The sequence below is a fragment of the Polaribacter sp. 2405UD43-2 genome (genome assembly GCF_058147125.1).
Map to the genome: position 1 here is coordinate 1 of NZ_JBYVJX010000004.1, position 57,671 is coordinate 57,671.

44 protein-coding genes and 6 tRNA genes (1 of these 50 running past the window's edge) are annotated in these 57,671 nt (G+C 30.1%); 12 read left to right on the forward strand and 38 right to left on the reverse strand.

Going from position 1 to position 57,671, the window contains the following annotated elements; genetic code table 11:
- Positions 1–129: 129 nt before the first annotated feature.
- On the reverse strand, positions 130–1,362 hold the full coding sequence (locus ACY2RX_RS06850) for a S41 family peptidase (protein ID WP_490103454.1): 1,233 nt from the start codon (positions 1,360–1,362) through the stop codon (positions 130–132).
- 119 nt (positions 1,363–1,481) lie between these two features.
- Between ACY2RX_RS06850 and ACY2RX_RS06855 the strand changes: the two genes are divergently transcribed.
- From ACY2RX_RS06855 to ACY2RX_RS06865, 3 genes are all read left to right on the forward strand, one after another.
- A complete protein-coding gene (locus ACY2RX_RS06855) occupies positions 1,482–2,408 on the forward strand; it encodes a tyrosine-type recombinase/integrase (protein ID WP_490103230.1) in 927 nt (308 codons plus the stop codon).
- A 243-nt stretch (positions 2,409–2,651) separates the two neighbouring features.
- Positions 2,652–2,804, forward strand: a complete 153-nt coding sequence (locus tag ACY2RX_RS06860) for a hypothetical protein (RefSeq protein WP_490103231.1) — start codon at positions 2,652–2,654, stop codon at positions 2,802–2,804.
- Positions 2,805–2,808: 4 nt separating this feature from the next.
- Positions 2,809–5,667: a type I restriction endonuclease subunit R gene (locus ACY2RX_RS06865; protein ID WP_490103232.1), complete on the forward strand. Its 2,859-nt coding sequence runs from the start codon at positions 2,809–2,811 to the stop codon at positions 5,665–5,667.
- Positions 5,668–5,754: 87 nt separating this feature from the next.
- Here ACY2RX_RS06865 and ACY2RX_RS06870 read toward each other — a convergent pair.
- Positions 5,755–5,839 (reverse strand) — tRNA-Ser (locus ACY2RX_RS06870).
- 245 nt (positions 5,840–6,084) lie between these two features.
- Here ACY2RX_RS06870 and aroC point away from each other — a divergent pair.
- Positions 6,085–7,149, forward strand: a complete 1,065-nt coding sequence (aroC, locus tag ACY2RX_RS06875; RefSeq protein ID WP_490103233.1) for a chorismate synthase — start codon at positions 6,085–6,087, stop codon at positions 7,147–7,149.
- A 54-nt stretch (positions 7,150–7,203) separates the two neighbouring features.
- Here the strand turns inward: aroC and ACY2RX_RS06880 are convergent, their stop codons facing one another.
- From ACY2RX_RS06880 to ACY2RX_RS07025, 30 genes are all read right to left on the reverse strand, one after another.
- Entirely contained in the window at positions 7,204–8,238 is a 1,035-nt protein-coding gene (locus ACY2RX_RS06880; protein ID WP_490103234.1) for a phytase, read from the reverse strand.
- 1 nt (position 8,239) lies between these two features.
- The gene (locus ACY2RX_RS06885) at positions 8,240–11,074 is read right to left on the reverse strand and encodes a TonB-dependent receptor (protein WP_490103235.1); all 2,835 of its coding nucleotides are present in this window, start codon (positions 11,072–11,074) and stop codon (positions 8,240–8,242) included.
- 211 nt (positions 11,075–11,285) lie between these two features.
- Positions 11,286–11,597 carry a DUF3467 domain-containing protein gene (locus tag ACY2RX_RS06890; RefSeq protein WP_490103236.1) on the reverse strand — a complete coding sequence of 104 codons (312 nt, stop codon included), beginning with the start codon at positions 11,595–11,597 and terminating at the stop codon, positions 11,286–11,288.
- A gap of 122 nt (positions 11,598–11,719) precedes the next feature.
- Positions 11,720–15,994 carry a DNA-directed RNA polymerase subunit beta' gene (gene rpoC / locus ACY2RX_RS06895; protein ID WP_490103237.1) on the reverse strand — a complete coding sequence of 1,425 codons (4,275 nt, stop codon included), beginning with the start codon at positions 15,992–15,994 and terminating at the stop codon, positions 11,720–11,722.
- A gap of 118 nt (positions 15,995–16,112) precedes the next feature.
- Positions 16,113–19,925, reverse strand: coding sequence for a DNA-directed RNA polymerase subunit beta (gene rpoB / locus ACY2RX_RS06900; protein WP_490103238.1), 3,813 nt, complete (start codon positions 19,923–19,925; stop codon positions 16,113–16,115).
- Between the two features lie 149 nt (positions 19,926–20,074).
- Positions 20,075–20,449 (reverse strand): 50S ribosomal protein L7/L12, encoded by a 375-nt coding sequence (gene rplL / locus ACY2RX_RS06905; RefSeq protein ID WP_490103239.1) that lies wholly within the window; start codon positions 20,447–20,449, stop codon positions 20,075–20,077.
- Positions 20,450–20,499: 50 nt separating this feature from the next.
- Positions 20,500–21,015, reverse strand: coding sequence for a 50S ribosomal protein L10 (gene rplJ, locus ACY2RX_RS06910; RefSeq protein ID WP_490103240.1), 516 nt, complete (start codon positions 21,013–21,015; stop codon positions 20,500–20,502).
- A gap of 19 nt (positions 21,016–21,034) precedes the next feature.
- Positions 21,035–21,724, reverse strand: coding sequence for a 50S ribosomal protein L1 (gene rplA / locus ACY2RX_RS06915; protein ID WP_490103241.1), 690 nt, complete (start codon positions 21,722–21,724; stop codon positions 21,035–21,037).
- Between the two features lie 20 nt (positions 21,725–21,744).
- Positions 21,745–22,182: a 50S ribosomal protein L11 gene (rplK, locus tag ACY2RX_RS06920; protein WP_068357676.1), complete on the reverse strand. Its 438-nt coding sequence runs from the start codon at positions 22,180–22,182 to the stop codon at positions 21,745–21,747.
- 76 nt (positions 22,183–22,258) lie between these two features.
- On the reverse strand, positions 22,259–22,807 hold the full coding sequence (nusG, locus tag ACY2RX_RS06925) for a transcription termination/antitermination protein NusG (protein ID WP_490103242.1): 549 nt from the start codon (positions 22,805–22,807) through the stop codon (positions 22,259–22,261).
- A gap of 11 nt (positions 22,808–22,818) precedes the next feature.
- Positions 22,819–23,007, reverse strand: coding sequence for a preprotein translocase subunit SecE (gene secE, locus ACY2RX_RS06930; protein ID WP_490103243.1), 189 nt, complete (start codon positions 23,005–23,007; stop codon positions 22,819–22,821).
- A gap of 19 nt (positions 23,008–23,026) precedes the next feature.
- A tRNA-Trp gene (locus ACY2RX_RS06935) sits at positions 23,027–23,099 on the reverse strand.
- A 77-nt stretch (positions 23,100–23,176) separates the two neighbouring features.
- Complete coding sequence (tuf, locus tag ACY2RX_RS06940) at positions 23,177–24,364, reverse strand: elongation factor Tu (protein ID WP_490103244.1); 1,188 nt, start codon at positions 24,362–24,364, stop codon at positions 23,177–23,179.
- A 62-nt stretch (positions 24,365–24,426) separates the two neighbouring features.
- Positions 24,427–24,499 (reverse strand) — tRNA-Thr (locus ACY2RX_RS06945).
- Between the two features lie 17 nt (positions 24,500–24,516).
- Positions 24,517–24,589: transfer RNA gene (locus ACY2RX_RS06950), tRNA-Gly, on the reverse strand.
- 14 nt (positions 24,590–24,603) lie between these two features.
- A tRNA-Tyr gene (locus tag ACY2RX_RS06955) sits at positions 24,604–24,685 on the reverse strand.
- Positions 24,686–24,726: 41 nt separating this feature from the next.
- A tRNA-Thr gene (locus tag ACY2RX_RS06960) sits at positions 24,727–24,800 on the reverse strand.
- Between the two features lie 97 nt (positions 24,801–24,897).
- A complete protein-coding gene (gene hpf, locus ACY2RX_RS06965) occupies positions 24,898–25,206 on the reverse strand; it encodes a ribosome hibernation-promoting factor, HPF/YfiA family (RefSeq protein ID WP_490103245.1) in 309 nt (102 codons plus the stop codon).
- Positions 25,207–25,209: 3 nt separating this feature from the next.
- The gene (locus ACY2RX_RS06970; protein ID WP_490103246.1) at positions 25,210–26,097 is read right to left on the reverse strand and encodes a tyrosine-type recombinase/integrase; all 888 of its coding nucleotides are present in this window, start codon (positions 26,095–26,097) and stop codon (positions 25,210–25,212) included.
- Between the two features lie 172 nt (positions 26,098–26,269).
- Entirely contained in the window at positions 26,270–26,467 is a 198-nt protein-coding gene (gene rpsU / locus ACY2RX_RS06975; protein ID WP_114425069.1) for a 30S ribosomal protein S21, read from the reverse strand.
- A gap of 121 nt (positions 26,468–26,588) precedes the next feature.
- A complete protein-coding gene (locus tag ACY2RX_RS06980; protein ID WP_490103247.1) occupies positions 26,589–27,974 on the reverse strand; it encodes an alpha-amylase in 1,386 nt (461 codons plus the stop codon).
- Positions 27,975–28,253: 279 nt separating this feature from the next.
- A complete protein-coding gene (locus ACY2RX_RS06985; protein WP_490103248.1) occupies positions 28,254–29,420 on the reverse strand; it encodes an acyl-CoA dehydrogenase family protein in 1,167 nt (388 codons plus the stop codon).
- Between the two features lie 20 nt (positions 29,421–29,440).
- A complete protein-coding gene (locus tag ACY2RX_RS06990) occupies positions 29,441–30,340 on the reverse strand; it encodes a ComEA family DNA-binding protein (RefSeq protein WP_490103249.1) in 900 nt (299 codons plus the stop codon).
- A 10-nt stretch (positions 30,341–30,350) separates the two neighbouring features.
- Positions 30,351–31,943, reverse strand: a complete 1,593-nt coding sequence (locus tag ACY2RX_RS06995) for an alanine/glycine:cation symporter family protein (RefSeq protein WP_490103250.1) — start codon at positions 31,941–31,943, stop codon at positions 30,351–30,353.
- Between the two features lie 87 nt (positions 31,944–32,030).
- A complete protein-coding gene (locus ACY2RX_RS07000) occupies positions 32,031–32,930 on the reverse strand; it encodes an SDR family oxidoreductase (RefSeq protein ID WP_490103251.1) in 900 nt (299 codons plus the stop codon).
- 1 nt (position 32,931) lies between these two features.
- Positions 32,932–33,936 (reverse strand): potassium channel family protein, encoded by a 1,005-nt coding sequence (locus tag ACY2RX_RS07005; RefSeq protein WP_490103252.1) that lies wholly within the window; start codon positions 33,934–33,936, stop codon positions 32,932–32,934.
- A 3-nt stretch (positions 33,937–33,939) separates the two neighbouring features.
- Positions 33,940–34,167, reverse strand: coding sequence for a PspC domain-containing protein (locus tag ACY2RX_RS07010; protein ID WP_490103253.1), 228 nt, complete (start codon positions 34,165–34,167; stop codon positions 33,940–33,942).
- Positions 34,164–36,698, reverse strand: coding sequence for a CHAT domain-containing protein (locus ACY2RX_RS07015; RefSeq protein WP_490103254.1), 2,535 nt, complete (start codon positions 36,696–36,698; stop codon positions 34,164–34,166). Before ACY2RX_RS07015 ends, ACY2RX_RS07010 begins: the two co-directional genes overlap by 4 nt.
- Before the next feature lie 7 nt (positions 36,699–36,705).
- Positions 36,706–38,655: a PKD domain-containing protein gene (locus ACY2RX_RS07020; protein ID WP_490103255.1), complete on the reverse strand. Its 1,950-nt coding sequence runs from the start codon at positions 38,653–38,655 to the stop codon at positions 36,706–36,708.
- Positions 38,656–38,787: 132 nt separating this feature from the next.
- Positions 38,788–39,759, reverse strand: coding sequence for a hypothetical protein (locus ACY2RX_RS07025; RefSeq protein ID WP_490103256.1), 972 nt, complete (start codon positions 39,757–39,759; stop codon positions 38,788–38,790).
- A gap of 131 nt (positions 39,760–39,890) precedes the next feature.
- Here ACY2RX_RS07025 and ACY2RX_RS07030 point away from each other — a divergent pair, with 131 nt between their 5' ends.
- The 8 genes from ACY2RX_RS07030 (at position 39,891) to ACY2RX_RS07065 (ending at position 53,045) form a co-directional block, all read left to right on the forward strand.
- Positions 39,891–40,463 (forward strand): RNA polymerase sigma factor, encoded by a 573-nt coding sequence (locus ACY2RX_RS07030; protein WP_490103257.1) that lies wholly within the window; start codon positions 39,891–39,893, stop codon positions 40,461–40,463.
- Entirely contained in the window at positions 40,463–41,185 is a 723-nt protein-coding gene (locus ACY2RX_RS07035) for a tetratricopeptide repeat protein (RefSeq protein WP_490103258.1), read from the forward strand. The genes ACY2RX_RS07030 and ACY2RX_RS07035 overlap by 1 nt, the downstream gene beginning before the upstream one ends.
- Before the next feature lie 71 nt (positions 41,186–41,256).
- The gene (uvrA, locus tag ACY2RX_RS07040) at positions 41,257–44,079 is read left to right on the forward strand and encodes an excinuclease ABC subunit UvrA (RefSeq protein WP_490103259.1); all 2,823 of its coding nucleotides are present in this window, start codon (positions 41,257–41,259) and stop codon (positions 44,077–44,079) included.
- Between the two features lie 49 nt (positions 44,080–44,128).
- Positions 44,129–44,836: an LOG family protein gene (locus ACY2RX_RS07045; protein ID WP_490103260.1), complete on the forward strand. Its 708-nt coding sequence runs from the start codon at positions 44,129–44,131 to the stop codon at positions 44,834–44,836.
- A gap of 1 nt (position 44,837) precedes the next feature.
- Complete coding sequence (locus ACY2RX_RS07050) at positions 44,838–46,109, forward strand: T9SS type A sorting domain-containing protein (protein ID WP_490103261.1); 1,272 nt, start codon at positions 44,838–44,840, stop codon at positions 46,107–46,109.
- Positions 46,110–48,923, forward strand: coding sequence for a gluzincin family metallopeptidase (locus ACY2RX_RS07055; RefSeq protein ID WP_490103262.1), 2,814 nt, complete (start codon positions 46,110–46,112; stop codon positions 48,921–48,923).
- Between the two features lie 156 nt (positions 48,924–49,079).
- A complete protein-coding gene (locus ACY2RX_RS07060; protein ID WP_490103263.1) occupies positions 49,080–51,533 on the forward strand; it encodes an alpha-ketoacid dehydrogenase subunit alpha/beta in 2,454 nt (817 codons plus the stop codon).
- Between the two features lie 306 nt (positions 51,534–51,839).
- Positions 51,840–53,045, forward strand: coding sequence for a helix-turn-helix transcriptional regulator (locus ACY2RX_RS07065; RefSeq protein ID WP_490103264.1), 1,206 nt, complete (start codon positions 51,840–51,842; stop codon positions 53,043–53,045).
- A gap of 5 nt (positions 53,046–53,050) precedes the next feature.
- Here the strand turns inward: ACY2RX_RS07065 and ACY2RX_RS07070 are convergent, their stop codons facing one another.
- The 6 genes in view from ACY2RX_RS07070 to menA are tightly spaced (at most 35 nt apart) and all read right to left on the reverse strand, a layout consistent with a single transcriptional unit that may run on beyond the window.
- On the reverse strand, positions 53,051–54,091 hold the full coding sequence (locus ACY2RX_RS07070; protein WP_490103265.1) for an AMP-binding protein: 1,041 nt from the start codon (positions 54,089–54,091) through the stop codon (positions 53,051–53,053).
- Entirely contained in the window at positions 54,072–55,049 is a 978-nt protein-coding gene (locus ACY2RX_RS07075) for a CPBP family intramembrane glutamic endopeptidase (protein WP_490103266.1), read from the reverse strand. Before ACY2RX_RS07075 ends, ACY2RX_RS07070 begins: the two co-directional genes overlap by 20 nt.
- 35 nt (positions 55,050–55,084) lie before the next feature.
- Positions 55,085–56,125 (reverse strand): o-succinylbenzoate synthase, encoded by a 1,041-nt coding sequence (locus ACY2RX_RS07080; protein ID WP_490103267.1) that lies wholly within the window; start codon positions 56,123–56,125, stop codon positions 55,085–55,087.
- Positions 56,126–56,136: 11 nt separating this feature from the next.
- Positions 56,137–56,649: an SRPBCC family protein gene (locus ACY2RX_RS07085; protein ID WP_490103268.1), complete on the reverse strand. Its 513-nt coding sequence runs from the start codon at positions 56,647–56,649 to the stop codon at positions 56,137–56,139.
- Between the two features lie 4 nt (positions 56,650–56,653).
- Complete coding sequence (locus tag ACY2RX_RS07090) at positions 56,654–57,331, reverse strand: metal-dependent hydrolase (protein WP_490103269.1); 678 nt, start codon at positions 57,329–57,331, stop codon at positions 56,654–56,656.
- Positions 57,332–57,346: 15 nt separating this feature from the next.
- On the reverse strand, positions 57,347–57,671 hold the 3' portion of the coding sequence (gene menA / locus ACY2RX_RS07095) for a 1,4-dihydroxy-2-naphthoate octaprenyltransferase (RefSeq protein ID WP_490103270.1). 617 nt of this gene lie beyond the right edge of the window; only the last 325 of its 942 coding nucleotides appear in the window; its start codon lies beyond the right edge, outside the window — the gene reads right to left on this strand; the stop codon is at positions 57,347–57,349.

Here is a 57,671-nt window from a genome sequence, read left to right on the forward strand (position 1 = left end):
TTTGGTTACTTGCATTAGCGCAAGGTATACTGATTTTTTAAGAGCATCATCCGTAGGGAATGCCATTTTGTTTTTGGATACTGCCTTCTATTTACACAAAATTTTGGACAGTGTCTTTTGGAAAGTATCTTATTTTACATCTTTCATTAATTCTTTTACAGAACGAATTAATTGCTGATCAATTCCATTATCAATTTTACCAGGCATATTTTTAACTTTTATAGTTGGTTCTGTTTGGTTATTTTCCATCCATTGTCCAGCTTTATTTTTAGCACTTATAGGCACAACTCCCCAATAAGAACCATTAGGTAAACCTTCCCAACCTGCAAAACTACAGGTTCCAGGAACTGGCATTCCAACGGTTTTTCCTATTTTTAAATCTGTATAACCAGAAGCGTAACAATGTCCATCAGAATACATACTTTCATTAAAAATAGACAAAGTAGGTTTTGTCCATCTACTTGTAGGTTCACCACCTACAATTTTGGCTTCTGTAGCATAGGTTATAAAGGGAACTCCAGTAAAAAACATTGCTAAATCTGCAACTAAATCTCCACCACCATTAAAACGAGTATCAATAATAACCCCTTTTTTGTCTAAATATTTACCCATCATATCTTGATAAATACTTCTGTATGGACCATCACTCATACCAGGAATATGAACATATCCTAATTGTCCATTACTTAATTTTTCTACTTCTTTTTCATTTATTTTTACCCATCTTTTATATAATAAACGATTTTCTGAACCTAAAGAAATTGGTTTTACAGTAATGGTTTGTTGTTTTTTTGTTTTTGGATCAAAAATATCTAACAACATAAATTTACCAGATTTTCTGTTTAAATATTTTGCAACATCTTGATTTTTATTAATAGTTATTCCATCAATCTTTTTGATAATCATACCAGATTTTACTTTAAATTTTGCTTTATCTAAAGGTCCACCTTTTATAATTTCTTTTATAAGAATACCATCTTTTTTATGCTTATAATCCATAAAAATACCTAAAGAAGCAGTGGCATCTGCATTCGAAACATTACTACCTCTATAACCAGCACCTGCATGAGATACATTTAATTCTCCTAACATTTCTGATAACATTTCAGAAAATTCATATCCATTACCAATATGTGGAAGATATTTTTGGTATTCTTTTTTCATTTTTTTCCAGTTAATTCCATGAAAAGTAGGTTCGTAGAAAATTGCATTGGTTCTTATCCAAACATGATCAAACATAGCTTGTCTTTCTGCATATTCATCTAGTTTTATTTCTCCTTTAATTTTTACTGATTTCCTTTTTTTAGACGCCGGATTTAACTTTGAAATTTTTCCTCCACTTAAAAAATAAGGAACTTCAATTTTTTAAAAAGAACAAATATAGCTTCAAACTATCTAGTTTATTTTATCAGAATTTTTTTCCTAAAGGCTTTTAAATCCTTAAAGTTTTAGCTTTGGAATTTCATAAAAAACATAAAAAAATGAATACTCAAAAAAACATTTCAGAAGTAGCTTTACAATGGCAAGAAGACAAAAAACAGTATGTAAAAAAATCAACTATCTCGTCGTATATACTTCTAATTAAAAATCACCTTTCTCCTGCTTTTGGCAGTAATAGTGAGGTTACCGAAGAAGAAGTGCAAAACTTCGTTTTAAAAAAATTACAAGAAGGATTAAGTAAAAAAACCATAAAAGATATGCTTATTGTACTTAATATGATACTCAAATTTGGAGCTAAAAACAAATGGCTGGTTTATCAATCTTTTGACATCCGTTTTCCTACCGAATACAAAAAAGAACAATTGGAGGTGTTGAGTCGTAAAGACCAAAAAAAAGTGATGCACTACATTCAAGATAACTTTACATTTAAAAACCTAGGTATTCATCTGTGTTTAAGTACAGGAATCCGCATTGGAGAAGTTTGCGCCCTCACTTGGAGCGATATCAATACAGATACCGGAATTATTCATATTAACAAAACCATACAACGCATTTATACCATAGAAAACGGCATAGGAAAAACAGAACTGCATATAGACAGCCCAAAAACAACAAACTCTATTAGAGAAATCCCGATGAACAGCGAGTTGTTAAAAATGCTAAAACCCATAAAAAAAATAGTCAACAATTCCTTTTTTGTGTTGACCAACGAAGCAAAACCAACAGAACCTAGAACCTATCGAATTTATTATAAAAAGTTTTTAAACAACCTTAATATTCCTTATTTAAAATTCCACGGACTACGCCATAGTTTTGCTACGCGCTGTATAGAAAGTAATTGCGATTATAAAACGGTAAGTGTGCTTTTGGGGCACGCCAATATTAGTACAACCCTAAACTTATACGTGCACCCCAATGAAGAACAAAAGAAAAAAGTGATTAACAAAATGTTTAGGTGGTTGAAATGATATTTCTTACATTTAGGTTTCCTAAAAAACTTGTAATAACAGGTATTTGCTTAATATAGTATGTTAAAAACTGTAAAAAAATGTTAATAAGTATTGCTAAATGGTATAAAAAATGTAATTTTGTGGCATTAAAGCACAATAACATTTGTGTTTATTTAGCATTAGACAGTATATATACTAACAATAATACACCTTCCTTGCCTCTTAACAATGCACACTCGGAAGGTTTTTTCTTTTAATGCTATGAGTAAACAAAAATACAACAAACCACCATTATCTTTTCAAGATCAATTAACTCAATTACAAAACAGAAACTTAACGGTTCAATATTTAGGTATTCCATCTGATGGAAACGGTAATTTATTAAAATGGAAAAATGAGCCTCTTTGGCAATAATTATATGAGTACACAACCCGAACAAATCTTAGAAAACAATTTAGTAAGTCAATTAACTCAATTAGGTTATGAAAAAGTAATTATAAAAGATGAAGCCGATTTATTAATCAATCTAAAATTACAATTAGAAAAGCATAATAAAATTGCATTATCCGATAATGATTTTAAGCAAGTTTTAAATTATATCAACAAGGGTTCTATATTTCAACGAGCCAAAATTCTGCGTGATAGAGTGCCATTTATCAACGATAAAGGCGAAAACAAAACCATAGAACTTATTAATCAAATCCATTGGTGTAAAAACGAGTTTCAAGTTACCCAACAAGTAACTATGGAAGGCAAATACAAAAACCGTTATGATGTTACTATTCTCGTAAACGGTTTGCCCTTGGTGCAAATAGAATTAAAACGCAGAGGATTAGAACTAAAAGAAGCATTTAATCAAATAAACAGATACGAGCGTCATAGTTTTGGAGCTGGAGCTGGTTTGTTTCAGTTTTTACAACTATTTGTAATTAGCAATGGTGTGAACACAAAATACTATGCTAATAGCCCAATAAAAGCACGTAGTTTTAAGCAAACTTTTTATTGGAGCGACACCAATAATAAATCTGTTACCCAACTTTCTAAGTTTACCGATATATTTTTAGAGCCTTGTCATATCTCTAAAATGATTACGAGATATGTTGTGCTTAACGAATCTGCCAAAATTTTAATGGTACTACGTCCTTATCAATACTTTGCAGTAGAAGCCATTATTGAACGCGTTAAAAACACCACCAAAAACGGTTTTATTTGGCACACCACAGGTTCGGGAAAAACCTTAACTAGTTTTAAGGCTAGTCAAATTTTAACGCATATGCCTAAAGTGCATAAGGTAATTTTTGTGGTCGATAGAAAAGATTTGGATTATCAAACTACCAAAGAATTTAATAGTTTTAGCAAAGGCAGTATTGACGGCACAAACAATACCAAAGCTTTAGTAAAACAATTATCTGGTGATAATAAATTGATTGTCACCACCATTCAAAAACTAAATACTGCGATTAGTAAGGCAAAGTATTTAAATGAAATGGAAGTTTTAAAAGACAAACGTGTGGTTTTTATCTTTGATGAATGCCATCGTAGTCAGTTTGGAAAAACACACGAAGACATTAAAAACTTCTTTAAAAATTGCCAAATGTTTGGTTTTACAGGAACACCAATTTTTGAAGACAATGCAGGCACCAACGAATTTGGAAAACGAACAACAGCAATGTTGTTTGGTGGCGAAAAAGCCTTACACAAATATGTAATTACTGATGCCATTCGGGATGAAAATGTGTTGAAATTTTCCATTGAATACATTAATACATTTAAGAAGAAAGAACATATTTTAGATATTGACGTAGAAGCTATAGACGAAAAGGAAGTAATGGAAGCACCTAAGCGTTTAGACGCCATTACGGAATACATTATTGCCAATCACAACCGCAAAACTCACAATAAAGAGTTTACCGCAATAATGTGCGTAAGCAATGTAGAAACGCTTATTAAATACTACCAACTTTTTAAAGCGAAAGACCACAATTTAAAAATAGCCACAATCTTTTCGTATCAAGCCAACGAAGAAGATAAAGACGCTTTAGGTTTTACTACTTCCGACTTTGACGAAGTAGATTTGAATGTTGTTGCTGAGACAAAAACCGATTATAATTCCAAACACACTAGAGAACATTTAGATAGCTTTATTGCAGATTACAACAAAACATTTGGCACAAATTATTCTACAAAAGACACCCAAAGTTATTACAACTATTACAACGATATTACCAAAAGAGTAAAACACAAACAAGTTGATATTTTATTAGTCGTAAATATGTTTTTAACTGGCTTTGACAGTAAAACACTGAATACTATTTATGTAGATAAAAACTTAAAATATCACGGTTTAATTCAAGCATATTCAAGAACAAATAGAATTTTAAATGAAGTAAAATCACAGGGAAATGTTGTTTGTTTTAGAAACTTAAAAAAACATACAGATGATGCCATTGCATTGTTTTCAAACATAGAATCTAAAGATGAAATAATCATTAAACCTTATGAAGATTATGTAAGAAAAATGAATGATGCTTTTATTCAATTATTGCAAATTACACCAACTATTGATAGTGTTTCTCATTTAGAAAGTGAAGAAGATGAGTTGGCTTTTGCCAAAGCGTTTAGAGAATTAATGCGAACCTTAAATGTTTTAAAAACGTTTACAGAGTTTACATTTGATGATATTAGTATAAACGAACAAACGTTTGAAGATTATAAAAGCAAGTATTTAGATTTAAGAGATAAAGTAAAAAGAGAAAATGCAAAAGAAAAAATTTCTATTTTAAACGATATTGATTTTGAATTAGAGTTAATACATAGAGACGAAATAAATGTCACTTACATTTTAAAATTACTTGCAAATCTTAAAAACTCAGTATCTGCTGATGAGAAAGAAAAACACCTAAAAAACATTATGGATATTGTAGCTGGGGACACTAAACTTAGAAGCAAGCGTGAATTGATTGAGAAATTCATAAACGAACATTTACCAATAATTGAAGATTCGGAGGATATTCCAGATGAGTTTGTTCAGTTTATGACGACTGAAAAATTACAAGCCATAAAATCTTTAAGTGAAGAAGAAGGATTAGATTCTAATAAACTAGAAAAAGTTATTGGTGATTATATGTTTACGGAGAAAATTCCTTTGCGTGATGATATTATTGGAACAATGAAAACGCGTCCAAGCCTAAAAGAAAGAAAGACGAAAGCAGAACGAATTACAAATAGAATTCTTGAGTTTGTAGAAACATTTATAAGCGGGATAACTAATGTTTGATATAAATCTTATTCAAACAACAACACCTAATACAACACCTGAAAAACAAAACCCTTGAAAATCAAATGATTACAAGGGTTTTTTTTGCGGAGAAAGAGGGATTCGAACCCCCGGACCTGTTACAGTCAACAGTTTTCAAGACTGCCGCATTCGACCACTCTGCCATTTCTCCAGTGTGTCTCATCAGGCATTCCCTGAATGCGGATGCAAATATAGAAAGCTTTTTTATTTTTTGAAAACAAAAAACCCATTATTTTTTATCTTTTTTGAATATCATTAAATACAAAGTATATCTTTCTAATTATCAATGTATATTAATGATAAAAACCCTTTAGAAATCATTACAAAGTCAATCTAAATTCAATTTTCTTCTAGTCAGTTTAGTATATTTGCTACAATTATTCTAATATTTTTATTATGTCATTTAATTCTTTCGGAAATTTATTAAAAATTACTACTTACGGAGAATCTCACGGAACTGCTATTGGAGGTATTATTGATGGATTTCCTGCTGGTTTAGAAGTAGATTTTGACGCAATTCAAAAAGAATTAGATAGACGTAAACCTGGACAATCTAAAATTGTAACGCAACGTAAAGAACCTGATACTGTTGAGTTTTTGTCAGGAATTTTTGAAGGTAAAACAACGGGTACTTCTATAGGATTTATTATTAAAAACACAAACCAAAAGAGTAAAGATTACAATCATAACACTAATGTATATAGACCTTCTCATGCCGATTATACTTACGACCAAAAATATGGTTTCAGAGATTTTAGAGGCGGTGGTAGAAGTTCTGCTCGTGAAACCGCAAATTGGGTAGTTGCTGGTGCTTTAGCAAAACAATTAATTGCAAGTATAAATATTAATGCTTTTACAAGTTCTGTTGGTGATATTTTTATAGACAAACCTTATCAAGATTTAGATTTTACTAAAACCGAAAGTAATATTGTACGTTGTCCTGATGAAGTTTCTGCAGAAAAAATGATTACTAAAATTAAAGAAATTAGAAAAGCAGGTGATACAATTGGAGGCACAATAACTTGTGTTGCGCAAAATGTTCCTGTAGGTTTAGGAGAACCCATTTTTAAAAAATTACACGCAGAATTGGGGAGCGCAATGCTATCTATAAACGCTGTAAAAGGTTTTGAATTTGGTAGCGGATTTTGTGGTGCAAAAATGAAAGGTTCTGAACATAATGACATTTTTAATAAAGATGGCTCTACTCAATCTAATTTGTCTGGCGGAATTCAAGGTGGTATTTCTAACGGAATGGATATTTACTTTAGAGTTGCATTTAAACCTGTGGCAACGATTATGAGTTCTCAACAAACCATAAATTCTGAAAATGAAGTGACTGAGATTACAGGAAAAGGAAGACACGACCCTTGTGTTGTGCCAAGAGCTGTACCCATTGTAGAAGCTATGACTGCTTTGGTTTTAGCTGATTATTACTTACTAAATAGAACAAGAGCTATATAAAACAAAAAAGCGAAACTTTAAAAGTTTCGCTTTTTTTATGCTCTCTAAAATGACTTATTTTATTAGCTTATCAAAATCGTAGAAGTAAAAATTTTGAGCATTATTCATAGCTACAAACAAACCACTTTTAAATGTTTTATTTAAAGGAACGTTAACAACATCACAACCATCTGTTTCTGTTGTTGTTAAATTTATAGCTTTTACAAATTCGTTTGTTTTTCTATCAAATAGATTAAATTGTCCTTTTTGTTGGTCTGAAACAATAATATAACCAGCTTGGTTATCTAATTTTGCAATAGCAATTCCTTCAATATCTCTTTTAAAATATTCGCCACCAAAACAAGCAACTTCTTTATCTCCTTTTGATGGTTCTGCATAATATTTACGTATACAATGCATTTCATCAGAATAATAAACAAAACCCATTTCTGCATCAATAGCAATAGCTTCAATTTCTTTTTTACCGCTAAACTCTCCAAATTTACGAACCAAAGTTGTATTTATTTGAGAGTTCTCTAAATCTAGTTTATATTGATATAAATATCCTTTTTTAGGGCCAGTTTTTCTTCCTACAATTGTATAAAAACTACTATCTATCGGCGATTTATAAAAAGCAACTCCCATAGGTAATTTGTTTTCAATAGTTTTTTCATCCTCAAAAACAGGGACACCTCCTTGATCTAAAGGTTTCATATCTGGAATAGAAAAAATTCTAATCTGTTGTTTTTCTCTTTCTGTAAACACTAACAAATCTACCTTTACAGAATCATTTATTTGAAAACCATAGGAAACATCTACGTTATTAGGTCTTTTGATATTTCTAATAGTTTTATTTTCTATAATTTCACCTTCTAAATCGAAAGCATAAATAGCGCCATCTGTACTCTTATCTGTTCCAAAAACAATACTTTTTGATGGATCTGTTGGATGTACCCAAATTGCAGGATCATCAGTATCATTTTGTGTTTTCTTTGTAATTACATCTGGTGTAATTGCAGGTAAATTACTTCCTTTTGTGCACGAAAACAGTAAAAAAGCACCTAGAATGAAGATGCTTTTTTGTAAAGCTTTTTTTTTGTTTAAATTCATTTTACTTTTTGAATAAATCATATTTTAAACCTAATGTAATTCTTCTTCCATAGTATTCTATTTGCATAGTTCTCGCTTTTACACCTTGAAAATAACGTAAAGGTTGATCTGTAATATTATTTATAGAAAAATAAGCACTAAATCCGTTTCCTATTCTGTAAGACCCGTTAAAATCTACTAAAAATTGCTTACCATAATATCTATCTCCAAAAGCACTACTTCCAATTTCATCAATATAAGAATCTGAATAATTTGCAGATGCACGTAAACTCAACTTATTACTAGCATATGCTAATGATGCATTTAACATATTTGGAGCAGTACCTGGTAAATCTAAATCTGTTCTTTCATCTCCATCACTATTTTTTACACCATCAGCCCTAGAAGTTAAATATGTATAGTTTAACATTATGCTAAAGTTTTTAGCAAACCCTGGCAAGAAATCTAACTGACGTTGGAGACTAACCTCTGCCCCAAGAATACTAGCATCGTCTCCATTTTGTTTTTGATATATATCAAAACCTTTAGTACCAACACCATAAATATCAGAAATTGCCTTTGTTCTGTTATCATAAACAAAGTTTTTAATACTTTTTTGGAACACTCCTCCAGATACAATTCCTAAACTTGTAAAATAGTGTTCTGCCATTAAATCAAAATTCATTGAGGTTGTTGCACTTAATTCTGGATTACCTAAAAATATTTTGCCGTCATCATTTACAACATCTATATTAGGTACAATATCCTGATAATTAGGTCTTGCCAAAGTATTTGTCCAAGCAAAACGCAATACAGATCTATCATTTAAATTATACTTTAAATGCACACCTGGTAAAATATTTACATAATCTTTTTCTTTTGTTATTGTACCAAGAGCATTTTTTTCATCTAAAATTAGATTACCTGTTGCTTCTGTTTTTGTAGATTCTATTCTTAAACCTACTAATAATGTTAATTTATCAGATAGCTTTTGATTAGCCATAAAATATCCAGCATAAACGTGTTCTTTTACTGTGTAATTTTTTCTAAGATACTCACTAGGCTCATCTTTCTCTTTAAATAAAGAAGCATTTTTTAAATCTAAGCTTCCTAAAAACTTGTTATCTACAAATTTTCCTGCAGCATATTTACTTCCTGCTAAGTAATTTGGATCTGTTTGATCTAATAAAGGTAAAGCTGTTAAATCTTTAAAAGCATCATTTAAAGGATCATACTCAAAAAAATTATTTTTTCTTTTTTTATCTTTTATCTTAGAACGAACACCAAACTTAATAAAACCTTCATTTGTATTAAAAAAGTTTACAGGTAATTTAAAATTTACAAACGTATTAAAATCTTCTTCGTCTGTATATTGATTTTCTTCTGTGATTTCTTTTAATTTAAACTTACTAAAAGCTACATCATTATTATTTACAGGTGTAATTAAAGGAAATTCTGTATCTTTTAAATTTTCATTTAAAGCTATTTTTTTTGCATTATATGAAATATAACGCTCGTTTAAACGCTCTTCCGAAGCTTTTGCATAAGAACTCATCCAGTCCATTTTTAAGCTACCAAATAAATGATTTCCTCCTAAGCTATAGTTTTGCATACGTTGATCTTCTAGACGCCTATTTTTATTTCTATTATTATCTATACCTCCTTTTGTTTGTCTATCTATTTCACCTGTATATCCAATAATATTATTTGAAGCATCTAACTCTGCTCCGATTTTTTTATAACGTAGTCTAAATCGATTTTCTCTATCGTCTCTCCAGTTATACATCGTTTTTAAATAAATTTTATTATTTGCATTAAGAGCAAAATCAAAATTAGCAGAAAAACTTCTACGAATACGTTCTACTAGATAGGTTCTTATATCAGATTCACCAATATATGGTTTTACAGTTACGTCATCACCAGCTTTATTTTCAGCTTTATTTGTCCATTCAGCTTCTACATTATCAGAACCAAAGTCATTATCATTTACTGTTGCAGAAATCATCCATCCGAATTTTCCACTTTTAGATCTATCTCCTACTAAAAACGATCCGTTTAAAATCTTTTTATCTGTTATTGTATTTATACCTGAACCTACAGTTGTAGATAATCTGAAAGCTTGTGGTGCAGTTCTTGTTACTAAATTTACAGAACCACCTAAAGCATCTGCATCCATATCTGGCGTTACTGCTTTGTTAACTTGTATAGATTGAATCATATCTGAAGGAATTAAATCCATCTGTACATTTCTGTTATCTCCTTCAGCAGAAGGAATTCTACTACCATTTAAAGTTACAGAGTTTAATTGAGGAGAAAGACCTCTAATAATAATATTTCTTGCTTCTCCTTGATCTACTTGCATTGTAATACCAGAAATTCTCTTAACAGCATCTCCAATATTAGCATCAGGAAATTTACCAATTTGATCTGTAGAAACCACATTGGTAATATTCATATTATTTTTTTGGGTATTTAATGCTTTCGCTTGACTACCTATCCTATAAGATCTAATTTCAATTTCGTCGAGTGCTATATTCTCAGATTTCAATTCTAATTTAACCTCTGTAGTTTCATTTTCTTTTATCACAATTTCTTTAATGATATCTTTATATCCTAAATAGCTTACTTTAATAGTTTGTTTACCTACAGGAACAGATATAATAGTAAATTTACCATCAAAATCAGAAATATCTCCTTTTTTAATATTTTCGACAACAACATTTGCTCCAGGAACATATATTCCATTTTCATCAATAATTAAACCTTGTATATTACCCGTTTGAGCAACTGATTTAAGTGCCGTAAACGATAAACATATCGTTACAAAAAAAAGTTTTAATAAGTTAATTTGTTTCATTTTTAGTTTTGTTTTTGTTAATACAAAGGTAAAATTGGTGAACACCATCATCGTTATCTAAATGAAAACAAAAAGCTAATTTTAAACTAAAAAATGATTGTTTTTAACTTTTTAATTAAGAAAAATTTACATTAAGCTTTTATAAAAAACTTAACTAGTTTTTTTTAATAAAAAAAGACTATCTTATAAATAAAATAGTCTTTACTAATTTTTAAGCTTGACCTGTGGGGCCAAAATTCATTGGAATCGGAGGTTGCTCATAATCTTTTATTTCTCCGTTTTGTTGTTCAAACTTACGAACATTATCTGCTAAAGCTTTGGTTAATCTCTTAGCATGTTGTGGCGTTAAAATAATTCTAGATTTTACTTTTGCCTTGGGTACACCTGGCATAATATTAATAAAATCTACAATAAATTCTGATATTGAATGATTAATGATTGCCAAATTAGAATAGGTTCCTTCTGCAATTTCTTGATCTAATTCAATGTTTATTTGTCCTTCTTCGTTTTGATTTTCTTCCATAATTTATAGTGTTAAATGGTGTATTTATTTAATCGTATTAAAAAGAAAAAGTTGAATTGAATAGTGTAATTAACTTACAGTAAACAATTCAACTTTTAAATATGTAAACGTTTACACGTTATTTAGAAACTTTGTTCTATTTCATCTTTTGGACCTACAATAATATTATCATAAGTTCTCATACCTGTACCTGCTGGTATTTTCTTACCAACAATTACATTTTCTTTTAAACCTTCTAAAGTATCAATTTTACCATTAACTGCTGCTTCGTTTAATACTTTTGTAGTTTCCTGGAAAGAAGCCGCAGAAATAAACGATTTAGTTTGTAATGAAGCTCTTGTAATACCTTGCAACACTTGTTCTGCTGTTGCTGGTCTTGCATCTCTTGCTTCCACTAAGTTCTGATCATTTCTTCTTAATAAGGAATTTTCATCTCTTAATTGACGTGCAGAAATAATTTGACCTGCTTTTAAATTTTCAGAATCTCCGGCATTTTCAACAACTTTCATTCCGTAAATTGCATCATTGTCTTTTATAAAGTCAATTTTATGGATTAATTGATTCTCTAAGAATAAAGTATCTCCTGAATCTATAATTTTAACTTTACGCATCATTTGACGTACAACAACTTCGAAATGTTTGTCGTTAATTTTTACACCTTGTAAACGATATACTTCTTGAATTTCGTTTACTAAGTATTCTTGTACTGCTGATGGTCCTTTAATTCTTAAAATATCAGAAGGAGTTGTAGCTCCATCAGATAATGGCATACCCGCTTTAATAAAGTCGTTTTCTTGTACTAAAATCTGATTAGAAAGTTTTACTAAATACTTTTTAATTTCACCTGTTTTAGATTCAACAATAATTTCTCTATTACCACGCTTAATTTTACCAAAAGAAACCACACCATCAATTTCTGAAACCACAGACGGATTAGAAGGATTACGTGCTTCAAACAATTCTGTTACACGTGGTAAACCTCCTGTAATATCTCCTGCTTTACCAGATTTTCTTGGTATTTTTACTAATGTATGACCTTGCTCAACTTTATCACCATCATTTACCATTAAATGTGCACCTACAGGTAAACTATAAGAACGTAAAGCGTTACCATCATTATCTTCAATAATTAAAGAAGCAATAATTTTCTTGTTCTTAGAATCTGTAATTACTTTTTCTTGGAAACCAGTTTGTTCATCAATCTCTACAGAGTAGTTTATACCTTGTTCTAAATTATCAAACTTCACTTTTCCAGAAAATTCTGAAACTATGACACCATTAAATGGATCCCATTGTACAATAACATCTCCCTTTTTAATCGATTTTCTCTCTTTATCGAAAATGATAGAACCGTAAGGAATAATATTTGTACTCTGAGTAATTCCTGTTTTCTTATCGATAATTTTAATTTCGGCAGTTCTAGAGATTACTATATCAGCTTCGTTACCATCATTATCTTTACCAACAACTGTTCGTAAATCTTCGATAACAACTTTACCATCAAACTTAGCAATTAATTTATTTTCTTCTGATATATTACCAGCAACCCCACCAACGTGGAAAGTACGCAATGTTAACTGTGTACCAGGCTCTCCAATAGATTGTGCTGCTATTACACCTACAGCTTCACCAATTTGAACTTTATTACGAGTAGATAAACTCTGTCCATAACATTTTGCACAAATACCTTTTGATGATTCACAAGTTAATGGAGATCTTACTTCTAATTTATCAATTCCAGAATTTTGCACTTCATCTGCTAATTGAATAGAAATTGGCTGATTTGCTTCTAAAAGAATATCTCCTGTTACTGGATGATATACATTATTTAAAGAAATACGACCTTCAATTCTGTCTGATAAAGATTCTACAATCTCATCATTTTTCTTTAAAGGAGTAACTTCTAATCCTCTTAAAGTACCACAATCTTCTTCGTTAATAATAACATCTTGAGATACATCTACCAATCTACGTGTTAAGTAACCAGCATCTGCCGTTTTTAATGCGGTATCAGCTAAACCTTTACGTGCACCGTGAGTTGAGATAAAGTATTCTAAAATTGATAACCCTTCCTTAAAGTTTGAAAGAATTGGATTCTCGATAATTTCTCCACCACCTGCTGTAGATTTTTTAGGTTTTGCCATTAATCCACGCATACCTGTTAACTGACGAATTTGTTCTTTAGAACCCCTTGCACCAGAATCTAGCATCATATATACTGAGTTGAAACCTTGTTGGTCTTCACGTAAACGTTTCATAGATAACTCAGTTAATCTGTTATTGGTAGAACCCCAAACATCAATTACCTGATTGTAACGCTCTTTCTGCGTTAACATACCCATATTATAGTTACCTACAATACCATCTACTTCTTTATTAGCTTCAGCAATCATAGATTGCTTTTCTGCTGGAATAATGATATCTCCTAATGAGAATGATAAACCACCTTCAAAGGCGTATTTATATCCCATATTTTTTATTTGATCTAAAAACTCTCCAGTAGTAGGAATGTCAGTAGCTTTTAAAATACCACCAATAATTCCTCTTAAGTTTTTCTTAGTCAATACCTCATTAATATAGCCTGCTGCTGCAGGAACAACTTCGTTAAATAAAACTCTACCTACAGTAGTTTTTATAATTTTTGTTACTAATTCTCCGTTTTCATCAATATCTTGAGTTCTAACTTTAATTCCAGCATTTAAGTCTACCATTTCTTCGTTAAAAGCAATGGTTACTTCTTCTGGTGAATAGAAAGTCAATCCTTCTCCTTTAATTGGTACTTCTGGAGTAGAGATTCTTTCTTTGGTCATATAATACAAACCAAGTACCATATCTTGAGAAGGTACAGTAACTGGAGCACCATTTGCAGGATTTAAAATATTATGAGAAGCCAACATTAATAATTGCGCTTCTAAAATAGCTTCTGGTCCTAATGGTAAATGCACCGCCATTTGGTCACCATCAAAATCGGCATTAAATGCAGAACAAGAAAGTGGATGTAATTGAATTGCTTTTCCTTCAATTAATTTTGGTTGAAAAGCTTGAATACCCAATCTGTGTAAAGTAGGAGCCCTGTTTAATAAAACTGGATGTCCTTTAATTACGTTTTCTAAAATATCCCAAACAACGGGCTCTTTTCTATCTATTATTTTCTTTGCAGATTTAACTGTTTTTACAATGCCTCTTTCTATTAATTTTCTAATTACGAAAGGTTTGTACAATTCTGCTGCCATATCTTTTGGGATACCACATTCTGACAGTTTTAACTCTGGTCCAACAACAATTACAGAACGAGCTGAATAATCTACACGTTTTCCTAATAAATTCTGACGGAAACGTCCTTGTTTACCTTTTAATGAATCTGATAAAGATTTTAAAGGTCTGTTAGATTCTGTTTTTACTGCGGATGATTTACGAGTGTTATCAAATAATGAATCTACAGATTCTTGTAACATACGTTTTTCATTACGCAAAATAACTTCTGGAGCTTTTATTTCTACTAATCTTTTTAAACGATTATTTCTAATAATAACTCTTCTGTATAAATCATTTAAATCTGAAGTTGCAAAACGACCACCATCTAAAGGCACTAAAGGACGTAATTCTGGAGGAATTACTGGTACAGCCTTCATAATCATCCATTCAGGTTTATTCTCTCTATTTTTTTGAGAATCTCTAAATGCTTCAACAACATTTAAACGTTTTAATGCTTCTGTTTTACGTTGTTTAGAAGTTTCTGTATTTGCTTTGTGTCTTAATTCAAAAGACAATGCATCTAAATCGATACGAGCTAATAAATCAATTAAACACTCTGCACCCATTTTAGCAATAAACTTATTTGGGTCTGTATCTTCTAGATATTGATTATCTTGTGGTAATTCATCAGTTATATCTAAATATTCTTCTTCTGTTAAGAAATCCATTTTTTGTAATGGTTCTCCTTCAACATTTTTTGCAATACCCGGTTGAATTACTACATAACGTTCGTAGTAAATAATCATATCTAACTTTTTAGATGGCAAACCTAAAAGGTATCCCATTTTGTTAGGTAATGATCTAAAGTACCAAATATGCGCTACAGGAACCACTAAATTAATGTGCCCTACTCTATCTCTTCGTACTTTCTTTTCGGTTACTTCTACACCACATCTATCACAAACAATGCCTTTGTAGCGTATTCTTTTGTACTTTCCACAAGCACATTCATAATCCTTTACAGGACCAAAAATACGCTCACAAAATAAACCATCTCTTTCTGGTTTGTGTGTACGGTAATTTATAGTTTCTGGTTTTAAAACTTCGCCTTTAGAAATTTCTAGAATTGCCTCTGGTGATGATAAACCAATAGAGATTTTATTAAACTTTTTTACAGTGTATTTCTCTTGTCTTCTTGCCATGTCTTTTTATAGTCTTTAGTCTTTAGTCTTTAGTTTTTAGTAATCAGTTTTACTTTACATTTGATAATGATTAGTTTAACTAACAACTAACAACCAATAACTAACAACTATTAAAAAATTATTCTTCTAATCTAACGTCTAAACCTAAACCTTTTAGTTCATGCATTAATACGTTAAACGATTCTGGTAAACCTGGTTCTGGCATAGCTTCACCTTTTACAATACTTTCGTATGTTTTAGCTCTACCCATTACATCATCAGATTTTACAGTTAAGATTTCTCTTAAGATACTTGATGCTCCATACGCCTCTAGTGCCCAAACTTCCATCTCTCCAAAACGCTGACCGCCAAATTGAGCTTTACCTCCCAATGGTTGCTGTGTAATTAATGAATACGGCCCAATAGAACGCGCGTGCATTTTATCTTCAATCATATGACCTAACTTAATCATGTAAATTACACCAACTGTTGCTGGTTGATCAAAACGTTTTCCTGTTCCTCCATCATATAAATAGGTGTGACCAAATCTTGGTACACCAGCATCATCTGTGTAAGTATTAATCTCGTCTAAAGATGCTCCATCAAAAATTGGTGTTGCATATTTCTTGTCTAGTTTTTGACCTGCCCAACCAAGAACAGTTTCGTAAATCTGACCAATATTCATACGAGATGGTACACCTAATGGATTTAATACAATGTCTACTGGAGTTCCGTCTTCTAAGAAAGGCATATCTTCTGCTCTTACAATACGAGCAACAATACCTTTATTTCCGTGACGACCTGCCATTTTATCACCTACTTTTAACTTACGTTTTTTGGCAATGTAAACTTTTGCTAATTTTAAAATTCCTGCTGGTAACTCATCACCTACTGAAATTGTAAATTTTTGACGACGTAAAGAACCTTGTAAATCGTTTACTTTAATTTTATAGTTATGCACTAACTCGCCAACTAATTTATTTAAGTCTTTATCTGTTGTCCAAGAACCTGTTAAATGCACATAATCATCTACAGAGTTTAACATTTTTAAAGTGTATTTTTTACCTTTTGGTAAAACTTCTTCTCCTAAATCATTAAATACTCCTTGAGATGTTTTTCCGCTGATTAAAGTAAATAATTTCTCAATTAACTCATCTTTTAAGCCTTCAAACTTCCCAACAAAAGATGCTTCTAAAGTAGCTACTGCTTCTTTATCTCTTAATCTTTTGTTTTTATCTTTTACAGCTCTTCTAAATAATTTTTTATCAATTACTACACCTCTTAATGATGGAGAAGCTTTTAATGATGCGTCTTTTACATCGCCTGCTTTATCACCAAAAATAGCACGTAATAATTTTTCTTCTGGAGTTGGATCAGATTCTCCTTTTGGTGTAATCTTACCAATTAAGATATCACCAGGGTTTACTTCTGCTCCAATTCTAATCATACCGTTTTCATCTAAATCTTTGGTAGCTTCTTCAGAAACGTTGGGAATATCATTAGTTAACTCTTCGGTTCCTAATTTTGTATCTCTTACGTCTAAAGAATATTCATCAATATGAATAGATGTAAATATATCTTCTCGAACTACTTTTTCAGAAATTACAATGGCATCCTCAAAGTTATACCCTTTCCAAGGCATAAAGGCTACTTTCATATTTCTACCTAAAGCTAATTCTCCTTTTTGTGTTGCATATCCTTCACAAAGAACTTGACCTTCTGATACTCTATCTCCTTTTTCTACAATCGGTTTTAAGTTAATAGATGTTCCTTGATTGGTTTTTCTAAATTTAATTAAGTTATAAGAAACTTCATCAGAGTCGAAACTTACCAGTTTTTCTTCATCAGTTCTATCATACTTAATGGTAATTTTATTTGCATCTACATACGTTACAACACCATTTCCTTCTGCATTGATTAAGATTCTTGAATCTTTTGCAACTCTACGTTCTAAACCTGTACCTACAATTGGAGATTCTGGGCGCAATAGTGGAACTGCTTGACGCATCATATTTGATCCCATTAATGCACGGTTGGCATCATCATGTTCTAAAAACGGAATTAAAGATGCAGATATTGACGCAATTTGATTTGGAGCAACATCCATATAATGGATATCTTGTGGAGTTACCACAGGGAAATCTCCTTCTTCACGAGCAATTACTCTATCAGAAACAAAACTTCCGTCTTCATTTAACTCTAAGTTAGATTGGGCAATTTTCATACCTTCTTCTTCTTCTGCACTTAAATAAATTGGCTCTTCGCCTACAGAAACAGTACCATTATCAACTTTTCTATATGGCGTTTCAATAAATCCTAAATTATTCACTTTTGCAAATACAGAAAGTGAAGAAATTAAACCAATATTTGGTCCTTCTGGAGTTTCAATCGGACATAAACGACCATAGTGTGTATAATGTACATCACGAACCTCGAAACCTGCTCTTTCTCTTGATAAACCTCCAGGTCCAAGTGCAGATAATCTACGTTTATGTGTAATTTCTGCTAATGGATTGGTTTGATCCATAAACTGAGATAACTGATTCGTACCAAAGAATGAGTTAATTACAGACGATAATGTCTTAGCATTTATCAAATCAATTGGCGTAAATACTTCGTTATCACGCACATTCATACGCTCACGAATTGTTCTAGCCATACGTGCTAAACCAACACCAAACTGACCTGCTAATTGCTCTCCAACCGTTCTTACACGTCTGTTAGATAAGTGATCAATATCATCAACCTCTGCTTTAGAATTGATTAACTCAATTAAATATTTTATAATAGTAATAATATCTAACTTTGTTAATACTTTTTGATCCATATCAACATCTAACTGAAGTTTAGTGTTCATTCTAAAACGACCCACTTCTCCTAAATTATAACGTTGTTCAGAAAAGAATAATTTATCTATAATACCTCTTGCAGTCTCTTCATCTGGCGGTTCTGCATTACGCAATTGTCTATAGATATGCTCTACTGCTTCTTTCTCGGAATTTGTAGGGTCTTTTTGTAATGTATTATGAATAATTGCATAGTCTGCCATATCGTTATCTTCTTTATGAAGTAAAACGGTTTTAGCACCTGCATCAATTATTTCATCAATATGTTCTTTTTCTAAAATTGTATCACGATCGAAAATAATTTCATTTCTTTCGATTGATACAACTTCTCCTGTATCTTCATCTACAAAATCTTCATGCCAAGTTTTTAAAACTCTTGCCGCTAACTTACGTCCAAGAACTTTTTTTAATCCAGCTTTAGAAACTTTTACCTCTTCTGCAAGGTCAAAAATTTCTAAAATATCTTTATCTCTTTCAAAGCCAATAGCTCTGAATAATGTTGTTACTGGTAATTTTTTCTTTCTATCAATATAAGCATACATTACTTGATTGATATCGGTAGCAAATTCTATCCAAGATCCTTTAAAAGGGATTACTCTTGCTGAGTATAATTTTGTACCGTTTGCATGGAAAGATTGCCCAAAAAACACACCAGGAGACCTGTGTAATTGAGAAACCACCACACGCTCAGCACCATTGATAACAAAGGTACCTGAGTTGGTCATATAAGGAATTGTACCTAGATATACATCTTGTACAATAGTTTCGAAATCTTCGTGTTCTGGATCTGTACAATACAATTTTAGACGTGCTTTTAAAGGCACACTGTGTGTAAGACCTCTTTCGATACATTCTTGAATACTGTATCTTGGTGGATCTACAAAGTAGTCTAAAAATTCTAATACAAATTGGTTTCTTGTATCTGTGATTGGAAAGTTATCCATAAAGGTTTTGTACAAACCTTCTTCACCTCTTTCTTCTGCCTTAGTTTGAAGTTGGAAAAAATCTTGGAAAGATTTTACCTGAATATCCAAGAAATCTGGATATTCTTTAATCATTTGAGAAGTTGCGAAGTTAATTCTTTCAGTAGTGTTTTTCGTTGCCAAAAGAGAATATTTTTTTGATTAAAATCTAAATTAAAATAAAGAACGAATATATACACAAAATGGTTTAGGACTAAAAACGATTGTTCTTAGTACCTAAACCTAAATTTGTTTTCCCGTTTTTGATTCTTACAAAAATCGGGAGTTGTAGCTTACTTAAGCTCTACTTCAGCTCCAGCTTCTTCTAAAGATTTTTTAAGACCTTCAGCCTCATCTTTAGTTACACCTTCTTTTACTGCTGCAGGAGCGCTATCTACGATACCTTTTGCTTCTTTTAATCCTAAACCAGTTAATTCTTTAACTAATTTTACTACTGCAAGTTTAGAACCACCTGCTGCCGTTAAGATTACGTCAAATTCAGTTTGCTCATCTGCTGCATCTTCTCCTGCTGCTGCTGGACCTGCTACTGCTACTGCAGCTGCTGCTGGCTCAATACCATACTCATCTTTTAAAATAGTAGCTAATTCATTAACTTCTTTTACTGTTAAGTTAACTAATTGCTCTGCGAAATCTTTTAAATCTGCCATTTTAATTGTTTTTAAAAATTTTGTTTATTTTAGTTTATTTGTGCGCTTAATTATTTTTCAGATAACGTCTTTATAATACCTGAAAGTGTTTGACCACCTGACTGTAATGCTGAAACAACATTCTTAGCTGGCGATTGTAATAATCCAATGATTTCTCCAATCAATTCTTCTCTAGATTTAATGTTTACTAAAGTATCTAATTGATCATCACCAATATAAATAGACTCTTCTGCGAAGGCTCCTTTTAATAATGGCTTATCAGATTTTTTTCTAAATTCTTTAATTAATTTAGCTGGAGCATTTGCTGCTTCAGAAATCATCATTGATGTATTACCTTTTAATACTGTTGGTAAGTCTTCAAAATCTTTATCTGAAGCTTCCATTGCTTTTGCAAGTAATGTATTTTTAACAACTGATAATTGGATACCTGCTTTAAAACAAGCTCTTCTTAAATTAGAAGTAGTTTGTGCATCTAAACCAGAAATATCTGCTAAATATAATGTGTTAGTATCTGCTAATACTGCTGTTAAATCTTGTATTACTTGTGATTTATCTTCTCTAGTCATAATTATAAGTTTTAACGTATTAAACAGTTTTAACCTCAACCTCAATACTAGGACTCATAGTACTAGACATAAAAACGCTTTTTACATACGTTCCTTTTGCTGTTGTTGGTTTCAATTTAATAATTGTTTGTATTAACTCGTTTGCATTTTCTTCAATTTTCTTAGCATCAAAAGATACTTTTCCAATTGCTGCATGAACGATACCAGTTTTATCAACTTTAAAATCGATTTTACCCGCTTTTACATCTTGTACAGCTTTTGCAACATCCATAGTTACAGTACCTGTTTTAGGGTTTGGCATTAAACCTCTAGGACCTAAAATTCTTCCTAAAGGACCTAATTTACCCATTACACTTGGCATTGTAATAATTACATCTACATCTGTCCATCCTCCTTTAATTTTTTGAAGGTACTCATCTAAACCAACATAATCCGCCCCTGCTGCTGTAGCATCTGCTTCTTTATCTGGTGTTACTAATGCTAATACTTTTACATCTTTACCAGTTCCGTGCGGTAATGTAACAACTCCACGAACCATTTGGTTTGCTTTACGAGGATCTACTCCTAAACGAATTGCTAAATCTACTGATGCATCAAACTTTACATTAGTAATGTCTTTGACTAGCGCTGAAGCAGCTGCTAAATCATAAGATTGAGTATTATCAATCTTAGCGTAAGCCTCTTTTTGCTTTTTTGTTAATTTTGCCATTTTACTACTTTTTATAAAGTTTATGCTGGTGCATCACCTTTTACTGTTAATCCCATAGAACGTGCTGTACCTGCAATCATACGCATTGCTGAAGAAACTTCAAAGGCATTTAAATCTACCATTTTGTCTTCTGCAATTACTTTAATTTGATCCCAAGTAACGGATGCTACTTTCTTTCTGTTTGGTTCTCCTGAACCTTTTTTAATTTTGGCCGCTTCTAGTAACTGAACTGCTGCAGGAGGAGTTTTTACAACAAAATCGAACGATTTGTCTTTGAAAACAGTAATAACAACAGGTAAAACTTTACCTTGTTTGTCTTGCGTTCTTGCATTAAACTGTTTACAGAACTCCATAATGTTAACACCAGCAGCTCCTAAAGCGGGTCCAACCGGCGGCGATGGATTCGCTGCGCCTCCCCTTACTTGTAACTTAACTACTTTACTAACTTCTTTTGCCATTTTAAAAATGTTTAATGATTTGTTTTAATTTTGGAAGCATTAAAACAAATCGGTATAATATATATTTGTGTAACAATTATATCTTTTCTACTTGCATATAACTTAATTCTAATGGTGTTTTTCTTCCAAAGATTTTTACCATTACTTCTAGCTTACGCTTTTCTTCATTTACTTTTTCAATAGTTCCGTCAAATCCATTAAAAGGACCATCAACAACTTTTACAGTTTCTCCAATATTAAAAGGAATTGCAATATTTTCGTCTTGAACTGAAAGTTCATCAACTTTACCAAGCATTCTATTTACTTCAGACTTACGCATTGGCACAGGTTCTCCTCCTTTAGTTTCACCTAAAAAGCCAATAACACCTGTAATTGATTTTATAACGTGAGGAACCTCTCCCGAAAGATTCGCCTCTACCATAATATAACCAGGAAAGTAAACTCTTTCTCTATTTACTTTTTTTCCGTTTCTAATTTGAACAACTTTTTCAGTTGGTACAATTACCTGACTAACATAATCAGACAATCCTACTCTAGAAATCTCAGTTTCTATGTAAGATTTAACTTTATTTTCTTGCCCACCAATGGCTCTTACAACATACCATTTCATTACTGAATCAGCCATAATTTATTTTCTTAAAATAATTTGAAAAAGTTATCTAATCCAGTTTGAAAAACATAATCTATACCAGCAACTGCTAATGCGAATATTATTGTAAAAACAGCTACTGTTACAGTTGTTTTTTGCGCATCTTCTTTAGATATCCACGTCATATGGTTATTTAACTCACCGAAAGAATCTTTGATATATTGTATAAAGTTCATCTTACTTACTTATTTTTTGCACGGGTTGAGAGGCTCGAACTCCCGACAACTGGTTTTGGAGACCAGTGCTCTACCAACTGAGCTAAACCCGTTTCTTATTCATTGATAAAGGCGTTCCGTTAAAAACGGAACACCCTTAGAATTTATTAATTAATAAACTAATTTAAAATTAGTCTAATAATTCAGTTACCTGACCTGCTCCTACTGTTCTACCACCTTCACGGATAGCAAAACGTAAACCAACGTTTAATGCAATTGGCTGAATCAAATCAACAGTAATTGTTAAGTTATCTCCAGGCATCACCATTTCTACACCTGAAGGTAAATTAATAGTACCTGTTACATCTGTAGTTCTTACATAGAACTGAGGACGATAATTGTTATGGAATGGAGTATGACGTCCACCTTCTTCTTTTTTAAGAACATAAACCTCTGCTTTAAATTTAGCATGAGGAGTTACAGAACCTGGCTTACAGATTACCATACCTCTTTTAATATCTTCTTTTGCAATACCTCTTAATAAGATACCTGCATTATCTCCAGCCTCACCTCTATCTAATATTTGACGGAACATTTCTATACCTGTGATAGTAGAAGTTAACTTTTCTGCACCCATACCAATAATATCTACAGCATCACCTGTATTAGCAATACCTGTTTCGATACGACCAGTAGCAACAGTACCACGTCCAGTAATTGAAAACACATCTTCAATTGGCATTAAGAAATCTTTATCTACTTCTCTTAAAGGCTCTTCAATCCAAGTATCGCAAGCTTCCATTAATTCCAATACAGTGTCAACCCATTTCTGCTCACCATTTAAGGCACCTAAAGCAGAACCAGAAACAACAGGTCCATTATCTCCATCATAATCATAGAAAGATAACAACTCTCTAACCTCCATATCAACTAACTCTAAAAGCTCTTCATCATCAACCATATCTACTTTGTTTAAGAAAACAACGATACGTGGAATACCTACCTGACGACCTAATAAGATGTGCTCTCTAGTTTGTGGCATTGGACCATCTGTAGCAGCAACCACTAAAATAGCACCATCCATTTGAGCAGCACCAGTAACCATATTCTTTACATAATCCGCGTGACCTGGACAGTCAACGTGCGCATAGTGACGATTTGCAGTTTGATACTCTACGTGAGATGTATTAATTGTAATACCTCTTTCTTTTTCTTCTGGAGCGTTATCGATTTGATCAAAATCTTTCGCTTCTGATAATCCTGCATCAGCTAATACTTTTGTAATAGCAGCAGTTAAAGTTGTTTTACCGTGATCTACGTGTCCGATAGTACCAATGTTTAAGTGTGGTTTCGAACGGTCAAAAGTTCCTTTTGCCATGATTATTAATTTTAATTCTTAGTTTAAATATATTTAGTGTCTAATATTCTTTTTTAAAAGAGAGCCAATGACGGGATTTGAACCCGTGACCTCATCCCTACCAAGGATGCGCTCTACCAACTGAGCTACACCGGCTTTGTTGGATTTCTTAGAGCGAAAGACCGGGTTCGAACCGGCGACATTCAGCTTGGAAGGCTGACGCTCTACCAACTGAGCTACTTTCGCAAAAATATAAATTGTGGGGAGAGCAGGATTCGAACCTGCGAAGACATAGTCAACGGAGTTACAGTCCGTCCTCGTTGGCCGCTTGAGTATCTCCCCGATAATTTACTATTTTAATGAACTTTTTGTTTCTTTTTTTGAGCCGATGGAGGGACTCGAACCCACGACCTGCTGATTACAAATCAGCTGCTCTAGCCAGCTGAGCTACATCGGCTTTTGTTGCAAAAAAACAACCCGCTATTTCTAACGGATTGCAAATGTATAAAGTTTTTTCTATTTCTAAAACTTTTTATAATTATTTTTTTACTTTTTTATGAAATTAAAGAATTTCTATGTTTTTCTTTAGATCGTTTTAACTGTCTTTTTAAATTATCTACTGCTGAGTTTAGCCCTTCTTCAAAGGTTTTTGTTTCTCTTTTTACTATTAATTCACCTCCTGGAATATGAATTTTAACTTCCGTTACTTTATTCTCTTTATCTTTTGTATTTAAAAGCTTTAAAAAAACCTCTGCATCTACTATTTTATCATGATACTTTGTTAATGAGGAAACTTTTTCTTCTGTGAATTTAATTAATTCTTTGTCTGCATTAAAGTTTACTGATTGTGTGAATACTTTCATACTTTACTCTTTTTTATCGCTCCTAGGGTGAGCCTTGTTATACACTTTTTTAATAACATCTAGACTACTATTAGTATAGATTTGTGTTGAAGCTAAAGAAGAATGCCCTAGCAATTCTTTAACTGAATTTAAATCTGCCCCTTCATTTAAAAGATGTGTAGCAAATGAATGCCTTATTATATGTGGGCTTTTTTTCTCTTTTGATGAGACCCTACTAAAGTAAGAATTAATAACTCTGTAAACAAGAGTTTCATATATTTTATTTCCTTTTACGGTGATAAAAAGATCTTCTAAACCTATTGTAAATTCTTTTTTTAATTCTAAATACCGTCTTAATGTCTGAGTTACAGAACTTAATAATGGTACAAACCTTTCTTTATTTCTTTTTCCTAAAACCTTAATTGTCTTATTAGAAAAACTAACATCTTTTTCTTTAATATTAATTAACTCTGTTCTTCTCATCCCTGTAGAATAAAAAAGTTCTACAATTAGTTTATTTCTTATGGATGAAAAATCATCTTTAGTATTAATAATGCTTATTACATCATTTATTTCTTTTGATGTAAATGGAACTTGAACTTTTTTTGCAACTTTTAAAGCCTTGTGTTTAGAAAGCGGGTTTATTTCTATTTGATACGTTTTCTGCAGAAACTTATAGAAAGATTTTAGCGAACTTACTTTTCTGTTTATAGAACGATTAGAGATATTTAAATTTACCAATAAAACAATCCAACTTCTAACTTGATTGTACTGAACGTCTAACAAATCTTTTTGATTGTATTCTATAACTAAAAAATCTCTAAATGAAATTAAATCGTTTTTATACGCTGTAACCGTATGTACAGAATATTTTTTTTCTAAGGATAAGTATTCTAAAAATGAATCTATCAATTTACTGTTATTAGTTATTAGTAAAGCTACAAAATTTTCTGCATAAAAAAATCTCGTATTGGAAATTCAATACGAGATTTTTGTTTTAAAGTTATCAATTCCAATTTTCATCGGAATTAATTCAGCTTACATTTTTAACTGCGTCTTTTAGACTTGTTAAAACTGAGTTTTACTAACCTACTTCTTCTTGTGTTCTTAATCTTTGAACGTAAGATGCTTTAATTTTTTGAGCTCTCTTAGCAACAGATGGCTTTGTAAAGTTTTTTCTGTTACGCAAGTTCTTCATTGTCTTTGTACGATCAAATTTACGTTTGTAACGTTTTAAAGCTCTATCTATATTTTCTCCTTCTTTTACTGGTATAATTAACATAAGTTGGCACCTCCTTTCATAAGTATCTTATATATTTTTAATAGTTTTATAACTATTTGATTTATTTTTTGGACTGCAAAGATACAGAGAGATTTTAAACTGACAATTAATTATTATCATTTTATTTTGGAGCCCAAACAGAATAACTTTTTGGAGGTACTTGAATTTTTACCCACTTACCTCCTTGTGTTACTGGCTCCCAATTTGAGTGTCCAGTATAATCTTTTATTTTTGTGTTAGACCAATTTGTTTCTATCCAACGTTCTTGCCAATGATTTGCATTGTTAATATACACCACCAAACCTGCATTATTATACCCATTTCTTTTGGCGATATATTCATCATTATCAGTATATAAATTCGTTGTAGAACCTCCTGCTAAATTATTATGAATCCAAATTAAATTGTTTAATTTATTTTTATCTAACCATACTTCATAATCTTTATAAAACATTGTTGGGTAACCTTCATGTGTTAAAATATATGCGTAAGCCAACATTTTTCCATTAAAAATTTCATTAGTATCATGATTGGTTACAAAAGTTACTGCTCTAGATGCATTTCTTTTCCAGAGCATATCTTCATTTAATTTATTCAGATTATTTCCTTCAAATGCATCTTTCATTCTATAGTAACATGCAAAATCAAAAGCACTAGCTTCTGCTTGACCAGTCCACGAATCTAAAGCTGCTGCATTGCCATCCCAATATTCACCTACACTAAAACCTCCTACTTCGTTTTTCCAATCTTTTACTACCCAAGGCTCAAATCCTTTTACATAGTCAAATCTCCATCCATCAAATCCAATTATATTTTTATAGTATTTTGCTACAGAATTTGCATTTTTCCATAACCAATTTTGTACATATACTTGATGATGACAAACATCTGAATATCCACCAAAAGCACCACTATCATTATGATGAATACTATTTGGATGAAAATCATTATAACTTCTTATAAATTTTCCTGATAAAGGTTGAAAATCTGTCCAAGTATTTCCATTTTTATATGGATTTGCCTGACTTGCACCTCCACTATTATGATTGATAACAATATCTGCAATTACACTTAACTTTGCATTGTGTGCAGTGCTAATTAAACTTTGCAACTCAGTTAAAGAGCCAAAACGAGTTTCTGTACTTCCCATTTGATTATACTGTCCAAAATCATAATAATCAAAAGGATCATATCCCATAGAAAACGGTCCGTTTTGAGCTTTAGAAGCAGGAGGTAGCCAAATTGCATCTATTCCTGCATTGCTCCAACTTTGCACCTTACCTTTAACGGTATTCCACCAAGTACCACCTGCAGGAACATCCCAATAAAAAGCCTGCATCATAACACCAGAACCAATTTGTTTTAATCCTGATTTTGAAAAAGAAGTTTGAGCTTTAGGTTTTTTTTGTATTTCTTGTTGTAAATCTACTGACTGTTCTTCTGAACAACCAATGAGAAAAGTTATCATTACTAACAAGAAACAATACATTTTTTTAAGGGCTTTCATAATTGTTATATTTTAAATTTCTTATAAAGTTATCAAATGATTTTCTAATAAAAAAAATGGTTTATTTACGAAAACGATTTCGTGTTAACAACTTTGTCATTTTAACAAAAAACACCTGAAATTTCAGGTGTTTTTTATTGAATCTATATTTTTATTTTAACTTTTTAATCTATTTGAAAAAGCTAAGGAAAAGCTAAGTAACTGACTTATATTCTTTCTTATCAATTACCATTTTTGCAAATTGGAAAACAATTTTCGTAAAAAGTTAATTAAAAAAACTTATGTTGCTGGCTTATATTCTTTTCCGTCAATTACCATTTTTGCGATAATCTCTTTTAAGATTTCTGAAGTTCCGCCACCAATTGGGCCTAGTCTACTGTCACGCAATAAACGAGCCATTGGATACTCTTCCATATAACCATAACCTCCTAATAATTGTAGTGCATCGTAAATTACTTCATCAGCCATTTTTGTTGATAACAACTTAGACATACTTGCTTCTTTTACTACATATTGCCCGTCATTTAAACGTTTAGCAATGGAGTAATTATACTCTCTACACATATCTACTCTGCTTGCCATTTCTGCAATTTTATGCCTTAATACTTGAAATTTATCTAAAGATTTACCAAAAGCAACTCTTTCTTGCATATATTTAATTGCGTAATCTACTGCGAATTCTGCTCTTGCGTGCGCATTAACCCCCATAACCAAACGCTCTAACGCAAAATGTTGCATTATATAAGGAAATCCTTTTCCTTCTTCACCCATTAAGTTTTTTGCTGGAACTTCTACATTATCAAATGCAATTTCACCAGTATCAGAAGCTTTCCATCCTAATTTATCTAATTTAGTTGCTGATATTCCTTTAGATGCTCTATCAACCACAAAAATACTAATGCCTTTGTATTTATTTGCTACATCTGTTTTTGCGGCAACTATTAAATAATCTGAATATACTCCGTTTGTAATAAAAGTTTTAGAGCCATTTAAGATATAATTATCTCCTTTTTTAATTGCTGTAGAACGCATTCCTGCAACATCAGAACCTCCAAAAGGTTCAGTAATACATAAACAACCAACCTTATCTCCTTCTACACTTGGTGCTAAATATTTTTCTTTTTGATAGCTGTTACCTTCTTTATTCAAATGCGTCATTGCTAAATATACATGCGCCCACATTGCTGCTGCAAATCCGCCAGAATTAATTTTTTGCAATTCTTCTAAAAAAATAACTGTATAAAAAATATCTAAATTTAGACCCCCAAATTCTTCTGGTGTGTTAAGTCCAAAATACCCCATTTCTCCAAACTTCTTCCAAATAAAAGGTTCTATTTCTCCATCTTTTTCCCATTTATTAATATGAGAAGCAACTTCTTTTTGCAAAAATTCTTTGAAACTCGCACGAAAAACTTCGTGCTCTTCAGTAAAATACATACTGTTCATTAGTATAGAAATTTGTTTGTTTATTTAGCGACCAAATATAATACTATTCTATCATATTTATCTAAAGGAAAGTCTTTGATATTTTTTAATTCTGATATATTTTGTAGTTCAGCAACTTCATCTCTATATTCAAATATTTTTTTACAAAGTTTGTAATCTATATATGGATTTTTTAACAACTGCTTGAAAGTAACTGTATTTACATTTATTTTTTTTATGGTTGGTTTTTCGATAATTTTAAAGGTTGATAAAACCTTATTCACCACTTCTTTTTCTAAACCCCAAACTTCATAGACTTGACTGTTAAAAGAAAAACCTTGCAATTTTGAACGATATTTAATGATTCTTTCTGATAATTTTTCTCCTATTCCATAAATCGTTTTTAAATCTGCGGCAGTTGCTTTGTTGATATCTGTTGTTGTTAATTTGTGTTTTAGTTTTCGAGATTTCTCATCTGTGCTCGAAGTAAAATTTCGATGATAACTTTTATTTTGATTTCTTTTTACAACCCAATCTGGAAATTTAAAATACGGAGAAATTTTATTAAGTAAACTATCTGAAACTTTAGTTACTTGCTGAAATTCTTTTTTAGAATTGACAAACTTATTGGTTTTTCTAAATGCTAATAATCTATCAATTTCTTTTAAAGACATTCCTAACTGTTCGCCTTTGTAATCTGTAATATAATTAGGATTAAAAGGATAAATTTTTGGCTTTCTATTTTCAATTTCAACTGCTTTTAAACTATCTATTTGATTATAAAAAGCGACAACTTGTGGAGAATTTGTTGCTTTTTTTTCATCCAAAGAAAAATCACCAAAAACAATAAACGATTGTAACGTAATAATAAGTATTACCAATAAAAAAACCCCATTCCGTTGGTTTTTGTGATACCAGAAATGGGATTTAAATATTTTCATAAATTTCTTTTTATGCTTCACTATTTTTTATAGCATTCATATATTTTTTTAGTTCTTCTTTCACTTTTGGTGCCAAAATAATTAAACCTATCATATTTGGAACCATCATAGCAAACACCATAGCATCTGAGAAGCCAATTACAGAACCTAAACTTGCTGCTGCACCAATTACTACGAATATACAGAAAATAACTTTATAAGTGTATTCCATTTTTTTAGATCTTCCGAATAAATATACCCAACCCTGAAAACCGTAGTAAGACCAAGAAATCATAGAACTAAAAGCAAATAAAACAACTGCTATTGTTAACACATAAGGAAACCAAGAAATTGCAGATTCGAAAGCACCAGAAGTTAACAAGATTGCTTGTGCATCATTTAAAGATGCGTTTTCTGCAGCTACATTTCCGGTAATAATTAACACTAAAGCTGTCATTGTACAAACAACAACTGTATCTATAAAAGGCTCTAATAAAGCCACCATACCTTCGCTTGCAGCATATTTTGTTTTTACAGCAGAATGCGCAATAGATGCAGAACCAATACCTGCTTCGTTTGAAAAAGCAGCTCTTCTAAATCCTTGCACTAAAACCCCAACTGCACCACCAGCAATTCCTTCTGGACTAAATGCTCCGTTAAATATTTGAGAGAATGCACTGCCAATCATGTCGTAATTTGCAAAAATTACAAACAGCGAAGCTGCCACATAAATTGCTACCATAAAAGGAACAATTTTATCTGTTACTTTTGCTATTTTTTTGATTCCTCCAATAATTACAACTCCTACTAAAAAAGCCATTACTAAACCAAACAACCATCCTTTACCGTGTAAAAAAGAGACTCCGCCAACAGGCGTTGTAATATTTTCTACTAATTGAAAAGCTTGGTTTACTTGGAACATATTTCCACCTCCAAAAGAACCTCCAATTACGAAGATTGCAAATAAAACTGCTAAAATTTTTCCTAATGTTTTATTTTTTAATCCTTTTGTTAAATAATACATTGGACCTCCATACACGGTTCCATCTGCTTCAATATCTCTATATTTTACACCTAAAGTACACTCTACAAATTTAGAAGCCATTCCTAAGAAACCAGCCACTATCATCCAAAAAGTGGCTCCGGCTCCACCAATAGAAACTGCAATAGCAACACCCGCAATATTACCCAAACCAACAGTTGCAGATAAAGCTGCTGTTAAGGCTTGAAAATGCGAAACTTCTCCTTCATGACCTTCTATTCTAATTGTGTCAGGATTATCTTCTTCATCTGTAAACTCTGATTTTGCGATTTCTACTTTATGATCTTTTCTTCCTTCTAAATCATCATACTTACCTCTTACAATATTTATTGACGTAAAAAAACCTTTAAAGTTTATAAAATTAAAATAAAATGTAAAATACGTTGCTCCTAAAATTAACGGAAATAAAACCCAATAAACACTAATTGTATCTGTAAAAGGAATTTGATAAAAAACAAGGTCTACAAACCATCCTGTTGCATCTCCAAAAGCTTCATCAATCTTTTGATCTAATCCTTTTTCTTGAGCATAAGTTAAAATTGGGGCTGCTAAAAGCAACAGTGATAGAAGTGTTTTCTTCATAATGTAGTAGTTAGTTTTTTTTATTTACAACTCGCAATATCATAAAAAAATGAAGTTTTGACAACTTTTAGTAGTTAAATGTGAATTTTATATTAAGGTTTCTTTAAATCTTTGCAAATCTTCTTTAAATGATTTTGGATAAAATTCTAATTCTGCATTTGTTTTTGTTAAATTAAAACCTGTTTTTGCGGGTCTTAATGCAGTTTGATTTAAAGTGGATGTAGAAATTGGTTTTATTAAGTTTTTATCTAATTGAAAAGTTGCTGCAATTTGTTGGGCAATTTTATAAACACTTAATAATTCATTTGAAGAAATATGATAAACCCCAGTTGCTTTTTTATCTATAGAAATTTTACAAGCTAATGACAAATCTTCTACATAAGTGGGTGTTCTAAATTGATCGCTAACTATGGTAATTTCTTTTTCTTTTTCTAACATCGATTTTACCCAAAGTACAATATTACTTCTACTCATATCAAATACTTTTCCGTAAACCAAAATGGTTCTTAAAATGGTATAATCTATATTTGAATTTACTAAGATTTCTTCTGATTTTAACTTTGACAATCCATAATAACTTAAAGGATTTGGTGTGTCTGTTTCTTTGTAATTTCCTTTTAATCCATCAAAAATAAAATCGGTAGAAAGATGAATTAAATGTGAATTGATTTCTTCAGAAATTTCTGCCAACCATTTTACAACAGTAACATTTAATAAATCGCACGCTTTTTTATGAGTTTCGCAATCATCTACTTGCGTCATTGCTGCAGTGTTGATAATAAAATTAGGATTGATTTTCTTAATTTCTTTTTTCAAAAAAGCTTCATCAGTAATATCAATAGAAAGATAATTAAAGTCATTTCTACCACTTCTATTCTTTCCTCTTGAAAAACCAAAAACCTGATATTTCTCTTTTTCTTTGAGCAATAAATTTAATAAAGATTGCCCTAACAAACCATTACTACCTGTAATTACAACTTTAATCATTTTAAAATAATTCTCTAAGTTTTAATATTTGTTCTGGTCTTCCTAAAACGATTAAATGAGAACCTTTTATTAATTTACTATCAGATTCTGGATTGATAATATAATCTTTATCTGGGTTTCTAAACCCAATAACGGTACAACCTGTTTGACGCCTTAAATCTAAGTCTAAAATGGTTTTATTTAAGTATTTTTCTGGCAAGTCATCTACCGCTATTTCTTCTAAATTTGCAGTGGTTTCTCCTTCTATAGTAAGTCTATCAACAAATTCTATAACATCTGGTGTGGTTACCAAAGATGCCATATGATCTCCTCCTAATTTATCTGGCATAATTACATTATCTGCACCCGCAATTTTAAGCTTGCTATAAGAACTCTCGTTAGAAGCTCTACTGATTACCTTACAATTTTTATTTAATTGACTCACTGTTAAAACCACAAACAAATTGTTGGCATCAGAAGGAAGTGCCGTAATTAAATAGGCTGCTTTTTTTATTCCTGCACTTATTAAAGTCGCATCTAAAGTAGCATCGCCATTAATATTTAACAAACCTTCAGAATCCAACAACTCAGACATTTCTTTTTTTTGTTCTACCACCACAAAATCTTTATTGTAATTTTTTAGTTTTAAAATGGCTTGTTTTCCATTTCTACCATAACCACAAACAATGGTATGTCCTTTTAAATGTGATATTTGCTTTTCCACTTTTTTATGTTTAAAATGTTCAAATAACCTACCGCTAACTAAATATTCTGAAAACGATGAAACTGCATAACCAAAAACAGTAATACTTGTTAAAATTAAAAAAATTGTAAAAATCTTTTCTGCTGATGTAAACGGATGCACTTCTCCAAAACCTACTGTTGTAATTGTAATAACTGTTTGATATAAGGCATCAACAAACGAATATCCAGATAATATAATGTATCCACAAGTACCTATAGTAATTATCGATAACACTAAAAAAAGTGTTTTATTAATTTTAGATTCTAATACTTTTATTTTCATCAATTACAAATCAAAAACCGAACTTCTTTTTGTATACAATTTATCTTTTAATTTTAATAAAAATGCTAAAGTTAAATAAAAACCAAAAGATAAACCCACTGTAAAAAAAGTAACATAAATAAAAAACAAACGCACATTTAAGGTTCTCATTCCTATTCTATCTGCCAATCTAGATGAAACATGAAAACCATTTCTTTCAAAAAAATGTCTTAGCTTATTAATTAATTTCATTTGTCTTTTATTCTTCGTTTAAAAGATAAATATAATACAATTAAAGAAAACATTATTAATAAAATATAGAGAATAGAATTATTAGTTTTTAAAGGTTCTATATTAATTCCGTAATAAACAAAACCGCCCCAATAATAAGGAGATTTTTTACTATTTACAATTTCTTTATTAGCAAGATATGCTATTTTAGATTGCTGATTTGCATAAGATACAGATTTAAAAGTATTGTAATTTTTATAAAACGATCTTATTAAAACTGATGTTGCTTTGTCGTTAATTTTCCAAAGCGAAAACAAGACATTATTTACACCTGCATATTGAAAACCCCTAGCAAGACTCATTGCTCCTTCTCCTTTTTGTAATTTACCAACACCTGTTTCGCAAGCACTTAACACCACCAAATCTGCATTTAAATTTAAACTATACAACTCATTTATGGTTAATTTTTGGTCATACAATTGCAAATATGCTGATTCATAAAAAGTTCCGCTAGATGCATGTGTAGAAAGATGCAAAATATTGTACTGCTTAGCTTTTGCTATAAAACTGCTTTTTGTTGCATTTTCTTTCATCAACATATCAGAATCTACAAATTCTTTAATAGATTCTGCCTCGTCAATAGAGTGTTTTAACTCAATATCGGCATCTAAAAAAACAGGAAAAAAACCTAATAATTTCTGATTTTTAGTCTTTTCAATTTTATTTAAATAAAACTCAGAACTAGAATTATATATGATATTTTGTTTTTTTACAAGAAAAGGCATTTTAGAAAAAACAATTTCATTAGTTGGTTTATTTAAAAGCGTTTCAAACGGAACAAAATTTAAAAACCCATCTGTAATTAAATGCACCTCATTATAATCTAAAACCTCATCAAACATTAATTCTTTATACAGAGAAAAAGCCTCAGAAGTATATGTATTAACATCATTATTAATTGTTGATGGTTTATCAAAAAACCTAATATAGTTTATTACTTTCTTTTTTACAGTGATTACTGATAACTCATTAACCTTAATCGTTTTTCCTGTAATTACAAATTGATAAACAGCATTTTTTCCAAAAAAATAAGCCAACAATACTGTTTTTTCTTTATCAAGTTTCGTTTGAATCTCGGCAAACAAATCTCTATCATAAAAATTAGGATATTTTTTTGCAATTTTTAGTTGAAGCTCTTTTAAATTGATGCTAACAAAATTTAATTTTTTATTTAAATCATTAATTTTAGAAGCTCTTAACTTTGTTAATTGTTCTGTTTTTAAAAGATTTGTAAAGTTTTCTTGCTTTTTTAAAAGCCTCTGCTCTTTTAATAACAGTGAATCGTTTTTATATCTTTTTATTAATTTCTTTTTAAAATTCTTTTCTTTTAAAATTGTTGATTTTCCTCGTTCAGAAAACAAAAAAGCTTCTTTTAAAAATTGATTATTTACTGTTTTTTGATATTCTTTTAGCAATAATTCTATACACTTTTCTGCTCTATTTCTTTTACCTGCTTGATGGATAATTTTTGATTCTTGCGAAGTTATCTTTCTTTCTAACAAACTTGCTACATAAAAACTCTTCTTATAATAGTCTAATGCTATTTCTGCATTCTTTTTTTCTAACAAAGCATATAAATCAAAAATATCTAAAAAAACACTTTCTGCATATAAATCACTTTTTACAATGTTTTTTTTATTAAAAAACACTCTTAAAGACATATCTAAACGCTCTTTAGCTTTTTTATCGTTTTTTAATAAAAAATATAATTGAGCTTCCTCTACCAAAACCTTTGCTTTATCTCTTTGTAGAGTTTCTTTAGTTACTATTTGTTCTTTTACAAGCCTAAAATAATACAAAGCTTTTTTATATTCTTTCTTATCTAATGCTATTTTATAATTGATGTAATTCTGGTTCTCTACATCAATAATCTTTCTATCTAATTCCTTTTCTTTATTCAAAAAAACAAAACTTGCAATCCTAATTGCTTCTATTTTTAGTTGTTGTGCTTTGTTAATTTTTTTTGATTTTAGTATTTGATTGGTAATTTCAATTACTAACTTATGATTACCAACACTCTGATACAACTTAGACAAGTTAATTACACCTGCTATTTTCTGAGGATAATTCTCTTGTTTTTCTGCTAAAAAAACATAATGCTTAATAATGTTTTCTGCATTGGTATAATCTTTAGTTTTAATGTATAAATTTCCTAAAGGTTTTAAACAATACTCTATAATGTCGTAATGTAACAATTGGTTTTCAGAAAACAATTTCCATGCTTTTTCGTAAACAGAAATAGCCTTTACTTGTTTATTTATTTCTTTAAGATAATATGCCTTATTGCATTGAAGAATAACATATGCTAACTGTTCTTTTGGGGTCTTTATCTTGTCTACAAATTGATGTTCTTTTTTTTCTAAAATCAATAAAGTTTGCTTGTTTTTATGAAGTACAAAATCATCTAACGCAGTGTAAATTTCGTTTTCTAATTGTTGAGCTTTTATAAAAACACAATAAAACAAGAATACCAAAAAAAGTTTTTGTTTCATATAAAATCTAGAATCTCCAAATTGCGTAAAATTGCCAATAATCTTTATTATCTGTTGAAGTAAGCACATATCTCGCTCCTAAACTTGGACCTATTCTAGAAAATCCGCCTGTTATCTCGAATAAAAAACCATTCTCAAAATTTGTAAAAGATTTCTTTTCTGTTTTAATATCAGTTTCAGAACCAATAAGTTTATCTTTTAATTTACTACTATACCATTCCTTTAAAATAGTAGACTCTTGTTTTTCACTTAAAGTTATAGCGCCTTGCACTCCTGCACCAAGACCAATAAAATTATTTATATTATATCTCACTAAAACTGGTAATTGCCAATTTATATTTTTATAACGAGTTTGCATACGCTGAATTTCTAAGCTTTTTATTCCCTGCCTTTCTATTATCTTTTCTCTAACAGATGTTTTATCATTATAACTATGCAAACTATTTAACCATTCTACTTGCCAATACCAACGAAAAGACTTGTAAGGAGACAAGGTTGCTCCAACAAAATAACTGCTAGAATTATTTAATTTATCGTAATAATTATACCCAGCTTTTGCTCCTACAGAAATCCCTGGTAAAAAACGAGTTGTAGCTGTATTAGTAATAATTGGCTCATTTTTATCAAAAATAATTGCCGTTTTACTCTTTGTTTTTTTCTTGTGAAAATCTTTACCAAATTTCATACTATATTTTACAAAACCTTTGGTAGAATCTCTTTCTTTTACTTTCTTTTGATTACTACCTGGCAAATAAATATTCTTAAAAGTAAAAATTACCTGTTTTTTAGTAAATGTAGTATCTAAACAACTGTATGCGACTTCTTCTTTAGGACAAATTTTGCATTTAGGATACATATTTAAAACCTTTAAAGTAGATCTATCTAACATTTTAGGAAGATCCGTTTCTAAGCGAATTGTTTTGGCTGGGCCTTCTCCATTATTTTGAAACTTTATTTTATATTTTATTTTTTTTGAACGCACCAATCGATAATTCAAAAATGTTCCGTTTGAAGACATTTTATTAGGATCATGAGAAGTTACAATTTCCATTTCCATCTCTTTTACCTTGTGATTTTTATAATTTGCATCTGGAATATAAACACCTCTTATAGATAGTATTGCACTTGTATCTTTTAGCATTTCTGGAGTTGTTTTTAACGAGTAAAAAATATTTCTTTCCTCATTAGGGTTCATCTCTTTAAAATTTAAAATACTCCAGTTTTTATAATAATTTTTAGATTTTTCAATGGTTTTTTGTAAATCCGTTTTTGTCGAATCTATTGTTTGAATAAAATTACTTTCTATAAAATTATTTGTTGATACATATAAAGGTTCTCCTTTTTTATAAACGTCTTTAGAAAAAACAACCTGTTCAATTTCATTATCAATTTCTTCATTATGATAGGTTCTAACATCCGTAAGTTGAAAATTGTCGTTTTTATATTTGTTTTCATTGTAAAACAGAAATAACTTTCCATTTGTTACATATTCTTTAGTATTTTTATAACTTAACACAAGCACCATTTCCTCTTCAGGAACAGGCTCTCTATTTTTTTGCAGCGTAAAATCACCTATCATTAAAGCTTCTTCATTTACAACTTCAGAAACAGTATTTATCTTAACGTTTTGTGGTCTTGTGGCAGGAGGTTTACCAGTATCATAATGATTTGTAACCCATAATTTAACTTGGTAGTTTCCTTTTTTTTTATAAGTATGTGAGGGGCTTTTTTTCTTACTAAAATATCCATCTCCAAACTCCCAAAAATAAGAATAAAATGATTTTGGCGCACCAGCTATTTGTTTTAATTCAGGGGTTTCAGGAATAAAATTTACCTGATTATTTTTTGTTTTATATTTAATTTTTGCTACTCTTACTAAAGTGTCTTTTTTTACACTTTGAGCAACTAAAACAAATGGTAAAACTAATAAACACAGAAAAACACAATACCTTTTCATAATTTGTAATGTTTTTAATTTGTTAATGCAAAATACTAAAAAGTAATCACTTAATTTAAGAAGTAGAAAAGAAACCCCCTAATATTATTAGGGAGTCTTCTTAAGTATCAACTTTTTAATCTAGGGATAAGATTAATTTAATGCAGAAAGCGCATTTTTAATCATAGCTGTTGACACTGTTTGAAACTGAAGAGTAATCTCTTCATTTTCGGTAATACTCTTTTTCTCTATCGCCATATATTGTTGATTATCTTTAATTGTTATAGCTACAAAACTCACTTCTAAACCTACTGGCAATGAGTTATCATAACTTTTAACACCTTCATTATATTTTGTAAATAGTTTAACTACTGCTGGTAAATTACCTTCTTTAAAAATTATAAAAACAACTGTTTCTTCTTTATTAGGACTATTTGTTAAGTTTACCTTATTCGTAGTTTTTACACCAGTATAACTATAAAATTTATCACAGTTTTTCCATCCTGTATTAAAAGCTTCATATATATAAGATGCTGGTGCTGGATTAAACATAATTCCGTTATCTATACTACCTTTACCTTTAGCAAGACTCCAAAGAATTCCTCCATTATCACTTGTAGCTCCTGTAAACCCTCTCATATCAATATCTGCTACTCCTTTTGCTGGCACTGTTATATTAAAAAACTTTCCTTGTGCTAATTTTAATGTTTCTCCATCTTTTTTTGCTACCACCTCTGTTTCTCCTTCAGAAAGTAAAAATGTTTTTGTACCAGTGGAAGTAATAGCATTGGTTGGTTTATCAGACAAAACCATATCACTAGCATTAAAAATCTCTTTAATTTCGATATTAATATTTCCTGTTACAGGAGTATTATCGCTTTTAACAAATCCATTTGCAGGAAAATTAACAATCGTTCCATCTTTACCTGTTATTGACCCACCACTTGAAACATCAATGGTAAATGACTGTGATTTAACCGCATTTTCCTTAAAAAAGTCTGCTATAGAATTATAAGGTACTTTTTCTATAGATAAATCTACATCATTATCTTTTTTAGAACAACTTGTAAAAACTATGGTTGCCGATAACACTATTAACTGTGTAATTCTTTTAATTGTTTTCATCTTTTTAAATTTTAAAAAATTAATATTTTACTTAATTACACCCTTATATCAACAACTAATTCATTTTGTTACCCCATACTTCTATTTTTTTTTTTAATTTGCTAAAAACAAAGAGATTAATAGCAAAAAAAATGCACAAAGACCAAAAATATATTGACGGATTAGTGCAGAATAACCCTTTTATCATTCAATCTATATATGATACTTTTGCACCAAAGGTTATTCGTTATATCGAAAATAATAGTGGCAACAAAACTAACGCCCAAGATATTATACAAGAAGTACTCATTGTAATTTATCAACAAGCAACTACCAAAAACCTACAATTAACTTGTCCTTTTGATGCATATTTTTTCTTGTTATGTAAACGAAAATGGTTCAATGAATTAAAAAAGAAGTCCAATAAAGAGGTAACAATTTTAGAAAATTCTTTATCTAAAAATAAAAGTGTTGATGAAAATGTTTTTGAAACTTCTATTTTCGAAGAAAAACAACTGTTGTTTAATGAAAAGTTTCAAAAATTAGGAGAAGCTTGCAAAAACTTATTAAAAATATGTTTTGAGATAAAATCAATGGAAGAAGTAGCTGAAAAGTTAAAAATATCTTATGCTTATGTGCGTAAAAAAAAATCGCAATGCATTGGAAAATTAACACAATTAATTAGAGAATCTTCAAAATATCATCAAATTAAAAACAATTCATAATGACAAAAGAACGTTATTTACTTTTTGAAAACTACCTTTCGGGTGAATTATCTGGTGATGACTTAATTGCTTTTAAAAACAAACTTAACTCAGACACAAACTTCAAAGAAGACTTTAATTTATACCAAGAAACTAGTTTATTCTTATCACAAAAAAATAGTAAAAAAGAAAATGAATTTAAAAATAACATTACTAAAATCTCTAATAATTTCTTTAAAAAAGAAACTAAGAAAAAATCAATTATAAAGCCGTGGTTTTATAGTATAGCTGCTTCTGTTTTTCTAATATTTAGCGCGTATTTATTCTTTTCTTTAAAAGAACCTAATTATAAAGATTTTGTTTCTTACAACAACATTGAGTTAACCACAAGAAATAATGAAAATCTATTATTTAATAAAGCCGAAAAAGCTTTTAACAGTAAAGATTTCTCTATGGCAAATAAACTCTTTAGTAACATTCTAAAAAACAACCCAAATAACTCAGAAATTAAACTTCACAAAGGTTTTTCTTTGATAGAATTAAACAAATTTAATGAAGCAGATACCATTTTAAACGAAATTTACAACGGAACTTCTGTATATAAAAGCGATGCTATTTGGTATTTAGCATTGAGTAAATTAAAGCAACAAAAAAACAAAGAATGCATTATTCTTTTACAGAAAATAACGAGTCAATCACCTAGATATCAATCAGCAAAAAAATTACTTTCTAAACTAGAATAAAAAATAGCACAACTATTTAAATTAGTTACATATTCCGTAAATTTGCGTTTTTCTCAAAAAACACTCCTCTTTTGAAAGACCAAGAATATATTGAAGTTTACGGAGCAAGAGCTCATAATTTAAAGAATATTGATGTAAAAATTCCTCGTGAAAAACTTGTTGTAATTACAGGTTTAAGCGGAAGTGGAAAATCTTCTTTGGCTTTTGACACCATTTATGCAGAAGGTCAAAGACGTTACATAGAAACTTTTTCTGCCTATGCACGCCAGTTTTTAGGAGGATTAGAAAGACCGGATGTAGATAAGATTGATGGACTTTCGCCCGTAATTTCTATCGAACAAAAAACCACCAACAAAAGTCCGCGTTCTACAGTGGGTACAATTACAGAAATTTACGATTTTTTACGATTACTTTTTGCCAGAGCGGCAGAGGCTTATTCTTACAATTCTGGCGAAAAAATGGTAAGTTATTCTGATGAACAAATCAAACAATTAATTCTAAAAGACTTTACTGATAAAAGAATTGCAGTTTTAGCGCCGTTAGTAAAATCTAGAAAAGGTCATTACAGAGAACTTTTTGAGCAAATTTCTAAACAAGGTTTTTTACGTGTTAGAGTAGATGGAGAAATAAAAGAGATTGAAAAAGGAATGCGTTTAGACCGCTACAAAACGCACGATATTGAAGTTGTAATTGATAGATTAGTTGTAAACCAAAAAGCAGAAAAACGTTTAGAAGAAACCATAAAAACAGCTTTATATTCTGGCAACAATATACTAATGGTTATTGCTATTGATGATGAAAAACCGCGTTATTTTAGCCGAGAATTAATGTGCCCAACATCAGGCATTGCCTATCCAAATCCTGAGCCAAATACATTTTCTTTTAACTCACCAAAAGGTGCTTGTAATTCTTGTAACGGCTTAGGAATTACGAATGAAATCAACCAAAAAAAAGTAATTCCAGACCATAAAATATCAATTAAAAATGGTGGAATTACTCCTTTAGGCGAACAAAAAAATAGTTGGATTTTTAAACAACTTCAAAATATTGCTGAGCGTTATCAATTTAAATTAACAGACCCAATAAATAAAATTCCAAAAGAAGCTTTAGACATTATTTTAAACGGTGGTAATGAATCGTTTGAAATAAAATCGAAAACTGTTGGAGTAACAAGAAATTATAAAATTGATTTCGAAGGAATTATATCTTTTATAGAAAATCAATATAGAAATGCAGAAAGCACTTCTATAAAACGCTGGGCAAAAGCTTTTATGGATGAAGTTTCTTGTGCAACTTGTGGCGGAAAACGATTAAAAAAAGAAGCTTTACATTTTAAAATTACTGATAAAAACATCAGCGATTTAGCGCAAATGGATGTTACAGAACTAGCTTCTTGGTTTGCAACTATCGAGAAAAATTTATCAAAAAAACAAATTACAATTGCATCCGAAATTCTAAAAGAAATTAGAACTCGAATTCAGTTTTTATTAGATGTTGGTTTAGACTATTTAACATTAGATAGAACTTCAAAATCGCTTTCTGGTGGTGAAGCTCAAAGAATTCGTTTGGCAACTCAAATTGGTTCGCAATTGGTTGGAGTTTTATATATTTTGGATGAACCTAGTATTGGCTTACATCAACGTGACAATCAGAAATTAATAGATTCTTTAATCAAATTGAGGGATGTTGGCAATTCTATTTTAGTAGTTGAACACGATAAAGATATGATAGAACATGCAGATTTTGTGTTCGACATTGGTCCTGGTGCAGGTAAACACGGAGGTGAAATTGTTAGCGAAGGAACTTTTAACGACCTAAAAAAACACCACACTTTAACGGCTGATTATTTAACAGGTAAAAAAGAAATTGCTGTACCTAAAAAACGTAGAAAAGGAAATGGAAAAACCATCAAATTAAAAGGAGCCACTGGTAATAATTTAAAAAATGTTTCTGTAGAATTTCCTCTCGGAAAAATGATTTGTGTTACAGGTGTTTCTGGCAGTGGAAAATCGACTTTAATTAACGAAACTTTATACCCAATTTTAAATGCTCATATTTATAGAGGTGTAAAAAAACCAATGCCTTACAAAAAAATTGAAGGTTTAGAAAATGTAGATAAAGTAATTGATATTGATCAATCTCCAATTGGTAGAACTCCACGTTCTAATCCTGCAACTTATACTGGCACTTTTGGCGAAATTAGAAGTTTGTTTGCTAAAACTCCAGAAGCTGCAATTCGCGGTTACAAACCAGGAAGATTCTCTTTTAATGTAAAAGGCGGACGTTGCGAAACTTGCCAAGGTGGTGGTGTTAGAGTAATTGAAATGAACTTTTTACCAGACGTACAAGTGGAGTGTGAAACTTGCCAAGGCAAACGTTTTAACAGAGAAACTTTAGAAATTCGTTACAAAGGAAAATCGATTTCTGATGTATTAAATATGACCATTGAAGATGCTACAATTTTCTTTGAAAGCATTCCTAAAATCCACAGAAAACTAAAAACTATTGAAGATGTTGGATTGGGTTATATTACTTTAGGACAACAATCTACAACACTTTCTGGTGGTGAAGCGCAAAGAATAAAACTGGCTTCAGAACTTTCTAAAAGAGACACAGGAAATACGTTTTATATTCTTGATGAACCCACTACTGGTTTGCATTTTGAAGACATAAGAGTATTAATGGAAGTCTTAAATAAATTAGCAGATAAAGGAAATACTGTCTTAATAATAGAGCATAATTTAGATGTGGTAAAATTGGCAGATTACATTATTGATGTGGGTATGGAAGGTGGTAAAAAAGGTGGAGAAATTTTAACTACAGGAACACCAGAACAAGTTGCAAAACATAAAACAAGTTATACTGCAAAGTTTTTGAAAAAAGAACTAATTTAGCAGGCATTTCTTTTTTCAAAAAAAAACAACTATTTAAAATATTATGATTATGACAAATGACGATAGAAAAATAAAAGAAAAACTACAACCAAAAACTTGGAACGAAATAAAAACAAACGATTCTTGGGCTATTTTTAAAATAATGGCAGAATTTGTAGAAGGTTATGAGAAATTAAGCAAAATTGGTCCATGTGTGTCAATCTTTGGTTCTGCAAGAACAAAACCAGAAGACCCATATTATAAATTAGCAGAAGAAGTTGCTTTTCAATTAACACAACATGGCTATGGCGTAATTACTGGTGGCGGACCAGGAATTATGGAAGCTGGTAATAAAGGCGCGCACAGAGGTAAAGGAACCTCTGTAGGTTTAAATATAGAATTGCCTTTTGAACAACATGATAACCCTTGGATTGATGCCGGAAAAAGTTTAGATTTCGATTACTTTTTTGTTAGAAAAGTAATGTTTGTAAAATACTCTCAAGGTTTTATTGTGATGCCTGGTGGTTTTGGTACTATGGATGAATTATTTGAAGCAATCACTTTAATTCAAACTAATAAAATAGGACGTTTTCCCATTGTTTTAGTCGGTAAAAAATTCTGGGGTGGTTTATTAGATTGGATAAAAAACACACTGCTTGAAGAAGGCAATATTAGCGAAAAAGATTTAAACCTATTTAGAGTGGTAGACACTGCTGATGAAGCTTTAGAGCATCTAAATAAATTCTACGCTAAATATCAATTTAAACCTAATTTCTAGAATGTTTTTAAAAAGAATTACTTTTCTTTTTATCTGTATTTGGTCTGCTTCTTTATTTGGACAGACCAATATTAAAACAATGTTTTATAACATTCTAAATTACGACTCTAGCACAGAAAGTGAGCAAAGAACTCCTTATTTAAAAACTATTTTAGACGAAGTTCAGCCAGATATTTTTATGGTTTGTGAACTAAAAACCAAAACTGGTTCTGATTATTTATTCGATAGAGCAATCTTACCTTTTAATAACAACTTTAAAAAAGCTGAGTTTGAATACGCTTTAAGTGGTGGAAGTTTGCAACAAATGGTTTATTACAATAACAAAAAATTAGTTTTAGAAAGCAGTAAAATTATTATAACTGGCACTAGAGATATAAATCATTATACATTTAAACTTAACACAGAAAACAGCGCTTCTAATCCCATTAAAATAGAAGTATTTGTAACGCATTTAAAAGCATCTAGAGGAAGTTACAATAGGCAAAAAAGATTAGCTTCTGTAGAAGAGTTTACCAAAGAATTAGCAAGATTACCAAATAATAGCAACATAATTTTTGCGGGCGACTTTAATTTTTACACAAGTAATGAGCCTGGTTTTTTAAAAATTATTGACTCCAATAATGCCATAAAAATTGTTGATCCAATAAACAGACTTTGCCCTAGTTTTCCTAATGACGGCAGAGACTACTTTGGCGATGATTATCATTCAAGCTATTTTTGGAATAACAGTTCTTTTAAAGATATTCATTCGCAATCTACAAGAACAACTCCTTTAATTGATGGCGCTGGTGGCGGAATGGATGATCGTTTCGATTTTATATTGATGTCTGAAAATTTAAAAACAAACACAAAATTATTTTACAAAAACAACACATACAAAGCTATTGGCAATAATGGAAATTGCTATAATTCTTATGTTAGCAATACTAGATGTTCAGGAGAATACTCTCAAGATTTAAGAAATGCGCTATATCAATTTAGCGACCATTTGCCAATTGTTATGGAGCTAGCATCTCCAGAAAACACTTTATCAACAACTACTTATCAACCCATACGTTTTTTAACTTCAAATATTGCATCCGATAAATTAGCAATTAAAGTAGCTTTAAATTCGTTAAATAAGATTTTGATTTACAATCAGCTGGGGCAAATAGTTCGAAAAATAGAAGTAAAAAATAAAACGAACATAGATTTAGATATCCGTTCTTTTTCTAAAGGAATTTATTTTATTAAAGCTGATGCATACAAACCTATAAAATTTGTAAAAATATAATTGAAAAAGCGTTTTTACATATTCATCATTTGCTTTTTAGCTTCTTCTTTTGCTTTTTCGCAACAGAATACCATCAGCTTAAAATCTACTTTAAACACTAAAACTGATGAGTTAAAAATTCAGCAAGAAATTGTGTTTTACAATACATCAGATTCGATTTTAAAAAATATTTACCTACACAATTGGGGCAATAGTTTTAAAGACAGAAAAACACCATTAAGCAAAAGATTTATAGAAGATTTTAGAAAAGATTTATATTTTGCTAGAAAAAAAGATTTAGGAAACTCTACCCTAAAAAGCATCTCTGTTGCTTATGAAAATACTCATTTTTCTGAATTAAAAGAACATTCAGACATTGTACAGGTAAAACTTAAAAAAGCGCTAAAACCCAATGATAGTGTTAGAATATCTGCAACCTATGTTTTAAAAATTCCGAATGCAAAATTTACTGGTTACGGAAAAATAAAAAATGAATATCATCTTAGATTTTGGTATTTAACACCCGCTGTTTACAAAAATAAATGGCAATTAATGAGCAACTTAAATTTAGATGATTTATATGAAAATCCAACAGATTTTAACATCGAAATAAATGTACCAGCAGATTATATTGTTGAAAGTAATTTATATCAATACAAAACAAAAAAAGACAGCTTAAATAACTATTATTTAGTAGGAAAAAATAAAACAGATGTTATATTAAGCATCAACAAAACAAAAAAATTAAAATCTTTTAACACCAAAAATATTAAAGTTTATACCAATGTTTTTAATAAAGAAATAGCTCCGAATTTAACTAAAGACATTTTAAATAGAGAGCTTTTGTTTATTGAAAAGTATTTAGGAAAATATCCTCATAAAGAAATCTATGTAGATAAAGCTAGCCAAAGAAAAAATCCCATTTATGGCTTAAACCAACTGCCCAATTTTATAAGACCTTTTTCTGATGTTTTTAAGTGGGATATTACAATGTTTAAAGCTATTTCTAGAAAGTACATAGAAAATACTTTACTGCTTAACAAAAGAACGGATGCTTGGTTAATAGATGGTATTCAGAATTATTTAATGATTGAATATGTAGAAAATGTTTATCCAGAAATAAAACTGTTGGGCAAAGTTTCTAATTCTTGGCCATTAAGGCGATTTAACATTTCTAAATTAGAGTTTAATGATAAGTATCAATTTGTTTATCAGTTTACTTCGAGAAAATTTTTAGATCAATCTTTAACAACTCCTTTAGATTCTTTGTCAAATTTTAATAGAAGAATTGTAAACAAATACAAAGCTGGTTTGGGTTTTAAATATTTAAAAGAATATTTAGGTGGCTCTGTTTTAAATGATGCTATACAAGAGTTATACCTTAACAATCAGTTAAAAAATATTTCAAGCAGTACTTTTAAAAACATCCTTTCTAAAAAAACAACTAAAAATATTGATTGGTTTTTTAACGATTATATAAACACTAATAAAAAAATAGATTACACCATAAAAAGTGTTATCGAAGAAAATGACAGTCTTTTAGTTACCATAAAAAACAAAAGAAATATTAATGTCCCAATTGCTTTGTATGGCATCAACAACAAAAAAGAAATTGCCTTTAAAAAATGGATTGATAATATTGACAGTACAAAAACGATTAAAATTAAAAAAGGAAATTTTCAGGATTTGGCATTAAATTACGAAAACTTATACCCCGAACACAACACCCTAAACAACTGGAAAAATCTTGAAAAAAAAATATTTAACAAACCTATTAAATTTTCGTTTTTTAAAGATATAGAAGACCCTAATTACAGTCAACTTTTTTATCAACCTAACGCACAATATAACTTTTACAATGGCTTAATTCTAGAATTAAAACTACACAACAGACCCATTATAAAAAGGAACTTAGAGTTTAAGTTATCTCCTGCTTATGCAACAAAAAGTAAATCTTTTATCGGTAGTTTTTCTGTTTTGTATAATCAATATTTCGAAAAAACCAACATCTACAAAATAACTTACGGAATTGTAGGAAACAAACTAGATTACGCACCAAATCTATCTTATAAATCTTTAGTACCTTTTATAGATTTAGTCTTTAAACGCAAAACCCTAAGAGATACAGGTTTTGAATCGATAACAGCAAAATTAATTCATATTAATAAAGAAGTAGCTCCACAAGCTATTAAAACCGATCAAGATAATTACAACGTATTAAGCTTAAATTACCAATACAGAAAACCAGATATTATTAAAGAATTTAGATATAGTTTTAATACAGAATTTGCCAAAAAATTCTCTAAAGCAACCATAGATTTAAGATACAGAACTTTAACAACATCAGATACGCAGTTAGATTTTAGATTATTTGCAGGCACATTTTTTAAAAACAATACTAGTGGAAATTATTTTAGTTTTGGTTTAGACAGAGCAAATGATTATGCTTTTCAGTTAAACTATTTTGGAAGATCTGAAAACAAAGGGCTTCTAAGCCAACAATTTATTATTGCAGAAGGTGGTTTTAAATCTGTTTTACCCACAAGGTTTGCAGATCGATATATGATAGCTTTTAATTCTAGCATTGGTTTATGGAGGTGGATTGAATTTTATAACGATATTGCTTTTTTAAAAAACAAAAATTATCCAGTATTTTTTGCTTATGAAAATGGTATCAGACTCAATTTTATACATAATATTTTTGAAATTTATTTTCCTGTATATTCTAACAATGGATGGGAAATTTCTCAGACAGCTTACCCACAAAAAATAAGATTTACGCTTGCTGCAAACTTTAATTCTATTTTTAATTTTTTTAGAAGAGGTTTTTTCTAAAAAAATACATATCATAGCATCTTCAGATAATTATTATCACATTATCAAAAAAAAATATTTTTACGCTTATTTTTTTAACATATTCTTAAATTTTTAGAACATTTTTAAATATCAACTAAAAAAACTACCTTTGCAAAACCATAAAGATCCTATAAAATGTTGCAAAAAACACGTACAGATAATAAACAAAAACTATCTTTTCAAGATTTTAAAACAGAAGTTTTAAGCGATTATAAAATTGCTAAAATAAGCAGAGAATGTAGTTTATTAGGAAGACGTGAAGTATTAACAGGAAAAGCTAAATTTGGTATTTTTGGAGACGGAAAAGAAGTGCCACAATTAGCAATGGCTAAAGCCTTTAAAAAAGGAGACTTTAGATCTGGTTATTATAGAGATCAAACTTTTATGATGGCAATTGGCGAGTTAACAGCTCAACAATTTTTTGCAGGTTTGTATGCACACCCAGACATTAAAGCAGATCCAATGTCAGCAGGCAGGCAAATGGGCGGGCATTTTGCAACCCATAGTTTACACGAAGACGGAACTTGGAAAAACCTTACCAAACAATACAATTCTAGTTCAGACATTTCTCCTACTGCCGGACAAATGCCTCGTTTACTTGGTTTGGCGCAAGCATCAAAAATTTATAGAAACGAAAAAAGCGTTCAACATAAAACTAGTTTTTCTATAAACGGAAACGAAATAGCTTGGGGCACAATTGGAAACGCAAGTACAAGTGAAGGTGTTTTTTTTGAAACCATAAATGCTGCCGGTGTTTTGCAAGTACCAATGGTTATGAGTGTTTGGGATGATGAATATGGAATTTCTGTACACGCAAAATACCAAACAACAAAAGAAAGTATTTCTGAAATTTTAAGCGGATTTCAAAGAGAAAATAATAAAGATGGATATGAAATTTTTGTTGTTAATGGTTGGGATTATGTCCAATTAATAGACATTTACAACAAAGCTTCAAAAATAGCAAGAGAAGAACACGTGCCTGTTTTAATTCACGTTAAAGAATTAACACAACCTCAAGGACACTCAACTTCAGGATCTCATGAAAGATACAAAACCAAAGAAAGATTAGTTTGGGAAAAAAATCTTGATTGTATTGAAAAAATGCGACAATGGATTTTAGATTTTGAATTGGAAACAGAATCTGGAGAGATTTTACGCTTTGTAACATCTGAAGAAGAAATCATCGTTTTAGAAAAAGACGCAAAAAAAGAGGTTAGAAACGCTAAAAGAAATGCTTGGAATGCTTTTATAAATGAAATTAAATCTGATGTAACAATTACTACACAATTACTAGAAAAAATTGCTGCTAAAAGTAAAAACTCAGCTTTTATTTTAAAAATAAAAAATGATTTACAAGAAATTGTAGAGCCTAGTAGAAAAGATGTTTTATCACATTCTAGAAAAGCTTTAAGATTTATAAAAGACGAAAAAATTGCCGAAAAAATTCTTTTACAAAACTTTATCAAAAAATCTATTAAAGATGCAAAACAAAAATATTCTTCTTACTTATTAAGCGAATCTAATTTTAGCGCACTTAATATTTCTGCAAAAAAACCAACATATTCTGAAAGTAAAAAACTGGTTGATGCAAGAATTATTATGAGAGATAATTTTGACGCAATCTTAAAAAAACATCCAGAAGTTGTTATTTTTGGTGAAGATGCGGGTTATATTGGCGATGTAAATCAAGGTTTAGAAGGACTTCAAGAAAAATATGGTGACATAAGAGTTGCTGACACCGGAATAAGAGAAGCATCTATAATTGGTCAGGGAATTGGCTTGGCTATGAGAGGTTTAAGACCCATTGCAGAAATACAATATTTAGATTATTTATTGTACGCGCTTCAAATTATGAGTGATGATTTGGCAACACTTCATTATAGAACTTACGGCAAACAAAAAGCTCCTTTAATTGTTAGAACTCGCGGACATAGATTAGAAGGAATTTGGCACGCAGGCTCACCAATGGGAAGCATTATAAATAGTGTTAGAGGAATACACGTTTTGGTTCCTAGAAATATGACAAAAGCTGCTGGCTTTTACAACACACTCTTAGAAGGTGATGACCCTGCTTTAGTTATAGAATGTTTAAACGGATATAGACTTAAAGAAGAATTACCAATAAATTTAGGTGAGTACAAAACACCTATTGGCTTGGTAGAAACAGTAAAAGAAGGTAAAGACATTACTGTTGTTTCTTACGGATCTACTTTAAGATTAGTAGAAGAAGCCGCAAAAGAACTACTTCAAGTGGGTATAGATATAGAAATTATAGATGCACAAAGTTTACTTCCTTTTGATTTAAATCAAGATTGTGTTCAAAGCTTAGCCAAAACAAACAAATTACTTATTGTAGATGAAGATGTTCCTGGTGGAGCTTCTGCTTATATTTTACGAGAAATTTTAGAAAAGCAAAATGGTTATATGTATTTAGACAGCAAGCCATCAACACTAACTTCTAAAGAGCATAGACCAGCTTATGGTACTGATGGAGATTATTTTTCGAAACCATCTACAGAAGACATCTTTGAAAAGGTTTATGAAATAATGTCTGAATTTAATCCTAACAATTTTAAAAGCCTCTATTAGAAATAGATAATTATTTAATTACCAAAAAAATAAAAGTCGTGAAAATATTTTCACGACTTTTTTAATTATGCAATATATAAATCCCCCAATTCTATATTGCAATTAAATTCAATACTAAAATATGTTCAAATTTAAAACTAATATCTTTAAAAAGAACCATCACCAAACAACTAATCTACTACAAATATTATTTTTTTAATTATTTTCTACTATATTTATGCATTAAAGACATATAAATAAACAATAATGGATCTTTTAAAAAAAATTAAAATTTTGATTTTTCTCACTTGTTTTGTAGTTCCTAAAATGTACTACTCTCAAGAAAAATTAATTAAAAACGGAGATAATTGGCATTACTATGATGAAGGTTACTTAAATAAAAACTGGAAAAACTTATCAAATCATTCTAATTGGAAAAGTGGAAAAACACCTATTGGATATGGAGATGGGCAAGTAGTAACAAATATTGATTACGGAGGAGATAAAAAAAACAAACATATAACTAAGTACTTTAAAAAGACAATTGAAATTAAAAAAAACAATTTTTTGGCTTATGAGTTTAGGGTTTTAAGAGATGATGGCGCAGTTATTTACATTAACGGAAAAGAGTTGTTTAGAAGTAATATGCCAAACTCAACCATAACCAATAAAACGGTTGCAATCAACACAATTCAAAAAGAAGAAGAATCTAAATACATTATTAATCTTTTTGACACTAAAATTTTTAAGGAAGGAAAAAATACGATTAGTGTTTCTATTCATCAAACATCTCCTGAATCTAGCGACTGCATATTTAGTTTCGAATTGATTGGTCATACAGACCCAGAATTCTTAACAGTTATAATTGATAAAAAAAAAGAAACTAACCAAAATTTAGAGGATAAAATAACCATTTTAAATAACAAATTTGAACTTGAAAAAGTTATTCTAAAAAATGAAACAATTACAAATAGAAATTACAATTTAAAGTTTTTACTATTCTTAATAAGTGCATTTTTTATTACATCATTAGTTAGCTATTTTTTTCTTTTTGGATATGTTCGAAAAAAAGAAATAAGATTCTCAAACACTATTGAATTGTTAACTAAAGAAAACAATAAAAAAGATGAAAAAATAATTATTTTAACAACTAACTTATTACACAACAAACAATATTATAAAGAAATAAAAGCAGACATTAAAGGCATTAAAACGCAAGATAAATCTACCATAAATTCTATTCTAAATCAAATTGATTATGTTTTAGAAAGAGATGAAGATTGGGATATCTTAAAAAAGCATTTTAATGCAGTTTACGAAGGCTTTTATGATAAAATTATTAAAAAACACCCAACAGTTTCTGAGACAGAATTAAGACATTGTATGTTTATTAAATTACACTTACAAACGAAAGAAATTGCTAGAATATTATTAATAGACCCAAGATCTGTACAAACTGCGAGATATAGAATTAAAAAGAAAATGAACCTAAATGAAGGTGAAGATTTAAGAGAGTATTTACTAAATTTATAATAAAGTTAGCGTAACTTTTTTAATGTTTTTTTACGTTGAATTTTACCAGTATCTGTTTCTATAAAAGTATCTATAAAAAAAACTTCTTTTGGAATTTCGAATTTTGAAAAACTTACATTTTTAAATTCTATTTGTTGATGTTTTCCTTCGACAATTAAAACTAATTTTTCTCCTAATTTTTCATCAGAAATACCTGCAACAAAAAAACGATTCTTAATAATTTTCGATAATTTTTCTTCAATTTTTTCTGGATGTAATTTAATTCCGCCAGAATTAATTACATTATCAAACCTACCTAACCATTCAAATTTTGTATCAGAAATTAACTGTACAACATCATTTGTAAACACCAATTCTTTAGAATTTTTTTGAGCCTTGATGACCAAACAACTTCTGTTATCAATAAAAATTTCAACATCCGGCAAAACTTTATAAAAAGTTGGTTTTAATTTAATTTGATTCAACTTTTTTACAGCAATATGAGTTATGGTTTCTGTCATACCATAAGTTGCAAAAACCGCTGTAGAAACACTTTGTAAGTTCTCTTGAAGCTCAGTAGAAACTATACCTCCGCCAACAATAAGTTTTTTTATTTGATGTAATTTATCTAAAGAATTTTGAACTTGTAAAGGAACCATTGCCGAAAAATCGTATTCTTTTAATATCGATTTTAACGGATTAGAATTTACTTCTACAACATCTAAACACCAGCCTAAAGTTAAGGCTCTTACCAACATCATTTTACCTGCAATATATGCAACTGACAAACATAACAGAGCCGTTGTTTTTTCTTTTAAATCAAAAAATCTTCCTGTTGCGAGAGCCGAATTTATCATTTGCTCTTTTTGCAAAGAAATGGATTTTGGTTTTCCTGTAGAACCTGAAGTTTGTACCAAAATAAAATCATCATCAGAAAACCAACTTTCTAAAAAACTAGAAATATCAACAGAAAAATGATGTGTAAAAGTAATTAATTCATCAACAGAAGAAAATGATTTCCCATTTAATTTGAAGTTTTTATGAAATTTATTCTCCACTAATTTCATCTAAAATTCTGTAATTTTCATCTAAAAGAATAGGCTTATAAATTTTCCCTGTAAGTTTTTCTTTCCAGTTTTTCCATCCATATTTTCTAGAGAAAAACAACAACATTAATGGATACAAAACCAACACAGGAAAAAACATTTCCCAACCTACAGAAGGTTCAGAAGTATCAATATATAATGCATCCGTTTGAAAAACGGTCCAATCTGTTGTTACAAAAAAAGCAGCTACAATATTATTTACCGCGTGCAAGCCTAAAGAAAGCTCTGTACCTTCATCCATTAAAGTGGTAATTCCATAAAACAAACCTGTACCAATATAAAACACCATAGAAATGTAACCTAGCTTTTCTACCTCTGGGTTTGCGCCGTGTAAAAGTCCAAAAAACACTGATGTGAAAAGCAAAGGAAACCATCTGTTTTTTGTTAAAACTCCAAGTCCTTGCATAAAATAACCTCTAAAAAGGAGTTCTTCAAAACTGGTTTGAAAAGGCAAAAACAACAACGAAATAAACAATAAAATAAAAAATGGTCCTACATTAAAATTCCAAACATAATCATTTGGAGACATTAAAATACCTGCAATTATTGCAATAACCGCAACTAATCCCCAAGAATAAAAACCGAACCAAAAACGTTTCCAATCTATTTTTTTTCTACTAGTAACTAAAGTAGTAATGCTTCTTTGATGAATATATTTTACTCCTACAAACAAGAAAACCAACCCAATAAGAAACATTAATATCATTAAAAATAATAGTAAATTACTGTTCATGCCCATAGACATAAAACTATCTTCTGCTGCTTTAGAAAATTCTGCAAAACTACCAGCTTCTTTAAAAGCTGCAATTCCTAAGGGAATAAAACCTACAATTTGCCAGCCAAAAAACACTAAAATTATAGTTAAAACCCAATGATACCATTCGTTATTTCCTTTGTATGCCTGTTGTATGTAATTCATTTTTTTATGGATGAGATTCTGAAATAAGTTCAGAATTACGTTACATTAAAATTCCAATTTAATTTAGGATTGTATTGCAAAGTACCATTTTTTACTGATAATGGACTTTTAAAATTATTTGTAAATAAACCTCCAGTACCTAAACCTTGAGGCATTTTATTTTGTAATGTATGTGTAAATTGCGCAATTGCATTTAAACCAATATTGCTCTCTAAAGCAGAAGTTATCCACCAACCGCAATTGTTTTGCTCAGCTAAATTAATCCATTCTTTACTTGTTGCAAAACCACCAATTAAGCTTGGTTTTAAAATAATATATTGTGGCTGAATTGTTTCTAATAATTTCTTCTTTTCTTCGGATGAAAACACTCCTATCAATTCTTCGTCTAAAGCAATTGGCAAAGGTGTTTTTGCACACAATGCTGCCATTTTGTGAACTTGACCTTGTTTTATAGGTTGCTCTATAGAATGAATTTCTAAATCTGATAAAACTTTTAATTTTTCTAAAGCATCTTTTGGTTTAAAAGCGCCATTTGCATCTACACGTAATTCTATTTCGTTTGATGAAAATTCTTTTCTGAGGGATTTTAACAAGTCTATTTCTTTATCAAAATCTATGGCACCAATTTTCATTTTTATGCAAGAAAAACCTGATGTTAATTTTTCTTTAATTTGAGTTTTCATAAACTCTTTTTCTCCCATCCAAATTAAACCGTTTATAGAAATTGATGCTTTTCCTTTGGTAAATTCTGATGGAAATAACTCAAATTTATCATCATTTTTTAACGATAAAAAAGCCTGTTCTAATCCAAATTGAATTGACGGGAACTCGCAGAGTTCTTTAAGTAAAAAATCTAATCCTTGGTTAATATTATTGCAAACCCACTTTAATTTTTCTTCATAATTCTTAACATCATCTATACTTAAACCTCTAAAAAGCCCTGTTTCTCCAATTCCTGTTTTACCATTTTCTTTTAAAATGATAAACCAAGTTTCTTTGGTTTTTAAAATTCCGCGCGAAGTTCCACTCGGATTTTTAAAATTAAGTATGTATTTTTTGTAGCTAGCTTTTATCAAAAGAAAGAGTATTATTTTTCTACAAATGTTTTAAAATTATTTAAATAAGTTTGGTCTTGTTCTTTAAAAACTCCTTTAAAATAAGGAAACATACACGCCATAATATAAGAATCGCTTTGGCAGCTAGCGTTTAATGTAATTGTAGTTACACCTTCTTTTTCAGTAAAAAGATAGTCATCGGTTTTTAACATATTCTCTGCATCAAAAAACAAGGTTACTTTTTTATTGGGTACAAAAGCTAAAATCTTTTCAGTCATTGTAATTTCTTGCCCCTTATTATCAACTACAATTTTATATTCGCTGCCAATTGTTCCAGGATTTAAATTTAAAGTGTCAATCTTTTTAATTTCAGGTATCCATTTTTTTACATTTCCTGGTTTATTAAAAATTTTAAAAACATCTTCTACAGGTTTATTTACAGATACTTGCGCAGAATAATTCGTTTCTTTCACTATTAAGCCTGTTAAGAAAAAAGCCAGTCCTAAAACAGATATAATTATTAAAATTATTTTTATTTTTTTCATTCTATTATATAAATATCGAACTTCCTATTTCTAAAATTTTTAGCACCTTACCTTTTGTTTCAAAGGCTGATTTAGCATCATCTACATTAATTTCTATAGGAGGAAATGTATTAAAATGACAGCCAATTATTGTATTACATTCTACAAAATTACTTGCTATAATTGCATCTTCTACTCCCATAGTAAAATTGTCTCCAATAGGTAAAATTGCACAATTAATTTTATGAGTCATAGGAATCAGTTTCATATCCATACTTAAAGCAGTATCTCCTGCAACATATATGTTTTTGTTATCAGCAGAAATTACAAAACCTCCTGGCTGCCCTCCATAAGTACCATCAGCAAAAGACGATGTATGTATTGCATTAACATATTTTGCAGAAAATGTTTCTTTTTTAAAAGTTCCACCATGATTTAATGGATGAATTTTATACCCTTTAGCATTGTAATACATTGCTATTTCGTGATTAGAAACAATGGTTGCTCCTGTTCTTTCTGCAATAACTTCTACATCTAAAACATGATCTTGATGCGCATGCGTTATTAAAATATAATCAGCTTTTATTGAAGAAATGTTAATATTTGATGCTAAAGAATTACCCGTAATAAATGGGTCTATTAAAATATTTGTGTTTCCAGTTTCTACTCCAAAACAAGCGTGTCCGTAAAAAGTAATATTCATAATATGTTTTCTTTGTTATAATTGTCCTAACCCAAAAAGAATTGCAAATAAAAAAGTACTCAATGCTACTATTTTTAATTCTTTATCTAATTCTGCTGGAACTTTATTTTTTGCAACTATAAAACTATTTTTAATTAGCGGAATAAATGCTACCAAAAAAAGGAATTGATACCCACTTTTATAATCTAAAACAACATAAATTAAGGCAGCAAATAATGCGCCAAAAATTAAAAAATAATGATATTTTTTTGCTTTTTTTATCCCTAATTTAACAACTAATGTGTTTTTATTGTTCTTTTTATCTTCTTCTCTATCTCTAAGATTATTCAAATTAAGTACA

What these genes read in the sequence shown, in the direction of transcription:
- ACY2RX_RS06855 (WP_490103230.1), top strand. Translation starts at nt 1,482, where the DNA reads ATGAATACTCAAAAAAACATTTCAGAAGTAGCTTTACAATGGCAAGAA.
- ACY2RX_RS06860 (WP_490103231.1), top strand. Translation starts at nt 2,652, where the DNA reads ATGAGTAAACAAAAATACAACAAACCACCATTATCTTTTCAAGATCAA.
- ACY2RX_RS06865 (WP_490103232.1), top strand. Translation starts at nt 2,809, where the DNA reads ATGAGTACACAACCCGAACAAATCTTAGAAAACAATTTAGTAAGTCAA.
- aroC (WP_490103233.1), top strand. Translation starts at nt 6,085, where the DNA reads ATGTCATTTAATTCTTTCGGAAATTTATTAAAAATTACTACTTACGGA.
- ACY2RX_RS06880 (WP_490103234.1), bottom strand. Translation starts at nt 8,238, where the DNA reads ATGAATTTAAACAAAAAAAAAGCTTTACAAAAAAGCATCTTCATTCTA.
- ACY2RX_RS06885 (WP_490103235.1), bottom strand. Translation starts at nt 11,074, where the DNA reads ATGAAACAAATTAACTTATTAAAACTTTTTTTTGTAACGATATGTTTA.
- ACY2RX_RS06890 (WP_490103236.1), bottom strand. Translation starts at nt 11,597, where the DNA reads ATGGAAGAAAATCAAAACGAAGAAGGACAAATAAACATTGAATTAGAT.
- rpoC (WP_490103237.1), bottom strand. Translation starts at nt 15,994, where the DNA reads ATGGCAAGAAGACAAGAGAAATACACTGTAAAAAAGTTTAATAAAATC.
- rplL (WP_490103239.1), bottom strand. Translation starts at nt 20,449, where the DNA reads ATGGCAGATTTAAAAGATTTCGCAGAGCAATTAGTTAACTTAACAGTA.
- rplJ (WP_490103240.1), bottom strand. Translation starts at nt 21,015, where the DNA reads ATGACTAGAGAAGATAAATCACAAGTAATACAAGATTTAACAGCAGTA.
- rplA (WP_490103241.1), bottom strand. Translation starts at nt 21,724, where the DNA reads ATGGCAAAATTAACAAAAAAGCAAAAAGAGGCTTACGCTAAGATTGAT.
- rplK (WP_068357676.1), bottom strand. Translation starts at nt 22,182, where the DNA reads ATGGCAAAAGAAGTTAGTAAAGTAGTTAAGTTACAAGTAAGGGGAGGC.
- nusG (WP_490103242.1), bottom strand. Translation starts at nt 22,807, where the DNA reads ATGGCTGATTCAGTAATGAAATGGTATGTTGTAAGAGCCATTGGTGGG.
- secE (WP_490103243.1), bottom strand. Translation starts at nt 23,007, where the DNA reads ATGAACTTTATACAATATATCAAAGATTCTTTCGGTGAGTTAAATAAC.
- tuf (WP_490103244.1), bottom strand. Translation starts at nt 24,364, where the DNA reads ATGGCAAAAGGAACTTTTGACCGTTCGAAACCACACTTAAACATTGGT.
- hpf (WP_490103245.1), bottom strand. Translation starts at nt 25,206, where the DNA reads ATGAAAGTATTCACACAATCAGTAAACTTTAATGCAGACAAAGAATTA.
- rpsU (WP_114425069.1), bottom strand. Translation starts at nt 26,467, where the DNA reads ATGTTAATTATACCAGTAAAAGAAGGAGAAAATATAGATAGAGCTTTA.
- ACY2RX_RS06980 (WP_490103247.1), bottom strand. Translation starts at nt 27,974, where the DNA reads ATGAAAGCCCTTAAAAAAATGTATTGTTTCTTGTTAGTAATGATAACT.
- ACY2RX_RS06985 (WP_490103248.1), bottom strand. Translation starts at nt 29,420, where the DNA reads ATGAACAGTATGTATTTTACTGAAGAGCACGAAGTTTTTCGTGCGAGT.
- ACY2RX_RS06990 (WP_490103249.1), bottom strand. Translation starts at nt 30,340, where the DNA reads ATGAAAATATTTAAATCCCATTTCTGGTATCACAAAAACCAACGGAAT.
- ACY2RX_RS06995 (WP_490103250.1), bottom strand. Translation starts at nt 31,943, where the DNA reads ATGAAGAAAACACTTCTATCACTGTTGCTTTTAGCAGCCCCAATTTTA.
- ACY2RX_RS07000 (WP_490103251.1), bottom strand. Translation starts at nt 32,930, where the DNA reads ATGATTAAAGTTGTAATTACAGGTAGTAATGGTTTGTTAGGGCAATCT.
- ACY2RX_RS07005 (WP_490103252.1), bottom strand. Translation starts at nt 33,936, where the DNA reads ATGAAAATAAAAGTATTAGAATCTAAAATTAATAAAACACTTTTTTTA.
- ACY2RX_RS07010 (WP_490103253.1), bottom strand. Translation starts at nt 34,167, where the DNA reads ATGAAATTAATTAATAAGCTAAGACATTTTTTTGAAAGAAATGGTTTT.
- ACY2RX_RS07015 (WP_490103254.1), bottom strand. Translation starts at nt 36,698, where the DNA reads ATGAAACAAAAACTTTTTTTGGTATTCTTGTTTTATTGTGTTTTTATA.
- ACY2RX_RS07020 (WP_490103255.1), bottom strand. Translation starts at nt 38,655, where the DNA reads ATGAAAAGGTATTGTGTTTTTCTGTGTTTATTAGTTTTACCATTTGTT.
- ACY2RX_RS07025 (WP_490103256.1), bottom strand. Translation starts at nt 39,759, where the DNA reads ATGAAAACAATTAAAAGAATTACACAGTTAATAGTGTTATCGGCAACC.
- ACY2RX_RS07030 (WP_490103257.1), top strand. Translation starts at nt 39,891, where the DNA reads ATGCACAAAGACCAAAAATATATTGACGGATTAGTGCAGAATAACCCT.
- ACY2RX_RS07035 (WP_490103258.1), top strand. Translation starts at nt 40,463, where the DNA reads ATGACAAAAGAACGTTATTTACTTTTTGAAAACTACCTTTCGGGTGAA.
- ACY2RX_RS07045 (WP_490103260.1), top strand. Translation starts at nt 44,129, where the DNA reads ATGACAAATGACGATAGAAAAATAAAAGAAAAACTACAACCAAAAACT.
- ACY2RX_RS07050 (WP_490103261.1), top strand. Translation starts at nt 44,838, where the DNA reads ATGTTTTTAAAAAGAATTACTTTTCTTTTTATCTGTATTTGGTCTGCT.
- ACY2RX_RS07060 (WP_490103263.1), top strand. Translation starts at nt 49,080, where the DNA reads ATGTTGCAAAAAACACGTACAGATAATAAACAAAAACTATCTTTTCAA.
- ACY2RX_RS07065 (WP_490103264.1), top strand. Translation starts at nt 51,840, where the DNA reads ATGTACTACTCTCAAGAAAAATTAATTAAAAACGGAGATAATTGGCAT.
- ACY2RX_RS07070 (WP_490103265.1), bottom strand. Translation starts at nt 54,091, where the DNA reads ATGAAATTAGTGGAGAATAAATTTCATAAAAACTTCAAATTAAATGGG.
- ACY2RX_RS07075 (WP_490103266.1), bottom strand. Translation starts at nt 55,049, where the DNA reads ATGAATTACATACAACAGGCATACAAAGGAAATAACGAATGGTATCAT.
- ACY2RX_RS07085 (WP_490103268.1), bottom strand. Translation starts at nt 56,649, where the DNA reads ATGAAAAAAATAAAAATAATTTTAATAATTATATCTGTTTTAGGACTG.
- ACY2RX_RS07090 (WP_490103269.1), bottom strand. Translation starts at nt 57,331, where the DNA reads ATGAATATTACTTTTTACGGACACGCTTGTTTTGGAGTAGAAACTGGA.